Origin of the sequence: Sporosarcina sp. P32b, from assembly GCF_002743335.1 — a bacterium.
GTDB lineage: Bacteria > Bacillota > Bacilli > Bacillales_A > Planococcaceae > Sporosarcina.
Genome location: NZ_PDZB01000022.1, coordinates 1 through 52,168, shown reverse-complemented (window position 1 = coordinate 52,168; position 52,168 = coordinate 1). Strand labels below are relative to the sequence as shown.

45 protein-coding genes and 1 riboswitch are annotated in these 52,168 nt (G+C 45.4%); of the genes, 5 read left to right on the top strand and 40 right to left on the bottom strand.

Translation table 11 applies throughout. From position 1 onward, the window contains the following. Positions 1 to 314: 314 nt before the first annotated feature. The 8 genes from CSV64_RS13505 to CSV64_RS13470 form a co-directional block, all read right to left on the bottom strand. Positions 315 to 551 (bottom strand): hypothetical protein, encoded by a 237-nt coding sequence (locus tag CSV64_RS13505; RefSeq protein WP_099635109.1) that lies wholly within the window; start codon positions 549 to 551, stop codon positions 315 to 317. A gap of 101 nt (positions 552 to 652) precedes the next feature. Beyond that, positions 653 to 835, bottom strand: coding sequence for a hypothetical protein (locus tag CSV64_RS13500; RefSeq protein ID WP_099635108.1), 183 nt, complete (start codon positions 833 to 835; stop codon positions 653 to 655). Positions 836 to 887: 52 nt separating this feature from the next. Continuing rightward, positions 888 to 1,100 carry a DUF5652 family protein gene (locus CSV64_RS13495; protein WP_099635107.1) on the bottom strand — a complete coding sequence of 71 codons (213 nt, stop codon included), beginning with the start codon at positions 1,098 to 1,100 and terminating at the stop codon, positions 888 to 890. Positions 1,101 to 1,179: 79 nt separating this feature from the next. Next, complete coding sequence (locus tag CSV64_RS13490) at positions 1,180 to 1,389, bottom strand: hypothetical protein (RefSeq protein WP_099635106.1); 210 nt, start codon at positions 1,387 to 1,389, stop codon at positions 1,180 to 1,182. Between the two features lie 90 nt (positions 1,390 to 1,479). Further along, positions 1,480 to 1,890 carry a hypothetical protein gene (locus tag CSV64_RS13485; RefSeq protein ID WP_099635105.1) on the bottom strand — a complete coding sequence of 137 codons (411 nt, stop codon included), beginning with the start codon at positions 1,888 to 1,890 and terminating at the stop codon, positions 1,480 to 1,482. A gap of 300 nt (positions 1,891 to 2,190) precedes the next feature. Next, positions 2,191 to 3,996: an ABC transporter ATP-binding protein gene (locus CSV64_RS13480; protein ID WP_369823538.1), complete on the bottom strand. Its 1,806-nt coding sequence runs from the start codon at positions 3,994 to 3,996 to the stop codon at positions 2,191 to 2,193. After that, a complete protein-coding gene (locus tag CSV64_RS13475) occupies positions 3,993 to 5,711 on the bottom strand; it encodes an ABC transporter ATP-binding protein (protein WP_099635104.1) in 1,719 nt (572 codons plus the stop codon). The genes CSV64_RS13480 and CSV64_RS13475 overlap by 4 nt, the downstream gene beginning before the upstream one ends. Before the next feature lie 72 nt (positions 5,712 to 5,783). Then, on the bottom strand, positions 5,784 to 6,731 hold the full coding sequence (locus CSV64_RS13470) for a DMT family transporter (protein WP_099635103.1): 948 nt from the start codon (positions 6,729 to 6,731) through the stop codon (positions 5,784 to 5,786). A 126-nt stretch (positions 6,732 to 6,857) separates the two neighbouring features. Between CSV64_RS13470 and CSV64_RS13465 the strand changes: the two genes are divergently transcribed. Beyond that, positions 6,858 to 8,510 (top strand): sensor domain-containing protein, encoded by a 1,653-nt coding sequence (locus tag CSV64_RS13465; protein WP_099635102.1) that lies wholly within the window; start codon positions 6,858 to 6,860, stop codon positions 8,508 to 8,510. Positions 8,511 to 8,911: 401 nt separating this feature from the next. Here CSV64_RS13465 and CSV64_RS13455 read toward each other — a convergent pair whose 3' ends face one another. The 3 genes from CSV64_RS13455 to CSV64_RS13445 form a co-directional block, all read right to left on the bottom strand. Then, entirely contained in the window at positions 8,912 to 11,029 is a 2,118-nt protein-coding gene (locus CSV64_RS13455; protein WP_158233048.1) for a beta-propeller domain-containing protein, read from the bottom strand. 104 nt (positions 11,030 to 11,133) lie between these two features. After that, positions 11,134 to 11,712: a hypothetical protein gene (locus CSV64_RS13450; RefSeq protein WP_099635099.1), complete on the bottom strand. Its 579-nt coding sequence runs from the start codon at positions 11,710 to 11,712 to the stop codon at positions 11,134 to 11,136. A 148-nt stretch (positions 11,713 to 11,860) separates the two neighbouring features. Next, complete coding sequence (locus tag CSV64_RS13445) at positions 11,861 to 13,033, bottom strand: aminotransferase class I/II-fold pyridoxal phosphate-dependent enzyme (RefSeq protein WP_099635098.1); 1,173 nt, start codon at positions 13,031 to 13,033, stop codon at positions 11,861 to 11,863. Positions 13,034 to 13,187: 154 nt separating this feature from the next. Here CSV64_RS13445 and CSV64_RS13440 point away from each other — a divergent pair, with 154 nt between their 5' ends. Further along, complete coding sequence (locus tag CSV64_RS13440; protein ID WP_099635097.1) at positions 13,188 to 14,069, top strand: SDR family oxidoreductase; 882 nt, start codon at positions 13,188 to 13,190, stop codon at positions 14,067 to 14,069. 101 nt (positions 14,070 to 14,170) lie between these two features. Here the strand turns inward: CSV64_RS13440 and CSV64_RS13435 are convergent, their stop codons facing one another. From CSV64_RS13435 to CSV64_RS13410, 6 genes are all read right to left on the bottom strand, one after another. Then, positions 14,171 to 15,364 carry an acyl-CoA dehydrogenase family protein gene (locus CSV64_RS13435; protein ID WP_099635096.1) on the bottom strand — a complete coding sequence of 398 codons (1,194 nt, stop codon included), beginning with the start codon at positions 15,362 to 15,364 and terminating at the stop codon, positions 14,171 to 14,173. 25 nt (positions 15,365 to 15,389) lie between these two features. Next, positions 15,390 to 15,998 (bottom strand): GNAT family N-acetyltransferase, encoded by a 609-nt coding sequence (locus CSV64_RS13430; protein WP_099635095.1) that lies wholly within the window; start codon positions 15,996 to 15,998, stop codon positions 15,390 to 15,392. 78 nt (positions 15,999 to 16,076) lie between these two features. Continuing rightward, the gene (locus CSV64_RS13425) at positions 16,077 to 17,225 is read right to left on the bottom strand and encodes a saccharopine dehydrogenase family protein (protein WP_099635094.1); all 1,149 of its coding nucleotides are present in this window, start codon (positions 17,223 to 17,225) and stop codon (positions 16,077 to 16,079) included. A gap of 25 nt (positions 17,226 to 17,250) precedes the next feature. After that, a complete protein-coding gene (locus CSV64_RS13420; RefSeq protein ID WP_099635093.1) occupies positions 17,251 to 18,726 on the bottom strand; it encodes an aldehyde dehydrogenase family protein in 1,476 nt (491 codons plus the stop codon). Positions 18,727 to 19,194: 468 nt separating this feature from the next. Then, positions 19,195 to 21,048 carry a tetratricopeptide repeat protein gene (locus CSV64_RS13415; RefSeq protein WP_099662682.1) on the bottom strand — a complete coding sequence of 618 codons (1,854 nt, stop codon included), beginning with the start codon at positions 21,046 to 21,048 and terminating at the stop codon, positions 19,195 to 19,197. An 80-nt stretch (positions 21,049 to 21,128) separates the two neighbouring features. Then, positions 21,129 to 22,631, bottom strand: a complete 1,503-nt coding sequence (locus tag CSV64_RS13410) for a DHA2 family efflux MFS transporter permease subunit (protein ID WP_099635091.1) — start codon at positions 22,629 to 22,631, stop codon at positions 21,129 to 21,131. 176 nt (positions 22,632 to 22,807) lie between these two features. Between CSV64_RS13410 and CSV64_RS13405 the strand changes: the two genes are divergently transcribed. After that, the gene (locus CSV64_RS13405) at positions 22,808 to 23,689 is read left to right on the top strand and encodes a TetR/AcrR family transcriptional regulator (protein WP_099635090.1); all 882 of its coding nucleotides are present in this window, start codon (positions 22,808 to 22,810) and stop codon (positions 23,687 to 23,689) included. Positions 23,690 to 24,046: 357 nt separating this feature from the next. On the opposite strand, the gene CSV64_RS13400 is transcribed toward CSV64_RS13405, so the two are convergent. The 7 genes from CSV64_RS13400 to CSV64_RS13370 are packed head-to-tail and all read right to left on the bottom strand — an operon-like array spanning position 24,047 to position 29,004. Then, the gene (locus CSV64_RS13400) at positions 24,047 to 25,012 is read right to left on the bottom strand and encodes a 2-hydroxyacid dehydrogenase (protein WP_099635089.1); all 966 of its coding nucleotides are present in this window, start codon (positions 25,010 to 25,012) and stop codon (positions 24,047 to 24,049) included. A 13-nt stretch (positions 25,013 to 25,025) separates the two neighbouring features. Next, on the bottom strand, positions 25,026 to 26,045 hold the full coding sequence (gene moaA, locus CSV64_RS13395; RefSeq protein ID WP_099635088.1) for a GTP 3',8-cyclase MoaA: 1,020 nt from the start codon (positions 26,043 to 26,045) through the stop codon (positions 25,026 to 25,028). Further along, complete coding sequence (gene mobA, locus CSV64_RS13390) at positions 26,042 to 26,611, bottom strand: molybdenum cofactor guanylyltransferase (RefSeq protein WP_099635087.1); 570 nt, start codon at positions 26,609 to 26,611, stop codon at positions 26,042 to 26,044. Before mobA ends, moaA begins: the two co-directional genes overlap by 4 nt. Beyond that, complete coding sequence (moaD, locus tag CSV64_RS13385) at positions 26,608 to 26,841, bottom strand: molybdopterin converting factor subunit 1 (RefSeq protein WP_029053550.1); 234 nt, start codon at positions 26,839 to 26,841, stop codon at positions 26,608 to 26,610. The genes mobA and moaD overlap by 4 nt, the downstream gene beginning before the upstream one ends. Continuing rightward, positions 26,838 to 27,284 (bottom strand): molybdenum cofactor biosynthesis protein MoaE, encoded by a 447-nt coding sequence (locus tag CSV64_RS13380; RefSeq protein WP_099635086.1) that lies wholly within the window; start codon positions 27,282 to 27,284, stop codon positions 26,838 to 26,840. The genes moaD and CSV64_RS13380 overlap by 4 nt, the downstream gene beginning before the upstream one ends. Continuing rightward, positions 27,281 to 27,751, bottom strand: a complete 471-nt coding sequence (gene mobB / locus CSV64_RS13375; RefSeq protein ID WP_158233047.1) for a molybdopterin-guanine dinucleotide biosynthesis protein B — start codon at positions 27,749 to 27,751, stop codon at positions 27,281 to 27,283. The genes CSV64_RS13380 and mobB overlap by 4 nt, the downstream gene beginning before the upstream one ends. Further along, positions 27,748 to 29,004 (bottom strand): molybdopterin molybdotransferase MoeA, encoded by a 1,257-nt coding sequence (locus CSV64_RS13370; protein ID WP_099635085.1) that lies wholly within the window; start codon positions 29,002 to 29,004, stop codon positions 27,748 to 27,750. Before CSV64_RS13370 ends, mobB begins: the two co-directional genes overlap by 4 nt. Before the next feature lie 71 nt (positions 29,005 to 29,075). Here CSV64_RS13370 and moaC point away from each other — a divergent pair, with 71 nt between their 5' ends. Beyond that, the gene (gene moaC / locus CSV64_RS13365) at positions 29,076 to 29,567 is read left to right on the top strand and encodes a cyclic pyranopterin monophosphate synthase MoaC (RefSeq protein WP_099635084.1); all 492 of its coding nucleotides are present in this window, start codon (positions 29,076 to 29,078) and stop codon (positions 29,565 to 29,567) included. A gap of 266 nt (positions 29,568 to 29,833) precedes the next feature. On the opposite strand, the gene CSV64_RS13360 is transcribed toward moaC, so the two are convergent. The 11 genes from CSV64_RS13360 to CSV64_RS13310 are packed head-to-tail and all read right to left on the bottom strand — an operon-like array spanning position 29,834 to position 42,278. Continuing rightward, the gene (locus CSV64_RS13360; RefSeq protein ID WP_099635083.1) at positions 29,834 to 30,352 is read right to left on the bottom strand and encodes a MogA/MoaB family molybdenum cofactor biosynthesis protein; all 519 of its coding nucleotides are present in this window, start codon (positions 30,350 to 30,352) and stop codon (positions 29,834 to 29,836) included. 12 nt (positions 30,353 to 30,364) lie between these two features. Further along, positions 30,365 to 31,384, bottom strand: coding sequence for a ThiF family adenylyltransferase (locus CSV64_RS13355; RefSeq protein ID WP_099635082.1), 1,020 nt, complete (start codon positions 31,382 to 31,384; stop codon positions 30,365 to 30,367). A gap of 42 nt (positions 31,385 to 31,426) precedes the next feature. Continuing rightward, a complete protein-coding gene (locus CSV64_RS13350; RefSeq protein WP_099635081.1) occupies positions 31,427 to 32,938 on the bottom strand; it encodes an MFS transporter in 1,512 nt (503 codons plus the stop codon). Positions 32,939 to 32,995: 57 nt separating this feature from the next. Then, on the bottom strand, positions 32,996 to 33,529 hold the full coding sequence (locus CSV64_RS13345; RefSeq protein WP_233190486.1) for a hemerythrin domain-containing protein: 534 nt from the start codon (positions 33,527 to 33,529) through the stop codon (positions 32,996 to 32,998). Positions 33,530 to 33,543: 14 nt separating this feature from the next. Next, a complete protein-coding gene (locus CSV64_RS13340) occupies positions 33,544 to 34,194 on the bottom strand; it encodes a response regulator (RefSeq protein ID WP_099635079.1) in 651 nt (216 codons plus the stop codon). Beyond that, complete coding sequence (locus CSV64_RS13335; protein ID WP_099635078.1) at positions 34,175 to 35,257, bottom strand: sensor histidine kinase; 1,083 nt, start codon at positions 35,255 to 35,257, stop codon at positions 34,175 to 34,177. The genes CSV64_RS13340 and CSV64_RS13335 overlap by 20 nt, the downstream gene beginning before the upstream one ends. Next, complete coding sequence (locus tag CSV64_RS13330) at positions 35,238 to 35,717, bottom strand: GAF domain-containing protein (protein ID WP_099635077.1); 480 nt, start codon at positions 35,715 to 35,717, stop codon at positions 35,238 to 35,240. Before CSV64_RS13330 ends, CSV64_RS13335 begins: the two co-directional genes overlap by 20 nt. Before the next feature lie 30 nt (positions 35,718 to 35,747). Beyond that, positions 35,748 to 36,443 carry a respiratory nitrate reductase subunit gamma gene (gene narI / locus CSV64_RS13325; protein WP_099635076.1) on the bottom strand — a complete coding sequence of 232 codons (696 nt, stop codon included), beginning with the start codon at positions 36,441 to 36,443 and terminating at the stop codon, positions 35,748 to 35,750. Then, complete coding sequence (gene narJ, locus CSV64_RS13320; RefSeq protein ID WP_099635075.1) at positions 36,436 to 37,005, bottom strand: nitrate reductase molybdenum cofactor assembly chaperone; 570 nt, start codon at positions 37,003 to 37,005, stop codon at positions 36,436 to 36,438. The genes narI and narJ overlap by 8 nt, the downstream gene beginning before the upstream one ends. Continuing rightward, positions 36,998 to 38,614: a nitrate reductase subunit beta gene (gene narH / locus CSV64_RS13315; protein ID WP_099635074.1), complete on the bottom strand. Its 1,617-nt coding sequence runs from the start codon at positions 38,612 to 38,614 to the stop codon at positions 36,998 to 37,000. Before narH ends, narJ begins: the two co-directional genes overlap by 8 nt. Continuing rightward, on the bottom strand, positions 38,604 to 42,278 hold the full coding sequence (locus CSV64_RS13310; RefSeq protein ID WP_099635073.1) for a nitrate reductase subunit alpha: 3,675 nt from the start codon (positions 42,276 to 42,278) through the stop codon (positions 38,604 to 38,606). Before CSV64_RS13310 ends, narH begins: the two co-directional genes overlap by 11 nt. 397 nt (positions 42,279 to 42,675) lie before the next feature. Here CSV64_RS13310 and CSV64_RS13305 point away from each other — a divergent pair, with 397 nt between their 5' ends. Beyond that, entirely contained in the window at positions 42,676 to 44,220 is a 1,545-nt protein-coding gene (locus CSV64_RS13305) for a succinyl-CoA:acetate CoA-transferase ScpC (protein ID WP_369823537.1), read from the top strand. A gap of 760 nt (positions 44,221 to 44,980) precedes the next feature. Here CSV64_RS13305 and CSV64_RS13300 read toward each other — a convergent pair. The 5 genes from CSV64_RS13300 to CSV64_RS13280 all read right to left on the bottom strand — a co-directional run bounded on the left by CSV64_RS13300 (position 44,981) and on the right by CSV64_RS13280 (position 51,951). Further along, positions 44,981 to 46,018, bottom strand: coding sequence for a ribonucleotide-diphosphate reductase subunit beta (locus CSV64_RS13300; protein ID WP_099635071.1), 1,038 nt, complete (start codon positions 46,016 to 46,018; stop codon positions 44,981 to 44,983). Continuing rightward, positions 45,997 to 46,434, bottom strand: coding sequence for a flavodoxin (locus CSV64_RS13295; protein ID WP_099635070.1), 438 nt, complete (start codon positions 46,432 to 46,434; stop codon positions 45,997 to 45,999). The genes CSV64_RS13300 and CSV64_RS13295 overlap by 22 nt, the downstream gene beginning before the upstream one ends. Then, entirely contained in the window at positions 46,422 to 48,605 is a 2,184-nt protein-coding gene (locus tag CSV64_RS13290) for a ribonucleoside-diphosphate reductase subunit alpha (protein ID WP_369823539.1), read from the bottom strand. Before CSV64_RS13290 ends, CSV64_RS13295 begins: the two co-directional genes overlap by 13 nt. A gap of 198 nt (positions 48,606 to 48,803) precedes the next feature. After that, a riboswitch (cobalamin riboswitch) is annotated at positions 48,804 to 48,980 on the bottom strand. Positions 48,981 to 49,343: 363 nt separating this feature from the next. Then, entirely contained in the window at positions 49,344 to 50,765 is a 1,422-nt protein-coding gene (locus CSV64_RS13285) for an alanine/glycine:cation symporter family protein (RefSeq protein WP_099635068.1), read from the bottom strand. Positions 50,766 to 50,829: 64 nt separating this feature from the next. After that, positions 50,830 to 51,951: a glycerate kinase gene (locus tag CSV64_RS13280; RefSeq protein WP_099635067.1), complete on the bottom strand. Its 1,122-nt coding sequence runs from the start codon at positions 51,949 to 51,951 to the stop codon at positions 50,830 to 50,832. Positions 51,952 to 52,168: the final 217 nt, after the last annotated feature.

Below are 52,168 nucleotides of genomic sequence, written 5' to 3'. Positions count from 1 at the left end.
AATTTCAGGATAAGATTCAAGAAAGTTGTTTACTTTTTGATTAAATCCAATGCTTTACATAGCAGTAAAGGAGATGAACTTCAAAAAAAACCACCTACCCTTTTCATTTCATTATTCCACTAAGTGGCCCGATTACGGAATAGTTATATATTCAAAGCAAGTCATTAAAACAGCCTTAGGCTCAAGATTATTTATTCTTTAAAGTACATCTTTCTGTTTTTTCATCCCACTCTATAGTTACATCTGGTTTTCATTTTCTTTTGTAACAGCACAACCTGAAAAAGTGGAACCAGATGTTTTTAATATCCCATTACTTAACTCGCATTGCCAGAAGATGACCCTGAACTACTATTAATTTCTTTTGGGGTTTCATTTTCACCTATATATTTAATCGTAATATCACCTGATTCAGAATTATCACCTGTACTATTAATAGTATAATCCACATTCCCATTCTCGCTATCTCCCTGAAAGTGGTATGTTTGCTGCCCTGAGCAAGCCACTAATATTAGAAAAACATAGCATAATAACGCTGATATTTTCAATTTCATTAAAATTTCCCACTCTCGTATTTAACACCTAGTCCGTTATTGATACGGGAGCAAATCCTTGTTAAAGAACTGCCCCCCTATTGCAATTAATGGCCTTGTCGTTAATTATCCAAATCATCATCAAGCCAGGATTTCTTACTTCCACCTTGATCAGAATCTTTTTCGAGAGATTGCCCCACAACAGACCTATTAATACCATCTTTGACAGCTTTAAAAATCACAAGATATAGAATGAACAGCCCTACTATCCAAAGAATAATCATACCGAAAACTTGACTTGCCATTATCCATCCCTCCAAATCCTATATAACAAAAGACCAGATTCATGAACACAGTCTACTTATTTAATTGCTTATTTTTCCTGAAGAAAATGAGATAAATAATTTCTAGAATCCCAACTGTATTGACTACCAGTAGAATAATAAACCATGCTAGTTGCCTATTACCACCTGCATGCCAAAGTGCTATCCCTTTCCAAATTAATGACCAAGTAATGAGTAAATAAAAAATTGGATTGTTGTAATTTAATACTTGAGAAATAGTTTCCATTTTTCCACCCTCCTTTAAACAATATGGCCTTGTCCTGGAACAAAGCTATGCTGCTAATGCCCCTGATTCTGATAAAAAGTTATTTGTCTTTTTGCTCGACTAAAAACAAACCTAATTTAAATAGCAAAGATAATACGAAAATAATCATTAAAGTTCTTGATATTACATACCCATCAAGAGCTAATTCATAGCCTCCCGAGAGTAATATATTCGGGTTAATAATAATAAAAACTGCGATAAGTATGGGTATTGCAAGTAAAATGACGGCTAAAGTAGATTTATCGCTCATTGTCGTCCCCCCTATATTACTTAACAAAATGGCCCGTTTCAGCCATAACACTTCTCCAACAACGACACCCATTAATATACATGCAATTCATTATTTCTTTACACTGTCTAACAAGATAAACCCAAACACCACACCGGCTATTGTTTGAATTGTGGAGTTTCCAAAATACAAGATTTCCGGTACTAGTGGAATAAGGTTTTCGCCCGTGGGTGTAAAGATTACTACACACATAGATAATACACCAAGAGATGGCAACCCAACGCCCATGAATTTAGCCCAATCAAAAGTCCATTGTCTATCCTCTTTCATTTCAATTATAAGTTTTGGCAACCTGAGCAATATTCCTATACCAATAGGAAATATGGATGAAAACAGAACAAATGATAGTACTTCAAAATTTTTCATAAAATCTTGTTTCAACAGGAACTGATATTTGTCACCTAAATAAATAAGAACCCCTATAACTATTGTCCATCCGAAGTAATAAAAGAACTTTCTCATAAATACCCTCCTTTTCGATTCGATTCTTGAACCATCACAGTTCTACTATTTATACGTATATAAAATGTAAAAGTGTTCATATTTTCAAATATTCAGAATCTATTTGACTGAGTTTAGTTATTCTGATTACACGCTTTCAATTACTATACTACAAGTATACATAAAATTCCAAAAGTGTTTTAATTAAGTGAAAAACCAAAAAAGCACCGCTAAATGCGATGCTCGTTCATGTTCTATTTATTCAATATCATAGACAAAGAGTAAGTAGATGGCTGCGATCAACCGCTTCCTCCCCTTCATTTACTCTTCATTATTCAGCATCCCGTAAAACACGCCTTTGCGTTTCAGTAGTTCTTCGTGGCTACCAGATTCGAGTAGCTCGCCGTCTGCCAGTACGAAGATTTTGTCTGCTTGTCTAATCGTGTTTAAACGGTGGGCGATGACGAAGCTCGTTCGACCTTCCATGAGACGTTCCAATGCTTCCTGTATCGCGAGCTCCGTCACTGTATCGATGCTGCTCGTCGCTTCGTCCAGCAACAGCAAGGTCGGATCCGCCACTAGCGCACGGGCAATGGACAACAGTTGTTTTTGTCCTTGTGATATTTCTTCGCCACCTGCTGTTAGCACTGTATCATAGCCGTTTGATAGTTTGCAGATGAAGCTGTGGGCATTGGCTTTTTTTGCAGCTTCTTCCACTTCTTCGTTCGTTGCGTCAAGTCGGCCGTAGCGAATGTTTTCGCGCACTGTCGCCTCGAACAAGAACGGATCTTGCAAGACGAAGGCCATTTGACTGCGCACAGTATGGCGTGGCAGTTCATTAATTGGAATACCATCGAGCAAAATTTGGCCGCTGTCTATTTCATAGAAGCGTGACAGAAGTTGCATGATCGTCGTCTTCCCTGCCCCTGTTGCTCCAACAAAGGCAGCCGTTTCGCCTGATTTAACATGGAAACTAAGATTCTTAATAATCGCTTCCTCTTCATAGCCAAACGACACATTGCGGAACTCGACATCGCCATGTAATGTTTCGATTCGCTTCGTTGCTTCGTCTTTTTCCACCGGCTCGTCCATAATGGCAAACACTCTTTCCGCCCCTGCGATGGCAGAGAGGACAGTATTGAATTGATTGGCCAAATCGTTCAACGGTCGTGTAAATTGCCTTGCGTACTCACTGAAGATAACAATCGTTCCGACCGTTACGCCACCATAGCCTGTCACCGCCAGCAGTCCGCCAACCCCTGCAACTATCGCGAACGACATATTATTCAGTGTGTTCATGACTTTTGGAATGAAACCTGAATACGTCTGCGCCCAGAAACCTGCTGTTCGAAGACGTTCACTTTTTTTCGCAAACTCTTCCATAACATTCTGTTCCTGTGAGAACGCTTTGACGACTCGTTGACCGGAAACCGTTTCTTCAATCATGCCGTTTAATTCACCGATTGCACGCTGTTGTTCTTTAAATAAAATACCCGTACGTCGAGTGATCCAGCGCATCGCAATGAACATTAAAGGTACGATGATCATGGTCAGCAACGTCAATAACGGACTGAGATACAGCATAATCGATACGGTACCGACTAGTGTCAGTACACTTGAGAACACTTGAATCAACGAGGAATTCAACGTCTGGCTGACATTCTCGATATCATTTGTCACGCGACTCATCAATTCGCCGTGCTGCCGTTTATCGAAGAATCGGATGGGTAGCTTCTGTAGATGGCCAAATAATTGCGTGCGCAGACGATAAACCGTTTGTTGTGCGATTCCGACCATCCAGTAGTTTTGAAAATACGTAGACAATGAAAAGCCTGCATATACGAGTAGTAATAAGCCAATCTGCATACTGAGTCCGTCCACTTTTTTCGGAATGATGAAATGGTCGATCATGTTTCCAATCATCAATGGGCCGATTAGCGCTAGGGCTGAACTGATTAAAACGAGTGTCATGACTGTGATCAGTAATCCACGTTGTTGATCGATCAAACGCCAAATGCGTAAGAGCACGGACTGCCAGTTGCTTGCTTTTTGAACCTTTTTCCGCTGTACCTTTGATAAATCTTCTTTCTGGATAATAGGTTCATAGCCGAATGGTTTTCGCATCATGCCACTCCCCCATTCTGTTGCGACTCCGCAATTTCCCGATAGAAGCTAGACGTTTGAAGTAGCTCTTCATGCGTACCATAGCCCACGATCTTGCCATCTGATAATAATAAAATCGCATCCGCAATTTGAGCGGTTTGAATTTTTTGCGTAACGATCAGCATCGTCGTATCTTCTTCCTGCAATGCGTCCCATAATGAAGATTCGGTTTTGACATCGAGCGCACTCGTACTATCATCCAGAATTAGTAAGGATGGTTTACGGATTAATGCCCGAGCAATCGACAGACGCTGTTTTTGGCCGCCAGATAAATTCACGCCGCGCTGTCCGACTCGTGTTTCATAACCACCCGTAAAGTCCATGATAGACGAATGAATTTGTGCTTTCTTAGCGGCCTCTTCCATTTCATTCGCAGTGGCGTTCGGTTTACCCCATGATAGATTATTGGCGATCGAACCTGTAAAGAGCATGGATTGCTGGGGCACGTAGCCGATCAAGTTCCGTAACGTATCAAGCGGCCAGTCCGCTATGTTTTTGCCGTTGACCCACACCGTGCCTTCCGTTGCAGTGAACATGCGCGGGAGTAGTTGAAGCATCGTCGATTTACCGGAGCCAGTAGCCCCCATAATGACGAGTTTCTCGCCCGCCGGAACTTCGAACGACACGTCTCTTAGCACATCTTCAGTCGTTCCTGCATAACGGAATGATACGTGTTCAAAGCGTACAGAAACTGCGCCTTGGTGGAGATTGTCAGCTATCGCAAGCTTTTCGAGATCCCCATCGGCAACTAGCAGTTCTTCCATTCGATCGGAAGACGCTTTTGCGCGTGAGAAGATGACGATCAAAAAGGAGAACATCGAGAAGGCACTTGTCATGCGCATCGTATAGTTGACAATGGCTACGATATCTCCGACGGGCATATTGGAGTTACGGACTTCATCTGCACCGAACCAAAGAACCACCATGAAGCTGACATTCATGATGAACAGTAAGACAGGCAAAATTAGTTCCATTAAGCGCATCGCATGCACACTATCCTTTTTCAGTGCACGTGCTGCTGTGGAAAAACGGTCCGTTTCAAAAACACCTCGTAAATAGGCTTTAATGAGACGAACCGCTTGTAGATTTTCTTGTACGAGTTGATTCACCCCGTCCAAACGACGCTGCACTAGACCAAATAAACGGACTCCTTTGCGTGCCATGACGACGAGAAATACTGCGAGGAACGGAGCGCCAATCAGTAGAAATACTGCGAGCTTCGGACTGACGACGAATGCCATAATCAGACTGCCGAGCACCATTAACGGTGCTCGTGCCATAATTCGCAATCCCATAAAGAGGGCATTTTGTGCAAGCGTTACGTCACTTGTCAAACGTGTAATAAGACTAGACGTCGGAAAGCGAAGGAATGCCGCAAGCGAAAACGTCTGGACGCGCTGAAACAATGCTTGCCTTAGATCATAACCGAAACTTTGCGCGGCATGTGCAGCGAAATAGGAATTGATGACGCCCGAAAAGAGCGCCACGAAGGCGAGTGCCATCATGACACTCCCCCAAATTACAACCGTGTTCAAGTCTTCTTTCATAATTCCTTCATCTATAATTCTACCAATCAGCAATGGCTGAATTAATTCGACCGATAGTTCAAGTAACATAAGTAGAATAGCGATAAACATTGGCCATTTATAAGGCAGTGCATAGCGAAAAACCGTCTTCATCTGATTCACCCTTTACGTGCGGTCTTTCCCTTCATTATGTCATATAGGAATACAGCGTGTACAGGTGAAAAGCTATACTTCGCTATGATCGTACTCTTGGATGGTTTCTGGGAACGGTGCAGTTTTCTTCTTGCGATTGCCACCGATAGATAACCAGACAACTCCAACGAGCATGATCGCCGCGCCACTAATTTGCCAGACACCCATCGTCTGACCGAGCCAGAACACGGAAACAATCATTGCCGTGAGCGGTTCGAAACTGGAAAGCACGCTCGTTTCCACGGGTGAAATATACGTCATACTTTGCAGGAACATAATAAATGCAAGTGTTCCCATAATGATGACGAGTAACAACATACCCATCGCCGGACCGTTGAGCAGAGCACCAAGATTCATGAAGAACATCGGCAAGTTAATGATGAATAAAGTCATGCCGCCAATGAACATTCCCCAGCCGACGACGAGCAAAACACCCCACTCTGCCATAAGTACTACAGGGTATAACGTATAAAAAGTGAAGGCGAATCCTACAATGACTCCCCACACAATTGCGGTTGTATCTAATGACATGCTTGAGAATGAACCATTTGTCAAAAGTAAGATCAAGCCGAATAACGCAACGACCATACCGATTACTTGGCTACCTGGCGGGAAGGACCTCTGTAAGAGTGAAAGCAAAATGATGATATAGACTGGTGCAACGAACTGGAATAAAGTCGCGACTACCGCGTCACTATGTGCGATGGTTTGGACGAACCCAAACTGTACACCAAGCATTCCGATCACGCCGAACATCACCATTTTACGCAACCACAACTTCTGTCTCATAGGACGACCGACCTGTATGCCTTTTGCTTTCAATAGTAATAGAACCACGGCACCAGCGATCGTCAAACGTAGGATTAACATCATCGAAACGGACATGTCACTATGGTTCAAAATCCACTCCATCATTGGCCCCGTAGCGCCCCATAACATCGAACCTATAATAATCATGATAATTCCTTTTAATCGCAACATGATCTCTCACCCCTTACTAATTTCTTGCGTTTTTACTCATATAGTATAAAATTCACATATGAGACATAGACAACACTGAAACTTCATTTATAATAGTTATATAGTAGATTGGAAAGGAGTACCTCTATGCATGCAATTCCATTACCAGAGACTAGCGAACATCAGGCACTAGTCGATAGTCTAAATAAATACCAATTAGTTACACATACTGACGGCGAAGGTCTAATAACCTATGCCAACCAAAACTACCTAACTGTTAGTGGTTGGACTCCCAAGCGCATCTTAGGTAAATCATTCTGGCAAATGTTTTCGGACAGAGCCGAAAGTCAGGAAATAGCGAACTCCATTTGGGATTGTTTGCTATCCGGAAAAACATGGGTGGGTAAAATAGAAAAAATGACTCGCTTAGGCGAACCGTTCTTTGTCAATACACTCGCTGTCCCTACCCTTTCCAATTTCGGAGAACTGCAATCTGTGTTCTTTCTGGAACTGGATATTACAGAAGATATTCGCTTACAGGAACGCTTAGGTGAAATTGCTTTCATTGATGTAGAAACGGGCCTCATGAGCCGCCACAAGCTGGAACAAGTAGTGAATACGTCCATCGCTAGTGCTACCAATTTTTCATTCGTCTATTTGACGATTGATCATTACTACACTATGAAAGAGCTGCAATCTCAAGAATCTGAGACGCAGCTGATTCAAGAATTCACCAACCGATTAAAGCGCTACTTCCAGGACAGTCCGATTGCGCGTATCGATACGAATAGCTTTGTCGTGCTGACGGCTTTCGGTGATTGGTATATTCAAGGTTTCTATGATTTCTTAAAACAACAGCCGATCTACCTCAGCCACAATGCCCAAACACTTTCGATTAGTGGCGGGATTGTCCGCTTCCCTGAAGATCAGAAAACATACACACAATTGTACAAAGTCGCGATGACTGCTGCAGACGACGTCATTAGTCAAGGTGGCGGACGGATTGCTTCACTATCTGCCCAGTCCCATAAAATTCTGAACCGACGTTTGGAAATTGACCGCAAGATGCTGACTGCACTAGATCGCAATTCATTACATGTAGCGTATCAGCCCCAATTCGATGTGGCGAGCGAGAAAATTACTTGCTACGAAGCGCTCGTTCGTTGGGAGGATGAAGATCTAGGCGTCATCAGTCCTGACGAATTAATCCCGATTGCAGAAGAAAACGGATTGATTGAAGAAATCGGTGCATATGTAGCAGAAGAAGCGATGACGTTCGTAACGAAATGGCATCGCGCCGGTAATGATATGAGTATTTCCATCAACTCTTCCATTCGTGAATCTTTGAATCCACAATGGAAAGACCGGTTAATCTCCATCTTAAATGAAACGGGTTGCCCCGCGAATAAAGTGCATCTAGAGTTCACGGAGAAATTCGCGCTTAAAGCAGAAGAAGAACAATCCGTTCTAGCGCAAATGTCCGAACTACAAAACCTCGGTTTACAGTTCACTCTCGATGATTTCGGCTCTGGATACGCATCGTTGCGCTACTTACAACACTTGCCAATCTCCAGTGTCAAAATTGACCGCGTCTTTATCGATGCGTTGTTGAGCAATCCGAAGACACAGAAATTGGTTGAAGGATTGATCCAACTTTCCAAAAAGATTAACTTATATACGATCGCTGAAGGCGTTAGCAATGAACAGCAATTTGAGTTGCTAAAAGAAATGGGCATCGATGCTATGCAAGGTCATTTCATCGGAATGCCAATGCCTGCTGAGCAGATTGAAATTAAATAAAGTATCGCCACCAAATTAGATGGAGCTCCTTTCATAAAGAAAGGGCTCCATTTTTGTCTATCTTGTTCAGTTGTGGTGGGTCTTAGTGCGTTTGACTACAGCTTACTGTACGGGAGGTGAAAAGACAACCTTTTTTTGATTGGGGTGTGAGGGTTGATCGAGTGCTCGGCTTGGGGGATTGAGCGAATGGTGAGTGCTATTGAGCGCTGGGGCGTCTTGATAGAGCGGGTTGCGAATGCAATAGATCGCTTGGCCGGCTTCATTGAGCGGATAGCGCGTCTGATTGAGCGGATAGCCACCAATATAGAGCGATCAACCAGCTTCATTGAGCGAAACTCGACCATGATAGAGCACTTAACAAACTAAATGAACGCCCACTAATCGTAGTGAGCGCCCAAACCTTACTTTTGTGCCGGCACACTGTCTGGTGTATAGCTAGCTCTTTCTAACGTATCTAGCGGTGTGTAATGATCTAATGTGTAGCTGTTTACTTCATTTATGGAAATCGTGTAGAGTGAATTGCCGCTATACAACAGACGTTGGATTTCTTTTTCCCAGTCCATGTAGTCATTTGTCATGCGCTTGGTCAAATCAGCTGTTTTGACAATGCCGCGTTCCGCTGTGATTTCGTAAATCATGGCGCCTGAGCTTTGTAGATCCAAGATGTTGTCACGCTGGGATTGCTCATATACTGAAATCGGAAAGCCGAATAAGTTGCGGTTCGGATGGATAAATAAGGCGTGATGATCTTGCTGGACTGACGAATAAGTACCTTGGCCGCCGATGATTTCAGATGCGGTTTCTTTTGGATTCGCAAAATCGGTCACGTCGAATACAGAGATTTTCATGCCGCCTGTTTGGATAATAGGTGCGCCACCTTGGGGATTTTTCTTTGCGATGGTTTCATAGCCGAAGCCGATTAAATGGCCTTCGTCAAGCGGATGCAAGTAGTTGCTGAAGCCAGGAATCTTGAGTTCACCGAGCACTTTCGGATTATTCGGGTCCGCAACATCCATGACGAATAGTGGATCCGTTTCGCGGAATGTTACCATATACGCTTTGTCTCCTAGGAATCGTGCGGAGTATATGCGTTCATTGACCGCTAGATTTTCGACTGAACCGACTTGCTTCATATTTTCATCAAGAATGAATAAATGGTTTTTCGCTTTGTTGCGTTCATCCCAGAGATTTCCTTCTGTTGTTACTGTACGGAAATAGCCGTTGTGCTCATCCATCGAAAACTGGTTTAAGATAGTCCCTTTTAGTTGAGCCGTTTGTAGGAAATGGACGTTGGTTTTGTCGAGACTGAATTTGAATACTTCGCTAGTGCTTTGCTGATTGTCTTGGTAGTTTGTAGACGTCAGATACAGATGATTTGCAGACATGTACAGTTGTTCACCGCTGCCAAGATAAGCTTTCGTATCCACTCCCCCCTTTTCACCGGACTCAATATCGAGTGTCGTGATGACCGAGTAGGAAGGTTCCATCGCGCCTGGCAAAATCGAGATTTTATCGAGTGCGAGCGCCTGCACTTTTTGATCGGCTGTGGAATCATATACTTTCGGCACTAGATGATCTTCTACCGGAGTCGGATGATCATACCAAAGAAACGGTTGATTATTCGTGATCATGTAAACGAATTGTCCGATTTTACGCGTTCCGATGACGTAGCCTTCTGCACCTGTTTCACGAATAAGTTTCGGATTTGTGCGGTCTGTAACGTCGTACACACGGATGATCGACATTTGCTGCGTGGGCATTATGCGGTCTTCAGTAATTTCCACATCCATATTAGACGTCGGGGCATCTAGATTTTGGCCACCGATTACTATAATTTTGTCTTGATCTACATATAGTTGGTTTGCATAAAATCCATCGGTGAAGTCGGTCTTGCTGGCACGGACCATGTCGTTTGGATTGCGGATATCTGTGATCATAAGTCCTTCTCCATTTAGGACATCGTATAGGAAATCACCATCCGTTTTGACAGTATCCGCTTCATCTACGCCCGCCACTTGTTGATTGGTTTGTGAATGATCGACACCGCCACTAGAAGCTTTATCCTCCGAAGAAGACTCCTCCATGACTTCACTGCGTCCCTGAGGTTCTACTCGCTCAAAGAAGTTCTCAATTTCCTTAATGGAAGTAACGGGCTGTACCGATTCGAGAACGGTGAATGAAAGCACTTGGTCCGCTGCGCGTTTCCATATGCCAAAACTATTCGCTGGGATATGCAATGTATAGTCCCCTGGTTGTAGCTCCCCTACTTGCAATGACGTTTTTCCATTTCCGTACGAAAGCTTGGCCGGAGTTTTCGTATTACTTTTCTTCACATGAAACTGCGAAACATCCAAGTTCCCCTTCACTGGATCTGTAAAGTAAACATTCAGCGACTGACCCGCGAGCACGGATTTTGTAGATGTAATGCCAACTTTCGGCCAAAACAGGAAGCTGATCAGTACAAGAATTCCAATCGTTCCAGCTACCCCTAATACAATGAGCCATCTGCCTGTATTCATAATTTTCATCTCCTCTTATTTAGTATGTATTAGAGTAGACTGAAAACTTTGGGTTTCGTTACATCCTATTTAAAAAAACTAAAATCACTCTTTTTATCGAGTGATCATAACTTCTTCCATTGTCTGTCGCCTTCCGTGTAACTGATGGATTGTCCCGTATGAAATAAATTCTCAAGCTCCAGTTCATCCAAATAGCCTTTCATTTCAAGCATAATGTGATCGGTATCGATCTTCTCCTGGTTAAGTAGACTGACATCAACTGCGAGCGGCACTTTCATTTTTTGTCCCGGTTCGATTTGCAATCCAAGATCTATTGAATACTTGAAGGGGTTCTCTGCCCAACCGTTCTTCAGTTTCACATCGAAGCTAAAGGTTAATGTAGGCTGGTGAATTACCCTATTGGTGTCGTTACTTATTTCAATTAAGTATTCGATTTTTCCATCTTCTAACGCTTTTTCTTGTAACACGTTGAGTTGTAAACCCTCTAAATCTTCGTAAAGATCTACAGCTGGTACAATACTTTCAGTTCCAGTGTTTGATTCTTGCAATAACGGCAGCACGAGTAGCAGAAACAGTACTGTGGCGATTACGACAACGCTCCAGATCACAATACCCTGCTTTTTCCTACGGGGTTGGATTCTGTTATCTTTCTTGTAGTCTCGGTCTTTTCCTTGGCGGGTCATCCTACCTCCCCCTCTCTCCATTCCTTTTTTAAAGATGTTTTACGGTAATAAATTACTGTATGCAGAAGATGTATAGTATCGACTTGGTTTTGACCCACTTCTTTATAAAAAAGGAAGAGCAGAAACCCCTGCTCTTCCTTGCCCTTATTTACACACGAACCAACGATAATTCTCTCAGTTGTTCAATTGCTTTCTCGATTAATTCAACTTTTTGTACGAGAGCAAGGCGGACGTAACCAATACCGGCCGTGCCGAAGATGCTGCCGGGTACCATGACGACGCCCGCTTGTTTGATGACTTCGAAGACGAATTCTATGTCGTCGATATCGTATGGATACTTCGCCCAGACGAACATACCGCCTTCAGATGGTGTCGTTTCCCAGCCTAGTGATGCGAGTCCATTCATTAACGCATGGTGGCGTTTGGAGAACTCAGCACGTAGGCGATCGGTGATTTCTTCCCCGTTATCAAGCGCAACAATGGCGGCTTCTTGGATCGGTCCGAATGTTCCATAGTCGAGATTGGATTTTAGTTCACGTATGACTTTGATCATTTCTGCATTTCCAACGAAGTACGCGATCCGTGCACCTGCTAAGCTGAAGCTTTTAGATAGTGAGTTGATTTCCAAACCGACTTCCATTGCGCCCGGTGTTGTGAGGAAACTTGCTGGACGGTCGCCAGTGAAATAGTATTCGGAATACGCTGCGTCATGCAGTACGATGATTTCATACTTTTTCGCAAACGCTACGACTTCTTCGAAAAAGGTTTCACTTGGCATGGCCGGTACTGGGTTTCCTGGTAAGTTCAGAATAAGAAGCTTAGTCTTTTTCAGCACGTCTTCTGGGATTTCATTCAAATTAGGTAAAAAGCCGTTTTCCGCAAGCAATGGCATGTAGTAAGGCACTGCGCCTGCTAGTTTAATACCTGCGTCATAGGCGACGTAGGCAGGATTCGTTGTCAGGACGTAATCTCCTTCGTCACAGAACGCGAAAGGTAAATGAACGAGACCTTCCTGCGAACCCATTGTCTGCAAGACTTCTGTATCGGGATTGATGATGACACCTGTGCGACGTTTGTAATAATTCGCGACGGCTTCATGGAATCGTTTCGTTCCTCCTAGTGTATAGCCATAAGATGATGCTAACGCGCTTTGTTCAGATAACGCTTGGCGTACACGCTCGTCAGGTGGAAGATCCGGGCTGCCGAGACTCAAATCGACGACTTGCGCACCTGTTGCTTTTTTTAACTCGGCGGCTGCTTTTAAGTCACCAAAGATTGCTGGTGAAAAAATGGACATTTTTTGGGAAGGTTGAAAATTCACGAAGACACGCTCCTTAGCTGTTATATAGTACTTCACGACTTTATTATAACACGCGAAAAGATGGCCTGGATGTATTTTATATCGAACATTTGGATGTTTGTTCATGGGCAATCAGGGAACACTTTTGGTAACTATATTTTGAGGAGGATGTCACATGAGTAAAAATCCATACGAAAAAATTGATGATAATATATCCGGACAGACACAATCATCACAGCCCGGTGTCGAGGAAGAGATGCATCCCGCGCCAATCTATGATGATCCGAATTTCAAAGGTGCTGATAAACTTAAAGGAAAAACCGCATTGATCACAGGTGGTGACAGCGGAATTGGTCGCGCTGTCGCGGTTGCCTATGCGAAAGAAGGAGCGAACGTCGCTATCGCGTATTTAGCTGATCAGGAAGATGAAGATGCCGATAAAACGATTGCACTCATTGAGAAATACGGTGGCAAAGCGAAGAGATATCAAACCGATATTAGCAGTGATAAGAACTGTAAACAGTTGGTCAAACAAGTGATTGATGACTTTGGCGCTCTAAATATACTAGTTAACAATGCCGGAAAACAATTTCCACAACAGTCCATCGAGGATATTACTGAAGAGCAATTGAAAGAAACGTTTGAAACGAACTTCTTTGGATTGTTCTTTATGTCAAAAGCAGCCATTGCACATATGAAAAAAGGCGACTGCATAGTCAACACTTCTTCCATTACAGCTTATAACGGATCGCCTGGTTTGCTCGATTACTCCGCGACCAAAGGGGCCATCACCAGTTTCACACGTTCATTAGCGTTAAATTTATCGGAGAAAGGGATTCGAGTGAACGCGGTAGCACCAGGACCTATCTGGACGCCGCTGATCCCTTCTACGTTCGACGCGAAAACAGTCGCTGAACACGGAGCAGACACACCGATGAAACGTCGTGGACAGCCTGCTGAGAACGCACCTGCGTATGTATTCCTCGCTTCACAGGACTCGAGTTACATGACTGGCCAGACGATCCACGTTGATGGTGGAGATTTTGTCGGCTCTTAATTTGGAATAAATGGAGAGTGACCGCATCATTCCCGTACAATTATGAACTCCACGCAAAAAACGATGCGGTAAGCCATTCACTCTGGCTTACCGCATCGCTTTCATTCTTCAAATGGCCACGTAGGCAACATACGATTCAACTTTTTATCGCTACGCTCCCCAAGCACATACTCCGCCTGCATGATCGTATGGATTTCTCGCGTACCTTCATAAATAACAGGCGCCTTCGAATTGCGTAAATACCTAGCAACCGGATACTCATCCGAATAGCCATACGCCCCATGGATCTGCACGGCGTCATCTGCTGCTTGATTGGCAAAATCGCAAGCTTGCCACTTCGCGAGCGATGTCTCACGTGTATTCCGAACACCACTATTTTTCAACTCACCGGCACGATAGACGAGAAGACGGCTCATTTGATAACCCGCTTCCATTTTTGCAATCATCTGTTGGACTAGTTGGTGTTCACCTATTTTCTTACCGAATGTTTCACGCGTTGTTGCGTACTCTACACTCGATTCAAGACAGGCATACAACAAGCCCACTGCACCTGCCGCTACGGTAAAACGACCGTTATCGAGCGCTGCCATCGCAATCTTGAAGCCTTCGCCTTCTTCACCTAGTAAGTTGGCAGCCGGTACACGAACGTCTTCGAAGAACAGCTCACCGGTGTTACCTGCACGAATGCCATACTTCCCTTTGATTGCCTTCGATGAAAATCCCGGCATCGTGCGCTCTACAATAAATGCACTAATGCCATGGTGTTTCTTTGATTTATCCGTATAAGCAAAAACGAGAAAATTATCTGCTGAATCACAAAGTGAAATCCACGTTTTCTGACCGTTCAATAGATAGTCATCGCCATCGCGAACCGCTGTCGTCTGAAGTGCGGACACATCCGAGCCCGCGCCCGGTTCCGTCAATCCGAACGCGCCGATTTTCTCGCCTTTTGCTTGCGGCACTAAATACTTTTGCTTCTGCTCTTCCGTCCCCCACTGCATCAGCGTCATACAATTCAAACCGATGTGGACGGAAACTGCGGTGCGAAAAGCTGTATCTCCACGTTCGAGTTCTTCGCATAAAATCGCCAAAGAATTATAGTCCATCCCACTGCCACCGTACTTTTCCGGCACACAGACACCCATGAATCCAAGATCTGCGAGCCGTCTCCAAATTCCTTTATCAAAACTTCCCTCTGCATCCCATTTTGCAATATACGGCATAATTTCCGCATCTACAAATTGCCTTGCCGTCTTTCGCAACATGTTTTGTTCATCTGTAAATGTAAAGTCCATCTTTGTGTCCTCCTTTACAATGAAACTAGGCTTTTACGATGCGTGCGTTTACCGCAATCTGTCCTACTGGTACGCGGTATACACGATTATACAATTGTCTATAAAACTTCCTGAACTGACGCTCGTTCAACGTAGGCAATGGCACAGTCGTCATCAATAATAATGGGTGCTTAAAATTGGTTAACTTCACTGATTGATCCAGTGTCAGTCCATTCCGTTCATAGAATGCGATACGTCGCGTTCGAATAGATAATTCTTCTTCATTTCGGGAAAAGTCAGGGTCTTCCACTTCGAGTAAAATTCCCGCTGGTGATAGCGCATCTAGACGGCGAAGCATGACGCTGCCTAAGCCATACGAACGGAATTCCGGCGCTATTGCCAAGTAGAGTACGTGAATACCCCCATACTTTGGGATTTCTTGATAGATGGCATAGCCGTAAACGTTGATGCCGTCCGTCAAATAGACTGCACGCAAGATGTTTTTCTTCAGCGCTTTACGCATAATCGGGAACGGAATATGGTCGAGAAATCCGAAGTCTACTAGCACGAATTTGAATAACCTATTCAACGTCCGTCGATTCGTTGCGAGATGCTGTAATCCCATCTGTGATGTATTTAATGTTTGTTTCTGCATTTCACTTCACTCCTTAGAAATACGAGGAGATGGTCTGTTGAGATCTAAATCCACGCTTTCCTACCAGTATATACTGTATCAGGCCTGTTGTACGTCAATGACAACTCCGCGTTTCATCATTTCTGCGATATACAGTTTGCCGGGCACGATGTTTTCCGGTGGATAAGCGCCTCTTTTTGTGATGACTCCATTGCCAATCATTTGTGCTACGACAGAAATGGTGTTGGCTGTTGCGAGTGCCATAGCCGTTTCATTCGTGTTCTGGTCCTTTTCGGTAATCATATTAAATGTCACCGTATGCGCTTGCCCGCCTTTACTACCACTCACAATGACGCGAAGTAAGACGGCATCCGATTTATCCCCAAGGCGTAATTGTGGCGTCAAATGGGCGAGCATGACGTCGCGCACACGTAGTGGTCTACCATCTACTCGGATCGTGGATTCTCTAGACAGTAAGCCGAGATCGACTAATACTTGAACCTTGTCTGCATGGCCCGGGTAGCGGATGGTCTTGTATTCTAGTGTTTCGATAGTAGGAAATGACTCGAGCATCGTCGACGTACCGCCTGATGTATGGAAGGCTTCCATTTCGCCATAGCCATCGAATTCCAACGTTTCAATTTCCGATAATGAAGGCAATTCCTTCACTTCGCCATTTCGCATAACGCGAGACGAATCCGTGTAATGATCGAATAATCCTTCCAATGAAAAGACAACATTATAGTTTAGTGGCGGCTCGGGTTTGACTGGAACTCCGCCTACATAAAGTTTGATTGACTTAGTTTCATCGAGTAAGGACGCACCATAACCTGCCAGAATATTAATCATGCCGGGCGCCACGCCGAGGTCTGGAATGAGCGTCACGCCTTTCGCAGCAGCCTGTTCGCTTAGCGCGAGAACTTTCTCCGTTGCTCCACCGATATGTCCACCTAAGTCCACAACATGAACGCCACGTTCTACTGCACAGCGGGCGACTGATTCATTGAATGTATAAAACAGTGCGTTGACGACGATATCCCCAAGCCCGATTACATCACTGAGTTGCTCTTCATTCGTCGCATCGAGCAATAAAATGTCGAGTTTTTCATTCATGAGTTCTTCGGCGAAATCTTCCGCTTGCCGAATGGCGCGGTCTGCGAGATACACTTTCTTCACTTCATCCTGCTTGACTAAATCACGAACGACTTCTTTTCCCATTAATCCAGCACCTAATACAACAACTTTCATCTGCTCATCCCTTCTTCCTGTGAGTTCATTCCGTATCGATTTGCGCGCGTTGCAACTTGCCGCTGTAATCGATGTAAATGCTCTTCCATTCCGTAAAGACGTCGAGTGCCGCAACACCAGAGTCTCGATGACCGTTCCCCGTACCTTTCGTTCCACCAAACGGCAAATGAATTTCAGCGCCCGTTGTGCCTGCGTTAATATAAACGATACCCGTGTCCAGGTCGCGTTGTGCGCGGAATACTTTATTAACATCTTGCGAGAAAATGGAACTGGATAAGCCGTACGCGACGCTGTTATTCACTTCGATTGCCTCATCCAGACTGCTAACCGTAATCAATGAAATGACCGGGCCAAATAATTCTTCCTGCGCGAGTCGGCTATCCCATGCGACATCTGCAAATAATGTGGGCTCGAAATAATGTCCAGTAGCGAATTTACCTTCATTCAGCACATTTCCACCCGCCACTAGATTTGCGCCTTCGCTTTTGCCGATTTCGATATAGCTTTGGATTTTCTCCAGCGCTTTTGCATTAATCACAGGACCGACTTTTACCGTTTCATCCAGTCCATCACCCATTGTTAGGCCTTTCATGCTCTCTAGTAGACGTTTCTGCAATTCTTCTTTCACGTCTGTATGAACGATGACCCGACTACAAGCTGTGCAGCGCTGCCCTGCCGTTCCAAATGCACTCCATAATATACCTTCTACCGCCAGCTCGATATCTGCATCTTCAAGCACGATCACTGCATTCTTGCCACCCATTTCAAGAGAGATTTTCTTCAAGTGACGACCACCTAATTCCGCAACATGGCGACCTGTTTCGGTCGAGCCAGTAAATGAAATAACGCGTACGTCCGGATGTTCGATCAGTGCAGTACCAACGTCTGAGCCGGAACCGAAGACAATGTTCGCGACACCACGCGGCAAGCCAGCTTCTTCAAAAACCAACGCCATTTCATACGCCATCAACGGCGTTTCCGTCGCTGGTTTCCAAATGAATGTATTCCCTGCCACAATCGCCGGAAACGACTTCCACGTAGCAATCGCAATCGGGAAATTCCACGGTGTAATGAGACCGACCACACCAATCGGTGCACGAACGCTCATCGCAAACTTATCCTGCAACTCCGACGGCACTGTTTCACCGAACAATCGTCGTCCTTCTCCCGCCATGTAAAACGCCATATCAATTCCTTCTTGCACCTCACCACGGGCTTCTTCTGTTACTTTACCCATTTCCTTCGTCAACACTTGCGCTAGATGTTCTTTTTTATCTTTCATTATACGGCCAATTTCATAGAGATAATCCGCACGCTTAGGCGCCGGCACCAAAGCCCACTTCCTCTGCGCCTTCTTCGCCGCAGCCACCGCCATACCCACTTCTTCTTCCGTCGACAAAGGCACCTGCGCCAACTCTTCCCCATTCGCCGGATTAAGCACAGCAGCATAACTAGCCGCTTCCTCCTGCCACATACCATCGATATAATTCGTCAGCTTCATCAAAACTACTCCTCTCTACTTCATATCATTTTCGTAAGTTGTCCCTATTAGAATTGTTCGACAATATATCATCCTATTCCTTTAAAGCTAGACATATTCCTGAAATGTCAACTTGATGGGCAAGAATTGGTAACGGGCATAGAGCGCTTAACCCATTTCATAGAGCGGTTAAATGGATTGATAGAGCGCTCAAGGGGAATCATAGAGCGTCTATAAAGATTTATGAGCGGATGTCGTGGAAGTATGAGCGCTTAGATGAAAGTATGAGCGTTTCTCCTCCTAAAGAAAACGATTCTAGTTGATTTTAAGCGGAAGCCAGCGAATCTTGATGGATAAGCATGCGCTTTAAGAGCCTGGACTGAATGAAATTCCTAACGCAGATCAACGGTGCCCTACTCATCACTCACCAATGCAAAAAACCGCCACAGCAAGTCGGAAACTCCAACTCGCCATGACGGCCTACATTTATTACAACAAATACCAAATATAATGCGCTTCCTCATGACTACCCGGCGTAAGCGCCGCACTCTTCGGATAACTCATCTTATCCACAGCCATCTCCATCAACTTACTCACATGTGGATTCAACTGCTCCGCCTTCGCAAACAACTCCAATGCTTTCTCCGAAGACTTACCTTGCGCATGCTCCATCTCCATCAACCAAGACAAATACCAATACGCCGCATCGCCTTCAGAAACTTCTACAGTCGCCTCCAATACCCGCGCCGCCTGATCAATTTCTCCTTGGTGAATCAACGAAGATATTGCTAAGTACCGTGCACTTTGATGATCAAAGAGGTCGAGCGACAGCAGACGTACAAACATCTCGCTTGCGTCAGCAAAACGGTCTTGCTCATAGAGCCACACGCCGTACTGCATCAAACTACGTAAATATGGACGATTCGGTGCGAACTTCCACGCATCTTCCGCACGGTTATCAAACTGTTTTTCACCAGAGAATATAGCTTGTTTGAAGAACTTTTCTTGCTCGTCCTTCGAATCTGTCAGCTCAGTCTGAAGCAACAATGCATCGACATTCGTCGGATCCGCGCCATACGCACCTACCGCGAAGTCATGTCGCTGTTCGATTGTTTCAGCATTGTACGCCATATAACAAAGCATCTGTGCTTCTTGTTGTTGATTTTCCGGCTCGAATGGTTGCTGGATTGCTTCTTGAATATAGGCTTGTGCTTCTTCAAACGTATCGAAGTTATGTTTTTGCGTCAACATATGCACTTGCCAATTCATTTGCTCAGATGGAAGTGGATTCGTTCCGATATGATACCCGGCATCCTTCTTTCCTTCCTCCATCATCTTCTCGAGATCTTCAATCTTCTCTAGCAGAATATCCGTATGCTTCCGGAATGAAGAGACAGAAACCCCGAATTGTTTACCTACTTCCGCTTGCGTATACGTACTCTTCATCATGTTCGTATCGACTGCTAATTGGAACGCAGCCGCGGCGAGTACTTCCGGCTTACGGAACTTCGGATCTTGATCGGTAAAGTAGTACGCCATTAAGGACAGTAACATTTCATAGGCGCCCGGATATAGCTCTTCCTTTTCGAGTTGAGCATCTAGTATTTCTACTACTTCACGCTGCAATGGTGTGAAGTTTTGCTCGACTACGTCAGATAACGTCTGAACATCGAGTTTACAAACCACTTCATAAATGTCGACTAGATGCTTCTTAAAGAAATCGAAGCTATTCTTCTCTTCACTCGTTTCAGCTAGTTCTTGCACACGCGTCAGTAGTTCATCACTCATATGCTTATTCACCGCGATGGCAGAAATCGGCATGACCCAGCGCTCTTCATTGCGCATCTCTTCTAAGACGATGGCAATGACAGCTCGTATGTCTTCAGGTTCGCCTGCTTCTCTTGCCAATAAATACTCGCCTTCTCCAAGAATTTCTTTCATATGGTAGACTTCTTTATCAGCCTTTGTCACTTCCGCGAATGTAATGAAAGCATTTTGCCAGCTCTTCAAAATCGCTCGTACAGCTCTATTTTGCGTACGGTTTAGCGCTTTGACTAGGTGGCGTCTCCATAGATCTTTACGAACGATGAAGAAGTAGTAATCGCTGACATTCGTCACGAGCTCTTCTTCTTCCATCCATTCACCGAGTCTTCCAGACCACTCCTTCAATAACTCTTCTAACGATTGGATCTCAGCAGGAGACAATGACGTTTCGTAATAACTGTTTAATACTTTTTTCAGTTCTTCCTGGACCATGTTTGTGCCCGGCATATCTGTTTTGCCGCAGCAGTTCTCTACGATTTCCCCGCTTCCGCATGGGCATTTTTCTTTATTCCCTATCACATCGAACACAACCTTTTCTTTTTACTATACCATACTAAAAAGAAGCTCCGCATGCATAGCAGCATACGAAACCCCTTGTTTTACTTTTCTGACTGTTCCTTCACTTCACCAATAGTTGGCGAAGTCGGTGGCATGACCCGTTTAATGAATAACGATAGGATCAATGCGACGAATGTAATCACCGTAGAAATGAAGAATGCATGATTGACACCATCTAGCATCGCCAGACGTCCAATCTCTTCTTTCATAGTGGATACATCGACTCCAGACGCAGCCAAATCTTTCACTTGGGCAGCCGCTGATACATCCAATCGCTTGGTCATGAGTGTCAATAACAACGCCGAACCAATCGCACCAGATACTTGTTGCAATGTGTTATTCATTGCCGTACCATGCGGATTCGAGATCATCGGCAACGAGTTCATTCCATTTGTCATCACCGGCATCATGACCATCGACAAGCCGAACATTCGGAATGTATACACTGCCATCAAATAATAATAACCCGTATCCATCTGCAATTGACTCATTAAATACGTCCCAATTACTGAAATAGTCAATCCTGTATACACTAGGATTCGCGGACCGTATTTATCAAATAAACGACCTGTGATCGGTGACATGATTCCCATTAAAACCGCACCTGGCAACATCAGCAAGCCTGCATCTAATGGTGAAATACCTCGCACATTTTGCACGTACAACGGTGTCAAAATCATCCCGGAGAACATCGCTACAGATAGCACCATGGATACGACGGAGGCGAGTGCAAACATCGGGTATTTGTAAATCCGGAAATCGAGCATCGGTTCTTTCATACGTAATTGTCTTACTATGAACAATACGAGTGCTACTGTTCCGAGTGCAATCGTGCCATAGACAATTGGAGAATTCCAACCCTTTTCTCCAGCAGAACTAAAGCCGTACAGCAGACCCCCGAAACCGAGAGTCGATAAGACTAACGAGAAGAAGTTGATGCGGACATCTCGGTTTGGTGTAATATTTTTTAGTTTGAAAATAGCAAGAGCTAGTGTCAACAATGAAATCGGCAAAACAATTTCAAACAGCGTCCGCCATGAATAATTCTCGACTACCCAGCCCGACAAAGTCGGTCCGATAGCGGGTGCCGTGAACATTACCAGACCGAACATACCTAGTGCCGCTCCCCGCTTTTCGATTGGGAAAGCCGTTAACATCACATTCATTAATAGCGGCATCATCAGTGCAGAACCGGATGCTTGGATCATACGTGCGACAACTAGTAAAGAGAATGTCGGCGCGATGATGGCGATAAACGTCCCTAACGAGAAGAGCACCATCGCGGTAATAAAGATTCTTCTATTGGTAAACTTCTGAATGAAAAACGCACTGGCCGGAATCATAATCCCGTTGACTAACATATACCCCGTCGTCAGCCACTGAACGGCCGATGGAGTGATCGAAAACTCTTCCATAATGACAGGCAATGCGATATTCAGTAAAGTATTATTTAAGATCGCAACAAACGCACCAATGAACAAAATTGCAATGATGCCATAAGGCGGCTTCTCATGCATTTTTTTAATTTCTAATGATTCTACCATTTTACCCTCCTATAACATGTATAAAATATGTCAGATTTATATTTTATACCGTCAGTACATTTATTACAACTAATAAATTCGGTGAGATTCAAAAGCTTGATATAACAGTGTTTTAAGAATAGTATATGAAGTATACACGCAGTATAAAACAAATTCAAACATACAGGTGATCATTTATGAACGACCGGAAAAAGCACGTATTACTTATCGCAAAACAACTATTCATCGACAAAGGCTTCCATGCGACATCTATCCAAGACATTTTGGATGCGGCACAAATTTCAAAGGGAACGTTCTATAATTACTTCTCTTCTAAAAACGAATGTCTCATGGCGATATTGCGCGATGCTTATTATATAAGTTACTTACGAAGAAATGAGCTGGCGATCGGCAAGGATATAGCAGACCCTGCCCTTCTTTCTGCTCAGATTGAAATTCGTTTGACGATGAACCGACAACAAAACTTGCTTCGGTTATTTGAAACTATCGTTCATTCGCCCGATGACGAGTTACGTCAATTCGTCAAACAGATGCATTTTCGAGAACTCGCGTGGATCGCGAAACGACTCGTCGACGTCTACGGCGAGGAAGTAAAGCCCTATTCCTATGATTGCGCATCATTACTTTTGGGTTTCATCCAACACGCACTCAATGTCTGGAAAAGTTCTACTTCAGAGCAAATCAATACGATGAAACTAGTGGAGTTCGTCATGCAACGAATGGAAGTCATCGTGCCAGACATCGTCAAACGAGACGCACGCTTCCTGTCGCAAAACTTGCTGGAAGACATGTTAACAGCTGCAGAGTTTTATCCGATGACACGCGAAGTGCTGATCGAAAGTTTGCAAAAGTTCATCGCGGAGTTACCAGATGAAGAAAATCAAAGAACACTATACAGCCAATTTTTATTGGACGAGTTATCATCTGACCAACCACGACTCTATTTACTAGAATCCGTCGTCCGCTCATTCCGCCAAGCCTTCGAAGGCTCCGAACTGCAGCTCCAAGCAATCGAACTATCCGCAGCGATATGGTTGTTCATTAATAAATCTCAATGAAAAACACAAAAGAGACTAGCAAAGTCAGCGATTATGACTTTGCTAGTCTCTTTTTCAGTTGTTGGGGATTAGGGTGTAAATAGTTTCGAGTTGCTTGTGGATCACGTATTGAATCCACTTCAGCACCGGCAGATGACTTTCGTTTGTCTATTGTGGGGTAATCTTTACACGTCACTATAAATAACAGAATAAACTAGTTGATCGTAAGTGGAAGGCGGCGACTCCGGGAGGATCAGCGTGAGTTCGAGACCCTGGACTGAACGAAGTGAGGGAAGCGGCTCGGGCCACGCCCTCCGGAAAGTGTCCGCCTGGAACGTCGATCAACGGTGCCTCCACGTCACCAAGGTCTCGCCTCAGTCAACCACGAACCTGATGATTAGGCTCTTCCCCTCTCGCAAACGCAAGCAATGCGTCCACGTTCAGCTTCATCATCGCCTTGCGCGTCTTCACGGTAGCACTGCCAATATGCGGCAACACCGTCAAGTTCGGCAACGTCAACAACGGATGATCGAGCGGAACCGGCTCCGTTTCAAACACATCTAGCCCTGCGGCATGAATCTTCTTCGTGCGCAGCGCATCAAACAATGCTTCTTCATCCACAATCCCGCCACGCGCAACATTGATCAGAACGCCCGTCTCTTTCATCTGAGACAACTGTTCTGCCCCAATCATACCTTTCGTCTCTTCACTATACGGTACCAAAATCAAGACGAAATCTGAAGACGCCAGCAAATCGGGAAGCGCAGCATATCGACTGCCGTACATATCTTCTATTTCAGACTTGCGGTTACGGTTGTGATAGAGCACGTCCATATTGAACCCTTTCGCACGTCTCATCACCGCTTCACCGATCCGCCCCATGCCGACGATACCAAGAGTAGCTCCGTATACATCTGTTCCTGTAAAACCAAGTGGCTCCCATGACGTCCAACGTCCTTCGCGCAACGTGTTCTCTGCACCAATCAAATCACGGGCCGTAGCCATCAATAAAGCAAACGCCAAATCTGCCGTCGTTTCTGTCAGCACATCGGGTGTATTCGTAACCATAATATTTCGTGCCGAGGCTGCTTTCACATCGATGTTATTATAGCCCACTGCCATATTGACGATTAATTGTAATTTAGGGGCAGCGTTGAGCACTTCTTCATTGATTTGGTCGGAGATAACGGACCAAAGTGCATCCGCGTCAGCCACTTCTTTCAGCAATATTTCACGAGGAACTGCTTCACTCGTTGATTGCCACATACGTACTTCGTAGTGTTCACGAAGTGGTGCGATCATTTCTTCCGGCATCTCACGACAAATATATACTGTTGGTTTCATGGACAACACTCCTTTAGCCACCTATATAGTTCATATTAATTTTCTTGCGATTCTTCACAGTCTGCTCCGTACGTTCATCGGAATAGCGATCTTTTCTACCTCTCCACACATCGGCAATCACTTCGTATAATTCTTCGTCCGTTTTATCAGAACGAATTAATTCCCGTAGGTCAAAGCCTTCTGATGCGAAGAGACACGTGTATAATTTCCCCTCGGATGATAAACGAGAACGCGTACAAGTTGAACAAAACGACTCTGAAACAGATGTGATAAAGCCAACTTGCGCCTCCGTTCCTATATAACGATAGCGTTTGGCTACTTCACCGTAATAGTCTTCTTCCGCAGGCTCCATGTCGAATTCAGCAGCCAGCATGTCATAGATTTCTTTTTTCGTGACGACTTTTTTGAAGCTCCAGCCATTGTCATTGCCGACATCCATGAATTCGATGTAGCGCAATGTGATGCCGCGTTCTTTGAAATACGTAGCCATCGGGAGGATTTCGATTTCATTGACGCCTTTTTGTACGACCATATTCACTTTAATTGTAAAACCGATGTCTTGTGCCTTTTGAATGTTTTTGAGAACGAGATCAGGTGAAATGCCACGGCCGTTGATCTGGCCGAACAGTTCTGGGTCCAGTGCATCTAAACTGATGTTCAGACGGCGCAATCCAGCGTCGTAAAGCGGTTGCGCGTATTGACCGAGCAGCACTGCATTCGTTGTAAGTCCGATGTCTTCAATCCCTTCGATGTCGTGAAGCTTCTGTATCAACTCGGGTAAATTGCGACGCATCAGCGGTTCACCGCCCGTCAAACGCAGTTTCTTAACACCTAACTGAGCAAAAATCCGAGCCAAGCGTTCCAATTCTTCAAACGACAGCAATTCATTTTTAGCTAGAAATACAAAGTCATCACCAAATACTTCTTTCGGCATGCAGTACGTACAGCGGAAATTACAGCGATCCGTAACGGAAATACGCAAATCCCGAATCGGGCGTCCGAGTTGATCTACAATGGCATTCATCTTCTTCATCCCCTTTCCAGTTCACATGGCGTGTTGACATTTTTAAAAGCAATTTCAGGTGTATCCGTTACTAAAGCGCCTTCAATCCACCGACATTCATGTTGTGCTTGCACATCCATCACTCGGCGATTACCATCGTGTAACGCTTGCTTGATTGTCGATTTGACGCTTGCATTCCAGACCGAAACGAGTGGATGCCGCTTGCCTTCAACCGTGATAGACGAAATATCTCCATCATGCAATTTAAGCAATTTTTCCATAACCCCGGTTTCTATAAACGGCATGTCGCAAGGTAATACAACGTAGCGGTCTGCTTGCATAGACTCCATTGCGGATAAGATTCCTGCAAGAGGACCCATTCCCGCATAGGACGCAAGATCCGTCGTCACATGAACGCTGTCCGGAAACAGTTCTTTATATTCAGGACGTGCCACAATGACGATCTCATCGCAAATCGGTCGTAATGCCTCTACTGAATAATGATAAAACGAGTGACCTTCATACGTCGCAAACGCTTTCGGTGAGCCGAAACGTCGCGATTGTCCACCCGCGAGTAGCACACCGACCGTCTTCATCCGCCACTCACTGGTGGAATGAACGCGCAGACATCCCCCGCTTGAATGACGTCATCCTTTAGGGCATATTCTTCATTTACTGCTACATGGATCGTCTCTTTACCGAAACCCGGATACGTTTCTTCCGCCCAGTTCAGCAATTCTTCCACCGTTAAAGGCGCGCGATCCAAAGACTCTTCACCTTTACCCGTCAACTCCCGTAACCTCGCAAAGTAATGAACTGTAATCATGGTGATTCGCTCCCTTTCTCAGGATATTTCTTTTGTGCACCGATCCACTCTTCGCCGTCTTCCCAGATTTCCTTCTTCCAAATCGGTACGACTTCTTTAATACGCTCAATTGCGTATTCATTCGCTTCATATGCTTCTTTTCTGTGAGGCGACGATACCGCGATGACTACTGCAATGTCCGATATTTTCAGCTCACCAATGCGATGCGCCATAGCGACTTGAACTCCTGGCCACTTTGCTTCCATCTCAGCACCGATTTCAGCAAGCTTCTTTTCCGCCATCGGTACATAGGCTTCATACGCGAGATACAATGTACGAACACCATGTGTCCATTCGCGAACATGTCCCGTGAACACGGTTACCGCGCCCGCTGCCGGATGCAAAACCAACTCACTATATTTCTGCACATCAATCGGCGTGTCTATGATTTCATAACGTTTCATCGTCTCGCCTCCACCCATTCTCGTAGCCAGTCGTCGAGTCGTGTGATGTCTTCAAACAACTCGGCTGTTTTCACCGTCCGAACGATGCCAAGCAACGACTCCAACTCATGTCGTTCTTCTTCATTTCGGATGAGCACCACTTTCTCACCAGCTTCTTTTTTATACCCTTCTATTAATAAGACATCCGGCCCGCTAGACGTAGCCAATGCCTTTAACTGTTCAAATGAACGTTCTTTATTTTGTATCAATTGTATCATATCGCCGCCCGCCACAAGAGTGGAGACAGCTCCATATTCTAAGAATTGCACCGTATCGGTATGCGCTGGCGGCAGTTCAGGCACACCGCCATGTCCATGATGTTTGAGCACAGCCACTTTGTAACCGAGGCGGTTCAGCACAGTAATCCAGTGCGAAACGAGCGTCGTTTTTCCACTGTCCTTGAAGCCGACAATATGTAGCGTCTTCACAGTTCCCAACGCTCCACACCTTGTTCCGTTCCTAGCAATAAAACATCCACTAGCATCCCTTTTTCGAAACCACGCGTTCCGCTCGGCAAGACGATGATGCAATTACCACGCGCAATAGAAGACACCGCGCTAGATTTATTGAAACCTGCAGGTGTTGCCACGATACCTTCATTCGTCATCGACCAGCTAGCACGAACAAAACGAGTGAACGGGTTCGCTTTCTTGAAATCGTCTCCAAGGACCGCTTGAATACGGGGCATATAAGGCGCCGAACAGCCCATCATCGAATAAATGGCAGGACGTGCAAACAATTCAAATCCTGTGAAGCAAGCGGAAGGATTTCCTGATAGACCAAATAATAATTTGTGCCCTAAAACTGCCACCGTCGTCACACTACCTGGACGCATCGCCACTTTATTGAACAATACTTTCGCACCGAGACGTTCATAGATCGTAGGCAGATAATCATAATCCCCAACTGACACTCCGCCCGTCGTAATGAGCAAGTCTGTTTCTTGAAGTGCTTTCTCGACGATTTCGGTACATGCATCCAAGTCGTCTTCCATCATGCCATACGACGTAGATTCAATTCCCATTCGCTTCAACTGCGCACGAATCATCGGCCCATTGGAATTGCGAATCTTCCCCGGTTCGAGTTCATCAGTGACATCGAGCAATTCAGTTCCCGTCGACAACACCCCAGCTATCGGCCGTTTCGCAACACGTACTTGCGCATAACCAAATGTCGCAAGCAGCGCAATGGTCCCCGGATGAATAACCGTTCCTGCTTCGATCAATGTCTCTCCTTGTTTCGCATCTTCTCCTTGACGCGAAATATTTTCGCCCGCTTCAAACGGCTTACGCAGCGTAAACCCACTGTCGTTTTCCACCGTTTGCTCCAGCATGACGACTGCGTCCGCCTGTTCCGGAATCAATGCACCCGTCATGATGCGGAACGATTCTCCTGGCTCAATCGGACGATCTGCCACATGCCCTGCACCAATTTCTCCAATCACACGGAAGGCTTTTCTCGTGTCACCTGAAGCACCCTTCGAATCTTCCGCACGAATCGCAAACCCGTCATACGGCGAACGATCAAAAGGCGGCACATCATGCTTCGCCACGATCGGCTCAGCTAACACTCGACCATATGTATCTTCTAACGAAAGAACTTCCGTCTGAAGCTTATGTACATGTTTCATCACACGCTCTACAGCTTCCGCCACTTGAATCGGTTTTCGAATTTCTACCACGTACATCTCCTACTTTCTTTTGGTATACTAACTAGTACAATGAAATGAAACGAAACGAAAGGATGATCATCATGTCCGAACTTACACACTTCAATGAACAAGGCCGCGCCAAAATGGTCGACGTGTCCGACAAAGAAACGACTTTACGAACGGCGATCGCTACATCATCAATTATGGTTAACGCATCAATTCACGAGCAAATCACGCATGGCACAAATAAAAAAGGAGACGTCTTCGCAGTTGCGCAAGTCGCCGCCATCATGGCCGCGAAAAACACGTCCAACATCATTCCCATGTGCCATCCACTCCCTTTAACGGGGGTAGATGTCCGATTTGATTGGGATATTAACGAAGAATCTTCCCATTACAACGTGTTAATCCAAGCCGAAGTCAAAACGAAAGGCGTCACCGGCGTCGAAATGGAAGCCTTGACAGCCGCTTCTGCCGCCGCATTGACGATTTACGATATGTGTAAAGCTGCCGGCAAGGATATGGTCATCGGACCGACGATGCTACTGCATAAATCAGGCGGGAAAAATGGAGATTATCAACGCGCGGACTAAATGTCGCGCGTTTTTTTGATTGGATTTGGTGGGTGGGGCGGTTGGGTTGGGTTGGGTTGGCTTGGCTGCTCAAGGATGATGAGTGACCGCTCTATTGGACTGCGTTAGCGCTCTATCAAACCGCGTTGCCGCTCATACTCCCAAGCTAGCCGCTCTATCTGGCCACGTAACTGCTCATACTTCCAAGCCAACCGCTCTATCAAGCCCCATATCCGCTCATTCCCCCAAACCTACCGCTCTATAAAACCAAGAAACCGCTCTTACTCTCACTCCAAATGCTTCCCAAGCTCATGCACAATATGCGGCAACTCCGGCACGATCAACTTATCCATCGCCAGCGTCACAGCCTTCGAAGAGCCTGGCAATAAAAACACCGCCTGCAAGCCAATCCCTCCAGCCGTCGCGCGACTGAGCAATGCTTTTGATCCCACGTCCTCCCTATAACTCAAAAAGCGAAACAGTTCACCGAATCCGTCTAACGGTTTCGTGAAGTAAGGTGATACGGTTTCTACTGTAATATCCCGTGCACCAATCCCCGTTCCGCCCGTGAAAATCATGGCCCGAATGGATGAATTGGACGACCAAGCGGATAACCGCTCCACAATATGCGTCGCTTCATCCGAGCAAATTTCGTACGCTTTCACTGTATGGCCAGCTTCAACCAACTTCTCGCAAATCACCTTGCCGCTTTTGTCGTCCGCTTTCGTCCGCGTATCACTAATCGTCAGCACCGCAACTGCGATCGACTTGTCACGCGCTTTCTGTGGTAAATGAGCTTCTTCCATTTCCCATTCCTCCTAGCCGAATAATGAATGATAGATTTTTCGTCCTTCTCGCATATCTTTCAGTCCATGAATCAACAATCTACCATTGCCGAATAAAATACAGCGATAGCCTTCCGCTTGAAACTCTACGAAAAACGGTGTCTCTCGATACTTTGACCCTAGTTGTTGCGCGACTTTCACACCGTCTGCCACCGTTAATTTACGTCCTGCATCCGGTATGATTTGCACCGTATCACGTCCGCATAGCACAGCGTATTGCGTGCCTGCTGCTTGATGCAACGCAGGATACGTCGGATGTTCACCGCATGTTTCGCATTGCGGATTCTTCATCCGGCTAATTCCCGCTTCAACTGATGTATTATTCCACACATCAAAATGCAGAAGTTTCATGCGCATGGCTTGTTCATTCCCCGTTAGCCATTTCATCGCTTCCGCACTTTGATGTGCAGCCGAAATCTGTACAGCAGGCGCAATTACCCCTACTGTATCACATGTTTCATTGACTGCCGGCATGACCGGTAGTAGACAACGGAAACACGGTGTCTTGCTTGGAATGAAAGGAAAGACGCTACCTGAACTGCTGACGACTGCGCCGTAGACCCAAGGAATATTCAGTTTCCATGCGACATCATTAATCAGCAAACGTGTCTCGAAATTATCCGTTGCGTCGAGTAGGATATCCGCACCAACCGCGATTTCTTCGAGCAACGGACCGTCGATATGGTCGAGCACTGTCGTAATGTCTACGTCTTGACGGATAGCATGTAAACGACGCTCTGCTGCCACTACTTTCGGCACACTGTTTTTCGCATCTTCTTCAACGAACAATTGTTGCCGCTGTAAATTGGATGCCTCCACATAATCGCGGTCTGCGAGCGTTATTTTGCCAATTCCTGCACGTACGAGCGTCTCGGATATCGAAGAGCCGAGCGCGCCACAGCCGATGATTACCGCATGTGCGTCTGCTAGCTGTCGCTGTCCCGACGTACCGATTGGCTGGAATAATGTTTGCCTTGAATAGCGATTCTCCACTAGATCTACTTCCTTTCATTACACAACAAGCGAGGCAACCGGTTAAGACCGATTGCCTGCGCTTACTTCTGGACTAATATCACTGAACGAACCAACGTAGCGAACGACGTCGCCCGTTCCATCTTTTACGGAACTGATGGAAAGGAACTCTAAGTACTCTTCGCCACTCTTTTTCTTATTCCAAATTTCACCTTGCCAAACGCCTTGTTCATCAATTGTGCGCCACATTTCATTATAATATTCCCGGTCGTGTCTGCCTGAACTTAAGATGTTCGGGCTTTGACCTAACACTTCCTCTTCACTATACCCTGTTAGTTTCGTAAATGCCGGATTGACCGAAACAATGAGCCCCTTTGAATTGGTCACGAGAATACCTTGCCCCGTTGAATCAAATACTTCTTTAGACAAGCTCGTGCGATCCATGTAATAGAGCCAAAATGCCAATACAAGACTGACTAATGATACTTGTGAAAACGCCATGAATCCAATGGAGTAGGAACCTGTCATGGAGAAAATTGTTGCGAGTAATAATGGAGGGAAAAATCCACCAAGACCACCCATCATCGATACAATTCCGTTGACAGTACCTGCTTGCTTACTGAAATACATCGGTACTAGTTTAAAGATGACACCATTACCGAGACCTGCAGCTGCGGCAATCATAATGCTGCCGACTGTGTATAGTCCAATATCCGGTGAAAATGCGAGTACGATGGACGAGATCGTCAAGCCTGCGAAACAGCCCATCAATAAGAATAACGGCTGGAACTTATCGCCTAACCAACCACCGACCGGACGTAATAGCGTCGCGACGACGATGAAGCCAGCTGTTCGAAGTCCTGCGTCGACTTTATCGAGTTCAAAGTAATTAACGAGGAAACTCGGCAAGAACACGGTAAACGCAACGAAAGAACCGAATGTAATGAAATAGAATAATGAGAAGAACCATAGTTTTTCGTTCTTATAGACACCTTTAATTTGTTCGACAATCGGTGCTTTCACTCGAACTTCCTTACGATCACCGAAGAAGAAATTCAATGCGATGAACGCAAGCAATAAAATCAAATACATTTTGACAGTCATCGACCAGCCGAATTTCATCGCAAGGACCGGTGCTGAAAACGTCGTGATCGCTGTCCCGATGTTCCCCATCCCGTAAATACCGTTGACGAGTCCGTGTTTTTCTTTAGGATAGTACTTCGGTAGCGACGTAACACCAACAGAGAAAATCGCACCCCCTACCCCGAGTAACGTACCGCCGATCAAAAGCCCTGTCACTGTTGATGTTTCACTTATGTAGTAGACAGGAAATAGCAATACGATGAAACTGATGAAAAACATCATACGTGCGCCATAGACATTGGCGTAGTAGCCAAGTGGAATTCGCAAAATCGAACCGAGTACTACAGGGATTGCTGTGATGATGGCCACACGCTCTGGTGGAATATTGATATCTTCGCTGATAAATGGTAGCAAAGAAGAGATCAAGACCCACACCATGAAGCCGACAACTAGATTTGCCGTCTGTAGAGGCAACTGAATCTTTTGTGTCATAGGAATCCATCCAATCTGAAATTAGTTGCAAAGCTAACCAATTACTTTCGTTATGTGTTAATCCGGTAGAATCGACGTATATAATTGGTCGAATAATTCATCTTGCTCTTTGGCAAGTAAGACCGATAGAACCATCGGAAAAATGACGTTTTCTTCTTTAACAAAGTGAATCATGATGACTTCAAACGCCTCGCCTGCATCTTTTACGACGTCTTGCATCATTGCGAGTGTAAATTCCGATAAATCCCCTCTTGTGTGATGAAGGAAATGTCCGATAAACGCATCGATCTCGTCGTGTTCTTCTTGTACTGCTTGAACCGGCCCTTGATCACTGCCTACATATTTCGCGAGCATTGGAAACAGGAATGCTTCTTCCTTTTCCGTATGATTTTTCAGCGGATCAATGAATTCGACGACTAGTTCACGCAACCGCATGAGTGCTTTTAGACCTTCGTCACGCGTGAATCTATCATTCTCAAAATCCAGTACAATCGCATGCCATTGCTCCATTAAAGTCGTTAGGAAGCGATGTTCATTTTCAAGCACGCGTAGTGCGGGTAGCGTATGCGTAAGTCCTGTATTGACCATCATCCTTCACCTCTTCTTTAGAAACTTAAAAACTTCTTTCGCAGCGCGTATTCGACGAGTTCCGGGCGGCTCTTCAATTGTAGCTTGTCCATCATTTTCGCCTTATGCGCTTCTACAGTCTTGACGGAAATATAAAGCATTTCTGCAATTTCTTTATTGCCATAGCCTTTAGCCACAAGCGGTAAAATTTCAATTTCACGTTTAGATAAAATCTTGAACGGATCGTCTTCATCGTCCGCTTTCGTTCCTTTTTTGACAAACTCCCTCACGAGCGAAGTAGCCATAGACGGATGAACATATGTGCCGCCGTCGTACACTTCACGAATGGCGTGTAGCAACTCTTCGTCGGGAGCATTTTTCAAGATATAGCCTGCTGCACCGTTTTTCAGTACGTGGAACATATACTCCTCGTCGTCGTACATCGTTAAAATGACTATTTTCGTTTCTGGGAAATCTTCATGGATTTTGCCTGTCGCAATCAACCCACTTTGGCCAGGAGGCATGCTAAGATCCAGTAAAATAATATCCGGTCTGTGCTTCGCAACTAGTTCATATGCTTCCAATCCATCTGCCGCTGTTGCTACGACTTCCATATCGTCTTGGAAATTTAATATATGCATGAATCCTGTGCGGACGACTGCATGATCATCAGCTATTATGATTTTCACTCGTTGCTCTCTCCTTTTTCAGTGGAATAGTTGCTTGTACTGTCGTGCCTTCTTGCTGACTTGAAATGATGGTCAAATTACCACCTACAAGTTCCACCCGTTCTTTCATACCATATAGTCCGAGTCCCGTGCCTTGCGGTGTAAAGTCATTGACATCAAAGCCGACACCTTCATCGAATACTTTTATGTGTAGCTGTCCATCCACTTCATTCAACGTTAAAAAGACATCTTCTACTTGGGCATATTTCATAGAGTTAAGAATCGCTTCTTGACCGATTCGATACGCAACTGTTTCAATCGCGCCTTCATAACGACTTTCTTTCAAATCGGATTCGAAATGAACATACAATCCGTAATTTTTTTCAAGATTTTTAATATGCGTTCGGAAAGCGGCTTCTAACCCAAAATCATCGAGTACAGCCGGTCGCAGTTCAACAGATAGATGACGTATCTCATCGAGCAAGCGCATCAACGAACCTTCCGTTTGACGCAACTTTTCAAGCGCCTTGTCGTTCATGCCCATGTATTTCAACACACGCAAATCCACAAGCGAACTAAGCATTTCCTGCGCTACACTGTCATGCAACTCACGTGAAATTCGTTTGCGTTCATTTTCCTGCGCTAAAATGACTTGTTGCATGCGCAATTTTTGATGGAGAACTTCAGACGTTTGCGTTTGCCGCGTTAAATTACGCAACATCAATACGGACATATAAGTCTCTTCATCCAACACCTGATACGTTGCGCTGTACGGTTGCAAACCAAGATCTTTCGTCTCCAAATATAATTGGAATGAAGATAATGTTTGTTGTGGTTTCTCCATGAAACACGAAACACACGTCATCTGTTCGTCTTCGCTCGTAAAGCCGCGGCATGTCAGACACATCGCGTCTGCCTCGCCTTGCAGCATCTTTTCATAGAGCGCGGGTTCCATAATTTGTTTCGCTGCTTCGTTCATGGATAGAATCTCGCCGTTCGCGCCGAAAAAGAACATCGCTTCTGTCGTACGGTCGTATAGTTTGTGAAGCATAGTCGTTAGTTGGTCATTGTTCAATAAAGTCATCTTTCAATCGCTCCTTCATGTGAAACGGTCCGAATTGAGGTCCTACCGCATGCTTGAATTGCTCAAACTTGTCAGCTGTTAACCGATCCACTTCACGGTAGCCAATTAAAAGCACGCCTTGCACATGATCATCTCTAAATAGTGGAATCGCGCCAAAACTTTTCAGCTTTTCGAAGACGACGATGGGATAGTTATAGAGATCTCCATCCATTACATTGGTGTCTACATTCTCAATCTTCATCGGCTTACCTGTCTTGAACACAATTCCTGCCACGCCTTTTCCTGATTGAAGGACAATTCTACGATAGCGTAAACTGATATTCCCCGTTACATATCGCCACTTTAACTCATGATGATATTTCTTCAAATCCACTAACGCCAAGCCGATGAAATCCGCATGAAGCGTCTCTTTCAATTCATCGATCGCTAGTTGGAAATTACTATTTACTTGTCCTGTCATAGACTTAATCTCCTATTATTCATCATTCGCTTACCGAGGTGATTGTTTGGTCGGTAGATGTTTTCTATATAGAATATAACTTCTACCTACATAATTCAATGGCACACTCCAGACGTGAACGAGTCGAGTGAATGGCCACATGGCGAAAATAAGGAAGCCCGTTAAAACATGCAGTTTAAACGCAATCGGAACAGATGCCATATATGCCGCTTCTGGCTGGAAAATCAGTAATGATCTGAACCAGACCGAAATCGTATCACGGTAATCAAATCCCGGCGTCATCGTGTTGGTGATCAACGAACTGTAAACACCAATGAACACGATAAACAGTAAAAAGGTATTGACGATTAAATCGGATCTCGAGGACAACTTACGAACATTTTTCTTTGTGAAACGACGTGACGTAAGAATAATCATACCGGCTAATGTCATGACACCGAAGAATCCGCCACCCCACACAGCGCCGATATGGTACATATGGTCGCTAACACCCATTGCGCGTGTCCACTCTTTCGGAATCCCAAGTCCCGCCACATGACCTAAAATGACGGGGAAGATTCCGATGTGGAACAGCAAACTACCGATCATCAATTGCTTCTTTTCAATAAATTCACTCGACTTCGCGGTCCAGCCGAATTGGTCGTTCTTATAGCGGAAAATATGTCCTACAATAAATACTGCGATACAGATGTAAGGAAAAATGACCCATAGAAATTGACTAGTCATTAGCGGAAACCTCCCGTTGAATACATGATTTACATGTTTCACGCAGTGCACGGATCAAATGTAGCCATGGACTTTCATACTTTTCAAGTGCTTTCATTAAAAAGTAGGAACCGTCCTCGATGACTGCGAGCAACATCGAAAAGCTCTGCTGCGCTCGCGGATCTCCCTTCCATTCAGCCGCATAAATAAATTCACACATTAACGGAAGCAAGTCGGATAGTTCTTCATCCGGCATTTCGAGCCCGAACATTTCGTATAACACTTTTAACTGCGCCAGCGTCTGACCACGCTCTTTTGAGTCCGCAAACTTCACATAGGTCATGAACAGCGTAGCGTCTTTTTGGAAATCAAATGTGTAGGTGTACATCTCTTGTATTTCATCCAAACTGTACGTTTGCATCGTTTCCCAGTACAGCTGCAGGTCTTCGTAACCTGCAGCATCTTCCGTTACATACTCATTCCACATATCTGGATGAAACGTCAGCTTTTCCGGGTAGTTCAGTTGATGGGAGAAAAAGCCGAAGATATGCTTCTTATCATATAAGAGGTCGAGATTAATCACGCCAGATCCCCCCATAGAAATTCTCTTCATAGATTTCCTTGCCTGTTTTCACTGGAGCTGCTCCCGGAGTTACAGGTCCGCAACCGTCACACCCTCCGTCCGAGCCCATTACAGAGAATGAAGAGTACGGATTTTGAGCTGGTGCTTGTTCACCGTAGGTACCCATGCCGTCGTACCCTGCTGAACCTTGGGAACGGTACACGTTCATTTGACTTTCTTTATGAGAAGTCGGGATTACGAAACGATCTTCATATTTCGCAATCGCCAGCAAACGATACATTTGTTTCGTCTGTTTGGCAGTCAATCCAACGCGCTCTAGTTTGGATTCGTCGAAGTCCTTGCCGGAAGAAACTGCACGCATATATGAACGCATCATCGCCATACGTTGCAAGCCTCCCTTGACGATATCCACATCTCCAGCCGTTAGCATATTGGCTAAATACTGAAGTGGAATTCGCATTTCTTCAATAGCCGGGAAAATCATGTCCGGATTTTTGATGGAGTCCTTCCCTTCAAAGTAGTTCATGATCGGGCTAAGCGGTGGAACGTACCAAACCATTGGCAATGTCCGGTATTCCGGGTGCAATGGGAATGCTAGCTTGTACTCGATTGCTAATTTGTACACTGGTGAGTTTTGTGCTGCGTCAATCCAGTCTTCAGAAATGCCATCTTTGATTGCTTGTTCGATGATTTCCGGGTCATGCGGATCTAAGAATAGATCACATTGCGCTTGGTACAAGTCTTTTGGATCCGGTGTAGACGCGGCTTCTTGCACGCGGTCTGCGTCATAAAGCAAGACACCTAGATAGCGGATTCGGCCTGTACATGTCTCGGAACAAACTGTCGGTAAACCGGATTCTACGCGTGGGAAGCAGAATGTACATTTTTCCGCTTTATTCGTTTTCCAGTTAAAGTACACTTTCTTGTACGGACAACCGGTCATACAATAACGCCAGCCACGGCAGGCTTCTTGATCGACAAGAACGATTCCGTCTTCGTCACGCTTGTACATGGCGCCTGACGGACAAGAGGCCACACAGCTCGGGTTCAAGCAGTGTTCGCATAGTCGTGGCAAGTACATCATAAACGCTTGTTCGAAGTTGAATTTGATTTCTTCTTCAATTTTCTCGATATTCGGGTCAGTCGGTCCGGTAATATGTGCACCAGCTAACTGATCTTCCCAGTTCGGGCCCCACTCAGGATCCATGTATTCGCCTGTGATGACGGACTTTGCACGTGCAACCGGCGTATGTTCTTGATCCGGTGCGGACGTTAGCTTTTCATAGTCGTATGTCCAAGGCTCATAGTAATCTTTCATTTCCGGCATATCCGGGTTATAGAAGATCTTCCCTAGTGCGATTTTCGAAAGCTTTGAACCCGATTTCAGTTCTAGCTTTCCTTTACGCAACTGCCAGCCACCCTTATAGAGTTCCTGGTCTTCCCAGCGTTTCGGGTAGCCGATCCCCGGTTTCGTTTCTACGTTATTGAACCACATATACTCGGCACCTTCGCGGTTCGTCCATGTCGTTTTACACGTCACACTACACGTATGACACCCAATACACTTGTCTAAGTTCATTACCATTGCTACCTGCGCTTTAATTTTCAAGCCAGTTGACCTCCTTCATCTTACGGACTGCGACGTAAACATCACGTTGGTTACCGATCGGTCCGTAGTAGTTGAATCCATAACTGAGCTGTGCATAGCCGCCTACCATTTGAGTCGGCTTCATGTGAATTCGCGTCGGTGCATTATGGCTTCCTCCGCGTTGCTCGGTAATTTCCGAGCCGGGCATCTGAATATGCTTATCCTGTGCATGGTACATAAACATCGTACCTTTAGGCATTCTGTGACTGACAACGGCACGCGCATTGACAACACCGTTTCGGTTATACACTTCAAGCCAAGCATTGTCATCGATTCCGTGCTCTTCTGCATCGAGATTCGATAGCCAGACGGTCGGACCACCGCGGAACAATGTCAGCATGTGCTGATTGTCTTGGTAGGTCGAGTGGATATTCCACTTACCGTGTGGTGTTAAGTAGCGAAGAACGAGTGCATCTTGTCCGCCTTTAATTTCTGCATCGCGATCCGCAAAGACGAATGGCGGAAGTGTTGGTTTATAGACAGGCAATGCTTCGCCGAATCCAAGGAATAATTCGTGATCAACGTAGAAATGCTGTCTCCCCGTCAATGTTCGGAATGGTACGAGACGTTCGATATTCGTCGTAAATGGCGAGTAGCGTCGTCCTAATTTATTCGAACCACTAAAGACCGGTGTTGGAATGACTTCACGCGGTTGCGCGGTAATCCCTGCGAATGTGAATCGCTCTGCTGCGCGGTCTGCTGAAATATCTTTTAGTTCCATACCTGTATCGTGCTCTGCCGCTTCAAATGCTTTTTGTGAAACGCGGCCGTTCGTTGCGGAAGACAATGTCAACATCGCTTCTGCTGCGTGTTTCGCCGTGTACAATTTAGGCAAGCCATCTTTCACGGTATCGTCTTCATAAATACCGTTAATGCCTTTCATCATTTCATACTCTTCCGCTACCGAGAAGCTGACGCCGTGTGCGCCGGTTTTCCCTGTCGATAACAGCGGTCCGAGCGTAATGTATTTATCATAGATTTTCGTAAAGTCGCGCTCTACGATGGTCATACCTGGCATCGTTTTACCGGGGATCGCTTCAATTTCACCTTTACTCCAGTCATGCACTTCGCCCATCGGCTGCGCAATTTCCTGAACGGAGTCATGTGCTAGCGGAGATGTGACTAAGTCTTTATAGACGCCTGGCAGATGCGTTTCCGCAAGTGTCGAGAATGTTTTCGCGATCTCGCGGTAAATATCCCAGTCCGATTTGGATTCCCATAATGGATTGACTGCTGGGTTGAATGGATGGACGAATGGGTGCATGTCTGTTGAAGACAGATCCACTTTCTCATACCACGTCGCAGCTGGTAGCACGATGTCTGCATACAGTGGAGTCGCTGTCATACGGAAATCGAGTGCTACGAGTAGATCAAGCTTTCCTTCCACATCATCGCGCCAAACCATTTCTTTCGGCTTCATATCTTCGTTCGGCGTTGCAAGCAAGCCGTCGGATGCGCCGAGTAAGTGCCGCATGAAGTATTCCTGCCCTTTTGCCGAACTGGAGATCAAGTTCGAACGCCAGACAAATAATGAACGTGGGAAGTTTTCTGGTGCACCTGGATCTTCTGCCGCAAATTGTAGCTCGCCTGATTTCAACTGATCGACAACATGTGAAACGACTTCTTTTGTATCGGTCTTCCCAAGCTTCGCCGCTTCTTCCACAAGCATTAAACTGTTTTTATTGAACTGCGGATACGATGGCAACCAGCCGAGACGCGCTGCAAGTACGTTATAGTCTGCCGGGTGCTGGTATCGCGCTTCTCCGCCTAGTGGTGACATAAGTGTATCCGTTCCTGCTTCTTCGTACTTCCATTGATCGGTCGCAAAGTAGAAGAATGAAGTCGCGTTTTGCAGACGCGGCGGACCTTGCCAGTCTTTCGCAAAGGCAATCGTGCTCCAGCCTTCAATCGGACGACATTTCTCTTGTCCTACGTAATGCGCCCAGCCTCCGCCGTTAACTCCTTGTGAAGCCGTTAGCGTAACGAGGTTGAGGATTGCGCGGTAGATCGTGTCACTGTTAAACCAGTGATTGATTCCCGCTCCCATAATAATCATGGATCGTCCGCCTGTGTCGATCGCATTTTGTGCGAACTCCATAGCGATTTGTGTAACGAGTTCCGGTTTAACGTTCGTGATCGCTTCTTGCCAAGCCGGTGTATAGATAGACGTCACGTCGTCATAACCTGTCGCCTCTAGCTCACTACCGATTCGGTTGACACCGTACTGGCTCATCATGACATCGTACGTTGTCGCAACTAAACGCTCTGTGCCGTCTGCAAATTGAACTTTCATCGCAGGGATCGGGCGCTTGAATGTGCCGTTTCCTCGGTTATCAAAGTACGGGAAATGAATTTCTTGCCATTTCTCTGCATGCTTTTCAATGGATAATGCAGGCTCAACGCGTGTGCCATCTGCGTTTTCCAGTTGCAGATTCCACTTGACGTCTTCTTCCCAGCGCTGACCCATCGTGCCGTTTGGAACTATGATTTCATCTTTCGCTTCATCAAATAACACGGGTTTCCACTCAGCATGTGGCGACTGCTGTCCAAGATCGCTTGCACGCAAGAAACGTCCTGCTTTATACGAATCTTCATGCGGGTCAAGTAGAATCAAGAACGGCATGTCCGTGTATTGTTTGGCATAGTTTATAAATGTCGGTTCTTTACGTTTTTGATAGAATTCATCCAAAATGACATGGGTCATCGCTTGAGCAACTGCTGCATCCGTTCCCGGGTTCGCCGCAATCCAGTCATCCGCATGCGTGACACTTTCCGCGTAATCCGGTGCAACGGAAACGACTTTCGTTCCTTTATAACGGACTTCTGTCATGAAGTGCGCATCCGGTGTCCGTGTAAGCGGTACGTTCGAGCCCCACATGATGATGTAGCCCGCGTTAAACCAGTCACTTGATTCCGGAACGTCCGTCTGCTCACCCCAAATTTGTGGAGAGGACGGCGGAAGATCTGCATACCAGTCATAGAAACTAAGCATTTCGCCACCGAGCAATGAAATGAAACGTGCGCCCGATGCATAACTGACCATCGACATCGCAGGAATCGGTGTGAATCCAGCTACGCGATCCGGACCGTATTTTTGTACCGTATAGATGAGTTGAGCTGCAATGAGCATCGTCGCATCACGCCAATGAATCCGGACGTGACCGCCTTTGCCGCGCGCTTTTTTGTATTCATTGGATTTCTCAGGGTCTTCAACAATCGCTGTCCATGCTTTTACTGGATCTTTCGTTTCCTGCAATGCTTCGTTCCACATGCGCCACAGCTTGCCGCGTATATAAGGATACTTCACACGCAATGGACTGTATTCATACCAAGAAAATGAAGCGCCACGCGGACAACCACGCGGTTCGAATTCTGGCATATCAGGACCACAGGAAGGATAATCGATTTGCTGATTTTCCCATGTGATGATGCCGTTCTTGACGAAGACTTTCCAGCTACAAGAGCCTGTACAGTTTACGCCATGCGTCGTACGCACCACTTTGTCATGCGACCAGCGTTGACGGTACATGTTTTCCCAATCACGATTTTTCTCTTCCAGCACTGACCAACTTCCAGAATAACTCTCGACGGGTTTAAAATAATTCAATCCGAATCTTTTTTTCATCGAAATTTTCCACTCCTTCTCAGAATGTAGCTGTAAATGAATCCAACCTATTAAACTTCTTACCCCAAAATAAACTAAGTAGTCTGAATTTAATCTAAGGGAATTCCCTATTAATTTCCGTTAATCATAGGACTTTTTGTTTAATTCTCATAAAATATCTTTATATTATACAAGTATACGTGTTTCTACACTCGTTTCTATCAGGGAATTCCCTATTATCCCTTCGCAAATCCTGGTTTTAATTTTAGCGTAAGGGAAAACTCTCTATGCTAGCTTCTACATGTCATCTAAAACTTTCATAATTTTTAGTATTTTTCTTGCACGAGTGGGAAAATTAGTATAGTTCTCATAATATTATGTTGATTTTATTTATATAAATGATAGAATTATATACAAAATGAAAGGTAAGGTGGATGATACCGTGGCAAACGAATTAAACAAGGTACTTCGTTGTGAAGCACTGAAAGACAAGATTGTTACAGCAAAAGAAGCAGCGTCTTGGATCGAGGATGGAATGTCTCTAGGTCTGAGTGGATTTACTTTGTCTGGAGACGCAAAAGCGGTCCCATTGGCATTGGCAGAACGAGGAAAAACTGAAGATTTTAAAGTAAACGTTTTCACTGGCGCTTCAATGGGCCCCAACGTTGACGAATTGATGGCCAATGCAGATGTAATCAATTTACGTGTTCCTTATCAAGGCAACCCAGCAATGCGCGGCAAAATCAACTCAGGTGACTCTTTCTACATCGACCAGCACCTTTCTCATACAGCTGAATGGATTCGCCAAGGCGTAATCGGACCAGTTGACTATGCAATCATCGAAGCAGCAGCTATTACAGAAGAAGGATATATCATCCCGACTGGTTCTGTTGGTAACTCTCCGATCTTCGTTCAAGAAGCGAAGCATGTCATCATCGAATTGAACGTAAATGCACCTATGGAGTTTGAAGGCCTACATGACATCTACATCCCAGATGCTCAAAACCAACGTAAAGAAATTCCTATATACAGCGCAACAGATAAAATCGGTACACCAGGTATCAAAGTAGACCCTGAAAAGGTTGTTGGAATCGTTCTTACAGAGCAAGGCGATATTCCTTCCCCTATCGTTCCTCCAGACGAAGAAACACAAGAGATTGCAAACAACTTGTTGAACTTCTTCCGTGACGAGATCAAATTGGGCCGTATGGATGAAACGCTAATGCCTCTTCAATCAGGTGTTGGTTCAGTTGCGAACGCAGTACTTGACGGTATGAGAAATTCCGAGTTTAAAGATATCGAAGTATATTCTGAAGTACTTCAAGACGCAATCTTCGACTTGATCGATGATGGTGTAGTGAAATTCGCTTCTGCTACTTCATTGACTCTATCCAAAAAGCGTTTGGACAGCTTCGAAGACGATATCGCCAAATACCGCGACAAGTTGGTATTCCGTCCACAAGAAATCTCAAACCACCCGGAAATTATCCGTCGTTTGGGTATCATCTCATTCAACACAGCGCTTGAGCTAGACATCTACGGAAACGTGAACTCTACACATGTTAGCGGAACACGTATGATGAACGGTATCGGTGGATCTGGTGACTTCGCACGTAACGCACGCATCGCGATTTTTGTTACGAAGTCTTACGCAAAAGGCGGAGACGTTTCATCTATCGTACCTTTCTCTTCTCACGTGGACCACACGGAGCACGACGTAGACGTAATTGTTACGGAACAAGGCTATGCGGATCTTCGCGGCTTGGCTCCAAGACAAAAAGCGGAGTTGTTGATCGAGAACTGTGCTCACCCTGATTTCAAGGAAGAGCTACGCGATTATTACAACAGAGCATGTGAACAAGTTGGCGGACAAACTCCACACATCTTGGAAGAAGCTCTATCTTGGCACGTGAATCTTGCGAAAAACAAGACAATGCACAAGACTGCAGAAGCTCAGAAGTAATTTTATAGGTAGGACATGACCAAGCGGATATTGATCTGCTTGGTTTTTTTTGATTTGATTTTGTTTGGTTTGGTATGGTTTGGTTGGCGAGGTTGATTGGTGTTGTATGCGGATGCTTTGATTGGTGGGGATTGAGCGGGTACGGGGGTTTATTGAGCGGTTGTGGAGATACATAGAGCGGATAAATGGATGGATAGAGCGCATGCGGGGGTTCATTGAGCGGTTGGGAAGATGTATGAGCGGATAGCGTGGAACTATGAGCACTTAGCCAGATGTGTGAGCGGCTTGCCTTCCGAACATGAATAGAGATGACTGCCGTGATGGACATTGAGCGGTTAAACAAGAGGATTGAGCGGATGCCGTGATACATAGAGCGGATAAATGGATGGATAGAGCGGTTGCGAGGGTTCATTGAGCGGTTGGGAGAATGTTTGAGCGGATAGCGTGGAAGTATGAGCACTTAGCCAGATGTGTGAGCGGCTCGCCTTCCGAACATGAATAGAGATGACTGCCGTGATGGACATTGAGCGGTTAAACAAGAAGATTGAGCGGATGCCGTGATACATAGGGCGGATAAATGGATGGATAGAGCGCATGCGAGGGTTCATTGAGCGGTTGCGGAAGATGTTTGAGCGGATAGCGTGGAAGTATGAGCGCTCTGCCATATATATAAGCATCTTCTCTTAAAAACAATGTACTCCCCCTTCCCCCATGCATAAAAAAGAGGAACCCATAACGGATTCCCCTCCCCTTTTACCCATTACAAATCATCAAAACCATTCAAATCACTAGTCTTCACATATTGTCGGCTAGTTTGTTCGAAGAAATCCGTTTTCGTATCGTCGAAGTTATCGACGTACGCGCGGATCCACTTCATTGGATTGTCCGTGAACTCTGGGTAGATTTCGCTCAAGCCGAGCATACGCAACATTTTGTTTGCGCGATACTTGATGTAACCTTCCATCTCTTCCAGCTCCAGGCCATCGATGCCTCCTAATACGTAGCGGCTCCAGATGACTTCTTGCTCGACGGAGTGGCGGAATTGGTCATAGATCCATTCCGTGAATTCGTCTGTGTTGTACTCTGGGTTTTCAGCCAATGCTGCACGGAAGATGTCGCTGATTGCCTTACCATGCTGCAGTTCGTCACGGTTGATGTACGAAATCATAGTCGATGTACCGACCATTTTCTGGTGGCGCGCCAAGTTATAGAAGAACGCGAAACCACTGTAGAAGAATAGACCTTCTAATAAAGTCGTGTAGACCATCGCTTTTAGAACCGTTTCGATTGTCGGGTTCTCCGCAAATTCATTGTAGACGTCTACAATTCGTTCATTTCGCTTCATTAATACTTCGTCTGTACGCCCCATTTCAAAGGCTTCCATTTGCTTGTCCAAGTTCGTGACAGATGAAAGTACGTATGCGTAGCTGTGATTATGTTCACTTTCCTGGTCTGCGATCGTCGCAAGAATCGACTTGACGGAAGGATCCGTTGTGAAGTCTGCGATTTTCATTGCAATGACGGTTTGTGGACCATCAAGTGTAGCGAGTAAGCCAATGATTTTCAGGAATGCGGATTGCTCTTCTTTGGTCAAGCTTGAGAACTGCTTGACGTCTTGTGTCATGTCCACTTCATTCGCTGTCCAGAAAAGGGATCGGATTCGCTGACGTAATGTATAGAAATGAGGGTGCGCGATGTCGTTCCAGTTCAGGATGCCGCTTGCTTCCCCACCGAAAATAGCTGTTGCTTTATTCGGGTTTGCAGGATTCAGTACTTTTACTCGTGTAAGTGTCGCCAATGTTCGAGCACTCCTTTCGTCCAATTCGTAACGGTTTGTTCTTGCATGCCGCGCGGGCTTTGTTCGATCTTCAATGGTTCAAATGGGGAATGATAAAATTTTGCCAGCTTGTCTGCTGCTTTGCAAAATAGATCATCGCCGCCAAACTGGGTATCCCCTGTGCCAAAGACGTAGACGAGCTCGGGTTTATAGCCGACGTCCGCCACGAAATCTTTGACTTCATCCGGCGTCGCCCCTTTTTCCCATGTGAATGAACCGATGCACAACGCGTCGTATTCTTTAACATTTGGGATGAGGCCGATGCCGATGCGATAGGTATCGACTTCGACACCTTCATTTTGTAGACGTTCCGTAATCAATTCCGCTACTTCCTGTGTGTTGCCGCTCCAGGATGCATAGGCGATTAAGAATGACACCACTCGCACTCCTCAATCTCTGCTGCGGTTGAACGCATATAGTACGTCGTTTTCATGCCGGATTTCCATGCCTGCAAGTGCAGATCCAAAATAACAGATGCACGGATGGAGTTCGGTACATAGATGTTGAATGAAATCGACTGATCGATGTGTTGCTGACGCGCGGCGTTTTGCTTGATAGACCAGCGCTGATCGACGATGTAAGCAGAACGACGGTAAATGTCATACGTATTGTGATCTAGATCCGGTGCAATAACCGGTAATTTATAGTCTTTCTTCTCTTCATGGTAGAACGGCTTGAACACTGGATCGATCGATGCTGTTGAGCCTGCGATAACCGACGTCGAGCTGTTCGGCGCAACTGCCATCAAGTAGCCGTTACGCATACCGTTCATTGCCACGTCCATGCGCAGTTCACGCCATTTATTGGAATCGTATTCGCGTTGCTCGAAATATTCGCCCGTTTGCCAATCCGAACCATCAAACAATGGATACGCGCCTTTTTCTTTTGATAATTCCATTGAAGCTTTAATTGTCAAATACGCGATATTTTCGTATAACTCGTCTGCGAAATTCACCGCTTCGTCTGACTCCCACTGAATGTTTTTCAATGCGAGTAAATGGTGCCAACCAAATGTGCCGAGTCCAATTCCACGGTAGCGTGCATTTGTGCGTTGTGCTTGTACAACTGGAATTTGGTTTTGATCGATAACGTTGTCGAGCATGCGTACTTGAATTTTGATCAAGCGGTCTAAAACGTCTGCTGTCACTGCTCTTCCAAGGTTGATCGATGATAGATTACATACAACGAAATCGCCTGGCTTCGTGCGTGTGACGACCATATCGTCTTCGAGTGTAACCGATTCATGTGTAGATGCTGACATATTTTGTAGTATTTCTGTACACAAATTACTAGAATAAATAATTCCTTCATGCTTATTAGCGTTCATACGGTTTACTTCGTCGCGGTAAAACATGAATGGTGTTCCTGTCTCCAGCTGGCTACGTAGAATCCGTTTCATGATTTCAATCGCTGAAACCGTCTCTCTTGATAGATCTTCATTGCGGACACATTCTTCATACTTCTCGCGGAATGTTCCTTGTCCTTTTGTTTCATCATAGAAATCTTCCAATGAATAGCCCATTTTCGTGCGAACTTCATGTGGATCGAATAAATGCCAGTCTTCACGGGACTCGACTTTCTCCATGAACAAGTCCGGCAAGCAGACGCCTGTGAAAATGTCATGTGCGCGTAAACGGTCATCCCCGTTATTGAGCTTGAGGTCGAGGAACGTGAAGATATCTTGATGCCATACGTCGAGATAAACGGCTACGGCACCTTGACGTTGACCGAGTTGATCGACACTGACTGCTGTGTTGTTCAGCTGTTTGATCCAAGGAAGAACACCGCTTGACGCACCTTCGAAACCACGAATCGATGCACCGCGTGAACGAACTTTCCCCATATAGACGCCGATCCCGCCACCGAATTTCGACAAGTTCGCGATATCGGTGTTGCTGTTGTAGATTCCTTGCAGTGAATCATCTACTGTATCGATAAAGCAGCTTGATAGCTGACCGTGCATCTTACCTGCGTTCGACAATGTAGGCGTCGCTACCGTCATGTACAAGTTGCTCATCGCCCAATACGCTTCGCCGACTTTATGAATGCGGTCTACTGTTTCGGCTTGCATTAACGTCATCGCGATGATCAACCAGCGCTCTTGCGGAAGCTCCACGGACTGCTTCTTAAAGTTCACCGTTACATAGCGGTCTACCAATGTTTTCAATCCGATATATGTGAATAATAGGTCACGAGAAGGATCAAGTAGCTTACCGATTTCCTGAAGCTCGTCCTGGCTATATTTCTCTGTCAGAATGGGTGTATATAAACCTTGTTCCACCAAGCGTTCTACATTTTTCGCAAAATCGGTATAGACATCCGCTCCACGCAATGCTTTTTGCTTTGCATAGACGTCGAATAAATAAATACGCGCCGCTACAAACGTCCAATACGCATTCGCTTCATCAATACGGCTTAAAGACTCTAGCACCATGGCGTTCGTCCACTCAGTTGCTGAGCTCGCTGGGTGACGCTCTTGGAATTTCTCACTCGCTTCGATCAACGGTTCGATTTGTTTCTTGCCGAATTCCTGTTGTAAGTTTTCCATCAATAAATGAAGTCCCACAGATTCTTGAATAATAGCCATTATATCCGCTCCCTTTAGTTAATTAATTCGGTTATGTACTAAATAAAAAAACTCCCGATATAATCGGGAGTCGTCGATTGACGTGTAGTAGATAGCGGAAAGTTTTAGGCAGACTGAAAAAAGACTGCTTTGTGCTTTCACTCTCCAACCCCGAAGAATGTTTTGCTGAGATGACTGGCAGGTCTACTGGCTGGCACATCGTTCTTCCATCTTTCCTTCCCGCCGAAGCAGTGGTTTTCATAAGATAGTCGTCCGTGCCCTCAGTTGCGGGGGCAGCTCCGTTCGTGGCGGATTCCCTTTTAAACGTGGTGGGTACCAATTCATCTAAATGCTGTTATACACTATATATAGTGTGTTGATTCATATATAACCCTAACATGTTGTGTTCAAACATGCAAAACAAAAATCGAACCGATGTTCAGAATCCTTCTTCTGAACTACGATTCGATTTTTCTTATTCAGTATTTTATAGTATATCAAACTTTTTACTTCTTGACTAAATTGTTTGTCTGAACGTTTTATTTAGATAGTGAAATTAGTTAGGAGAAGGGATGAGGGCTCCAGCCGGGGACGCGTTCCGAAGGGCCCTCGTCTTCCGCCCTCATCCTACATAAAACACCTAACACTTAGTCAGTTCATTACTCATTTTAATAGTAGTTCAAGATCAAAACCTCAAAAGCCCGAGAATTTCTCTCGATATTACAAACGATCTTCTGCTCTTTCAGCTGTTTCTTCCCAACATTCTGCGCCTTTTAGGCCAGGGATGCTAGCTGATTTGAAGACGGGATTTCTGCCGGCTTTTCGTTGTTTGGTGAAGTCGTCGAGTACTTTGAAGGCGATTTTGCCTAGGAGTAGAATGACGACTAGGTTGATAATGGCCATTAGTCCCATGAATAGGTCGGCCATATCCCAGACAATTTGTACTTTTGCAACGGCTCCGAAAAAGACCATTGCGAGTACGAGTACTTGATAGATTCGTTTCCATATGACGTTGGCGTTGATGAATTCGATGTTCGTTTCGCCATAGTAGTAGTTACCGATGATGGAACTGAAGGCGAAGAACATGATCGCCACAGCGATGAAGTATGGTGCCCATGCGCCTACGTGTACTTCCATGGATGCTTGTGTCAATAAGATACCGTTTGTTTCGCCTGATTGGTACAAGCCGCCAAGTAAGATAATGAAGGCAGTTGCTGAACAGATGATGATGGTATCGAAAAATACGCCTAATGATTGTACGAGTCCTTGTTTTGCAGGGTGCGATACGTTCGCTGTCGCTGCTGCGTTTGGCACACTACCCATACCTGCTTCATTGGAGAAGAGACCTCGGCGTACACCTTGCATCATAGCCATACCAATTCCGCCACCCATGACCTCTTTAATACCGAATGCGTGCTCGATAATTAATGCGATCATCGCTGGAACTTCTGTAATATTCAATATTACAATATACAATGCTACGATAATATAAAATGTTGCCATGACAGGGACGATTGTCTGCGTTACTTTAACAATACGTTGCACACCGCCAAAGACGATCACTGCCGTCAGGACAATGAGTCCTACTCCTACAGCCCAATGTGGAATGCCGAATACGTCCGTGAACGATTGACTGATTGTGTTCGATTGCACTGCGTTAAAGATAAATCCAAAACACATTGTCAATAAAATCGCAAAGACAATTCCAAGTTTCCGCCAGCCGAGTGCTTTTTGCATGTAATACGCGGGCCCTCCACGGAAAGTATCGCCATCTTTCACTTTATATACTTGTGCCAATGTACTTTCAATGAATGCAGTTGCCATACCGATTAGAGCAATAACCCACATCCAAAATACTGCACCAGGACCACCGATTCCGATCGCAAGGGCTACCCCTGCTACGTTACCAGTTCCTACGCGTGATGCAGCACTGATTGTAAATGCTTGGAACGGAGATACCCCGTCATTGCTATCTTTCTTCTCTACAATTAGACGGAACATCTCACGAAATAAGCGTACTTGCACAAACTTCGTACGAATTGTGAAATATAAACCTGCTGCTAGTAAAAGTCCAATTAAAACATATGTCCAAATGAAATTATTCGCCGGCCCTACAAGCCAGTCGATCGCATTTTGAAACATCTGACCACCTCCTTGTGTATTCTATACCCTACTTGCCTATTTACTATGCTTAGCATAATACATACTATTTTCTGTTTTGCAAAACTACAGAAGCTTGATCCTCCAATAAACTTGCTGCGTTAGCCATCAATTCGGTCAATGACTTCTCTCCGTCATCCAACGCATGCACTTCAGAGAACCATCCGAGCAGCTCTTGACGTGCCGATTCATCAATAATCCCTGAAATGACTAGGACCGGAACACCCTCTGCTTTCGCAAGCTTCGCGATGCCCATTAATGCTTTTCCGGCAAGCGTTTGTCGATCCGTCTTCCCTTCACCTGTCAGAATAAGGTCTGCAGATGATAGATGCTTTGCAAATTCTATCGCCTCAAGCACGACACCGATTCCACTTTCTAGACGTGCGCCGCAATAGGCAATTAACGCACCCGCACTTCCACCTGCTGCGCCCGCTCCGTGCAGCTCATGCAAACGTACGCCTGTGACGCTTTCAGTCTCATCCGCAAAATGCTCTAAGCCTTCATCCAAATCCAAGACCATTTCCGGATTCGCTCCTTTTTGCGGACCGAAAATAACCGACGCCCCTTGTTCTCCTACGAACGGATTCTCCACGTCAGACGCAATGCGAATGTCCGCCTCCAACAACCGCTTATCCAGTTTCGATATATCGATTTCGTCGAATACAGAAAGCGTTGTGCCATTCATTTCCAACGGCCACCCGGCTGCTTTAAATTTCACTCCAAGAGCTTCAAGCAGACCTGCGCCTCCATCATTCGTCGCACTGCCCCCAAGCCCAATGATCAATTTACGATATCCTTGGTCGAGCGCATGGAGGATCAATTGCCCTGTACCATATGTAGACGCTTTCATCGGGTCGAGTTCTTTTTTCGTAAGCAACATCAACCCGGATGCCTGGGCCATTTCAATAACCGCCGTCTCTCCGTCACCAAGCACACCTAGATGCGCATCGATTACTCGGCCGAGCGGATCTCGCACAGATACCGTTTCGATTGTCCCACCAGTAGACGAAATCAGTGCATCAAGCGTCCCTTCACCTCCGTCTGCAACAGGTAAACGTATGATTTCTGCGTGCGGAAACACTTTTTTTACTCCACTAGATAGAGCGTTGGTCGCTTCTTCCGCACTCAAACTTCCCTTAAATGCATCAGGCGAAATGACAATTTTCACGGCTCACACTCCCTTTACTCGTATTCTAGCAGATTTTGCGGGAAAAGTTACCGTTAAATAGTGGATGATTAAAGTATTTTTATAATGAAGGCTTTTAGAGATGTTGTTTTGTTGGGGGATTTTTGCTCTAAGGGGGAGCTTATTCGCTCTATGTGAGTCTGTATCCGCTCTATTAGGCCGTCGTTCCGCTCATAGTTGGACGTTAACCGCTCTATCA

Bases quoted from the DNA above. Each gene is read 5' to 3' on its own strand.
- CSV64_RS13505 (WP_099635109.1), bottom strand. From the start codon at position 551: ATGAAATTGAAAATATCAGCGTTATTATGCTATGTTTTTCTAATATTA.
- CSV64_RS13500 (WP_099635108.1), bottom strand. From the start codon at position 835: ATGGCAAGTCAAGTTTTCGGTATGATTATTCTTTGGATAGTAGGGCTG.
- CSV64_RS13495 (WP_099635107.1), bottom strand. From the start codon at position 1,100: ATGGAAACTATTTCTCAAGTATTAAATTACAACAATCCAATTTTTTAT.
- CSV64_RS13490 (WP_099635106.1), bottom strand. From the start codon at position 1,389: ATGAGCGATAAATCTACTTTAGCCGTCATTTTACTTGCAATACCCATA.
- CSV64_RS13485 (WP_099635105.1), bottom strand. From the start codon at position 1,890: ATGAGAAAGTTCTTTTATTACTTCGGATGGACAATAGTTATAGGGGTT.
- CSV64_RS13480 (WP_369823538.1), bottom strand. From the start codon at position 3,996: ATGATGCGAAAACCATTCGGCTATGAACCTATTATCCAGAAAGAAGAT.
- CSV64_RS13475 (WP_099635104.1), bottom strand. From the start codon at position 5,711: ATGAAGACGGTTTTTCGCTATGCACTGCCTTATAAATGGCCAATGTTT.
- CSV64_RS13470 (WP_099635103.1), bottom strand. From the start codon at position 6,731: ATGTTGCGATTAAAAGGAATTATCATGATTATTATAGGTTCGATGTTA.
- CSV64_RS13465 (WP_099635102.1), top strand. From the start codon at position 6,858: ATGCATGCAATTCCATTACCAGAGACTAGCGAACATCAGGCACTAGTC.
- CSV64_RS13455 (WP_158233048.1), bottom strand. From the start codon at position 11,029: ATGAATACAGGCAGATGGCTCATTGTATTAGGGGTAGCTGGAACGATT.
- CSV64_RS13450 (WP_099635099.1), bottom strand. From the start codon at position 11,712: ATGACCCGCCAAGGAAAAGACCGAGACTACAAGAAAGATAACAGAATC.
- CSV64_RS13440 (WP_099635097.1), top strand. From the start codon at position 13,188: ATGAGTAAAAATCCATACGAAAAAATTGATGATAATATATCCGGACAG.
- CSV64_RS13435 (WP_099635096.1), bottom strand. From the start codon at position 15,364: ATGGACTTTACATTTACAGATGAACAAAACATGTTGCGAAAGACGGCA.
- CSV64_RS13430 (WP_099635095.1), bottom strand. From the start codon at position 15,998: ATGCAGAAACAAACATTAAATACATCACAGATGGGATTACAGCATCTC.
- CSV64_RS13425 (WP_099635094.1), bottom strand. From the start codon at position 17,225: ATGAAAGTTGTTGTATTAGGTGCTGGATTAATGGGAAAAGAAGTCGTT.
- CSV64_RS13420 (WP_099635093.1), bottom strand. From the start codon at position 18,726: ATGAAGCTGACGAATTATATCGATGGTATGTGGCAGGAGGAAGCGGCT.
- CSV64_RS13410 (WP_099635091.1), bottom strand. From the start codon at position 22,631: ATGGTAGAATCATTAGAAATTAAAAAAATGCATGAGAAGCCGCCTTAT.
- CSV64_RS13405 (WP_099635090.1), top strand. From the start codon at position 22,808: ATGAACGACCGGAAAAAGCACGTATTACTTATCGCAAAACAACTATTC.
- CSV64_RS13400 (WP_099635089.1), bottom strand. From the start codon at position 25,012: ATGAAACCAACAGTATATATTTGTCGTGAGATGCCGGAAGAAATGATC.
- moaA (WP_099635088.1), bottom strand. From the start codon at position 26,045: ATGAAGAAGATGAATGCCATTGTAGATCAACTCGGACGCCCGATTCGG.
- mobA (WP_099635087.1), bottom strand. From the start codon at position 26,611: ATGAAGACGGTCGGTGTGCTACTCGCGGGTGGACAATCGCGACGTTTC.
- moaD (WP_029053550.1), bottom strand. From the start codon at position 26,841: ATGATTACAGTTCATTACTTTGCGAGGTTACGGGAGTTGACGGGTAAA.
- CSV64_RS13380 (WP_099635086.1), bottom strand. From the start codon at position 27,284: ATGAAACGTTATGAAATCATAGACACGCCGATTGATGTGCAGAAATAT.
- moaC (WP_099635084.1), top strand. From the start codon at position 29,076: ATGTCCGAACTTACACACTTCAATGAACAAGGCCGCGCCAAAATGGTC.
- CSV64_RS13360 (WP_099635083.1), bottom strand. From the start codon at position 30,352: ATGGAAGAAGCTCATTTACCACAGAAAGCGCGTGACAAGTCGATCGCA.
- CSV64_RS13350 (WP_099635081.1), bottom strand. From the start codon at position 32,938: ATGACACAAAAGATTCAGTTGCCTCTACAGACGGCAAATCTAGTTGTC.
- CSV64_RS13345 (WP_233190486.1), bottom strand. From the start codon at position 33,529: ATGATGGTCAATACAGGACTTACGCATACGCTACCCGCACTACGCGTG.
- CSV64_RS13335 (WP_099635078.1), bottom strand. From the start codon at position 35,257: ATGACTTTATTGAACAATGACCAACTAACGACTATGCTTCACAAACTA.
- CSV64_RS13330 (WP_099635077.1), bottom strand. From the start codon at position 35,717: ATGACAGGACAAGTAAATAGTAATTTCCAACTAGCGATCGATGAATTG.
- narI (WP_099635076.1), bottom strand. From the start codon at position 36,443: ATGACTAGTCAATTTCTATGGGTCATTTTTCCTTACATCTGTATCGCA.
- CSV64_RS13310 (WP_099635073.1), bottom strand. From the start codon at position 42,278: ATGAAAAAAAGATTCGGATTGAATTATTTTAAACCCGTCGAGAGTTAT.
- CSV64_RS13305 (WP_369823537.1), top strand. From the start codon at position 42,676: ATGAAAGGTAAGGTGGATGATACCGTGGCAAACGAATTAAACAAGGTA.
- CSV64_RS13290 (WP_369823539.1), bottom strand. From the start codon at position 48,605: ATGGAAAACTTACAACAGGAATTCGGCAAGAAACAAATCGAACCGTTG.
- CSV64_RS13285 (WP_099635068.1), bottom strand. From the start codon at position 50,765: ATGTTTCAAAATGCGATCGACTGGCTTGTAGGGCCGGCGAATAATTTC.